This is a genomic window from Pseudalkalibacillus sp. R45 (assembly GCF_052246725.1).
Taxonomy (GTDB): Bacteria; Bacillota; Bacilli; order Bacillales; family Fictibacillaceae; genus Pseudalkalibacillus.
This window is the reverse complement of record NZ_JBQQCL010000003.1, coordinates 56,404-113,662: the sequence shown is the minus strand read 5'-3', so window position 1 is coordinate 113,662 and position 57,259 is coordinate 56,404. Positions and strand designations below refer to the sequence as shown.

The window sequence follows — 57,259 nt, the reverse complement described above, 5'->3', positions numbered from 1 at the left end:
ATCATTTCTCGAGCTCGATGAATTCCCTTTGTAATTTCCATTCTTCGTTTTCTTTCCGCCAAATAAACATCGCCTTCGCATGGTGGGGTACACCCCGGATGACGTTCGTTTCCGTGCCGATGACCAGAAATTCCTCGCCAGGCTTGCGTTCGGAGAGTGATAAGAGTTCGAAGCTTTTATGGGCATCGTCATATTGCGCAAGGACATTGTCGAGATCATAGTTGTACCCGTATTGCATCGGCTCATCCATCCCGGACCGTCCCCAATAACCGATGAAACGTTCAGACATATATTCCCGGATCCCGTCACTATTTTTACTGTCAAACGCCTCATTCCAACTTGCAAAATACTTTTCGATAACGTTATGTATTGCTTCCATATCGATTCCCCCTAACACCATTCGTATTCGACTTCGCACCCGGAAAAACCTTCCAAAGAGATGCAACAAGAAAATTAAGGAAGAATTAAGGTTAGCTGAAATCATCCTTAAGGTTTGCTCGATATACTGCAATTGTATTTAACATTTAAAGAAAGTATAAATACTTTCTTCAATATAAGGGCAACTAAGGCTCAGCTAGCGCTAAAGCTTACTTTGCCAATTTTTCTTTAAGGAGGCGAACGGAATGAGTAATTATCTCATCGAAACAAACCAGCTGACGAAGTCGTTCGGAAGCTTTAAAGCAGTGGATCAGGTGGCCTTGAAGGTGCCGACAGGAGGGATATACGGATTTCTAGGGCCGAACGGGGCTGGGAAATCGACGACGATCCGCATGCTTCTCGGACTGATCAATCCAACTGAAGGAGATGTGCAGATTTTCGGAAAACCATTGAAATCGAACAGGATCGATATTTTAAAAAAAGTCGGATCGATGGTCGAAACTCCATCCTATTACGCCCATCTTACCGCATTTGAAAATTTGAACATCACGAGGAAGATTCTTGACCTGCAAAAAAGTGAGATCGATCGTGTACTTGATGTCGTTAAGCTTACTGAAGTGAAAAACAAGCTTGTGAAAAAATACTCACTCGGAATGAAGCAACGCCTTGGAATTGCGCAGGCTCTAATGGGAAATCCGGAGTTATTGATTTTGGATGAACCGACTAATGGACTCGACCCCTCAGGAATTCATGAAATGCGTGATCTCATCAAACGCCTTCCCAAGGAAGCAGGAATGACCGTGCTTGTATCGAGCCACATTTTAAATGAAATCGAACTGATGGCAGATCATGTCGGCATCATCAATAAAGGGCGGATGATTTTTCAAGGAACACTGCAAGAGCTTCGTAACAATAGTGCTTCGACATTGCAAATCGCGGCAAATCCGATGGAGGATGCACTTAGCTCGTTAAAAGAGATGGGCTATCGTGTCGAAGTGAATGGTGGCCGTCTATTCATCAAGGACCAGCAAGTCGAACCGAGTGCCATCAACAAGAAGCTCGTGTTGGATGAAATCGCTGTGACACACTTGAGTGAACAGAAGGATACGCTTGAGGACATCTTCTTATCAGTCACCCAGGAGGAGGGGGCTAAACGATGAATGTCATACGCCTTATGCAAACAGAGATGATCAAGCAAAAACGGAACCTGTTATGGTGGTTCGTCCTCGTCATCCCGACTGGAACGACAGCAGCGATGTTTCTGGATATGTTCATCCGTTATGAGGATTACCTGTTTCCGAAGGCACAGGCGCAGGGCATTTCCTCATGGGAGGTCCTTGTGAAGGAGAACCATAACGTCTTGAGCTGGGGACTGTTCCTTTCTGTCTTTATCGCAATCATCAGCATGTTCATCAACCAAAATGAGACGAAAATCGATAACTGGAAAAAGCTTTTGAGCTTGCCGGTAACACGAAGCCAGGTGTTTTTATCAAAATATTTGACGATCGTTATTTTCGGTTTTGCTCTTATCCTATTAAATACAACTGGTCTTTTCATTGTTGGAAAAGTTATTGGTTTTCCCGAAGCGTTTCCTATTCTAATGTTCACAAAGTATGTCGGCTATCAGTTTGCAGCGATATTAGGTGTGGCGGCGATCCAGAATGGACTCAGCACATTTGTGAAGAATCCGATCATGCCAGTCGTCTTCGCTTTTGTCGGGATGGTCGTGGCGGGTGTATTCCTGGTGAAAGATACTGGCCTAAGCTCGTATTATCCTTATCTCTATACCTATATGGCTGGTAATCTCTCTGCATTTGACCCTGAGATCATTCTGTTCGGAGGACTTGGTTCAGGTGTCATCCTGCTTATTTTTGGAATGCTGTTGTTTCATAAAAAGGATATAATCTAAGGAGGTAGAAGGATGTTAAAAGCCTTGCAAATCGAATTATTGAAAATGAAACGCTCAAAACTGTTGTTACTAGCAACCTTTCTTCCTCTGTTATCGATCTTACAGGGAAGGATGTTTGCTGCGCAATTCAAAGGTGAAGATGCGGATCTATGGAAGATGCTCTATATCGGAAGCATGTCACAGTTTTCCTCGTTGATGTTTCCGATCATGATTGCAGTGATCATCGCCATCATCGCTCGGGTTGAGCATCATAATGATGGGTGGAAACAATTGTTTTCGCTGCCGGTCAAACGGGAGAACGTTTATCTATCAAAACTAGTGACGGCTATGTTGCTGATCGTCTATAGTGCCTTGGTGTTCGGAGTGATGTTTTTGGTAGTCGGCCTTTCGCTGAATGCACCTGGAGAAATCCCGTTTGATCTGGTGTTCGGGAGATCGATGCTTGCGATTGTTGCTGCGCTTCCAATTATAGCAATCCAATTTTATATCAGTTTCCGGTTTTCACATATCGGTGTTCCGCTTGCTGTTGGAATCGGGCTGGCCTTGCCGTCGATGCTCATTGCCAATTCAGCTAAGTATTGGATCTATTATCCATGGACCTATCCAATCTACACTTCATTGGTAGATATGTTCGAAGCAGGAAATAAAGACGATATCATGTATGTGGTTTGCATCAGTACCTTTGTTTTGATCAATAGTGTCGGTTTACTGCAATTCCGGAAAAAAGATATTGTTTAGGGTGAACAATGACGAGATTAGGTGAATCATATGTTTAATGTGGACGGCCTTTCAGAAAAGAAGATCCTGCTCGTGGATGATGAAAAGGAAATTCTTGATCTTCTTGAAACGGTACTTATAAAAGAAGGATTTGAAACGATTTATAAAGCGTCGACAGGACTTGAAGGAATCCAGATCTGCAAAGAAAAACAACCGGATCTGATCGTTCTTGATATTATGCTGCCTGACATCGATGGACTCGAGGTCTGCCGGAGGATCAGGGAAATCACCGTCGTACCGATCATCTTTTTATCAGCAAAGACGGACGATGTCGATAAGCTGTTGGGGCTTGGAATCGGCGGCGATGATTATGTAACGAAACCGTTCAGCCCGAAGGAAGTCGCTTTCCGGATCAAGGTACAGTTCCGGCGCAACCAATACATGGGGAACAATGACCCCAAAAATGATGAAACAATCGAGTTCGGGGATATCGTCATCGATCCTCATCACGGCGAGGTAAAAAAGAAGGGAGAACCAGTGGTACTCACCGCAAAAGAGTATCAGCTGCTTCTATATCTGGCTCAAAATGCAAATCAGATCCTCAGCAAACGCCACATTTGTGAAAAGGTGTGGGGGGAGGATTATCTCGGTTATGACAATACGATCATGGTCCATATCCGACATTTGCGTCAAAAGCTCGAAGACGAACCCGGAAAACCAGCTTACATAAAAACCGTCAAGGGTCTCGGTTATAAGCTGTCGTCAAGAGGTACCTGATATGAAGTGGAGACTGACAAGCCGCTTCCTAACGGCAATTATCGTGACGATCATCCTTTCCTTCATCGGGTTCATGATCATTACGTTCTTCTTATTTTATGGCGGCACCCCAAAGCCTGATCAATTTTTGAGTGTGAATGCCCCTAGCATCACAATTGATTTTGCAGAGCATATCAACGTTAAAAATGATGAAATTACACTTGATGAGAACGGAAATGACGTATTACAGCAATACGGGAGCTGGATCCAGGTCCTTGATGAGAGTGGAGACGAGATCTTCAGCAAGTCCAAACCGGAGGATGCCCCAGAGCATTATACACCAGGTAAACTGATTTTTAATTATAAATACTCAGGAGCGATTGAAGGATTTACGATCTTTGTCGGGATTCTTGAAAAGGATGGACGAGAACTCAGCTACATCATGGGTTACCCGGTTGACGAAGTATCAAAGGCATCCCTTAATTTCAATCCGGACACCATTTTACGGGATATAAACAGGCTGCTTATTGGAACGATGGTTGTCGTGTTGATTTTTGCGATTTTAATCGGGTACCTTTCCAGTAAAAGGCTGGTCAAACCGATGCTGAAGGTGATCGATGGAATCGAGGGGCTAGCGCAGGGTACTTATACAAAAATGCAGACCAAAAAAGGTGTTTTCAAGGACGTCAACCGCAGCTTGAATGAGCTTTCTGACTCACTGCAATCCAATGAGCGGGAACGGGTGAAGACGGAGAGGATGCGTGAAGAATGGATCGCAAATATTACTCATGATCTGAAGACGCCGCTTTCATCAATCAAAGGCTATTCCGAGGTGCTCGTCGACCCTGACTACAAGATGACACAGGAAGAGCGCGAAAAGTATGTCGATATCATTCTCAATAAATCCAACTACATGGAGGAATTGATTGAAGACCTTAAGCTGACGTATCAATTGAAAAATGAGCTCGTCGCCATAGAACGAATAGATGAAAATCTCGTTGATGTTGTACGTGACACGGTCATCGATCTGCTCAATCATCCAGACCATGATCAAGCGAAGGTCGAATTTACATCCGATGAAGAAGTTGTTCCATTCCTTTGTGACAGAAAGCTGATACAGCGTGCGGTTTCCAACCTTTTATACAACGCGATTGTTCACAATCCTGAAGAGACTGAAATTGAGATGCGTATCAAATCGGGTCCGTTTGTCGAAATTACGGACAATGGAAAGGGAATCCCGAAACGTGAGCTAGAGAGGTTGTTTGATCGTTATTATCGCGGAACGAATACAAGCACAGTTCATAAAGGGTCCGGGCTCGGCATGGCCATCGCTAAACAGATTATTGAAGTCCATGAAGGAGAAATCAAGGTTGAAAGTGAATTGAACGTCGGGACGAAGGTGCGGTTGGATTTTACTGGTAAAACACTGCAATAAAACATCCACTTATCGTACAGATTTTAGAAAAAACCTGCATTTAAAGGAATATTTTAACGCTCATCAGACCCTTTTGATGGGTGTTTTTTTATGTTTGTAATTGGAGTTTGATTCTACGAAAACTTGAGGTGGAAGGGGTTTCATAGTTGGTTTATTTCGTGTAAACAGTTTCTTATGTCACCTTAATGTTCGTGCAACCTCATTACAGGGTTCGTCTGATAGACTAGGAATTGGTTTGAAAGACTCGTGTTTTTCAAACCGGTAGGGGCGCGCTTACTAAAACAAGAGTTCATTAAGGAGGAATTTAATGTTTACATCAAGATCGTCTGCAAGAAAGTATGTCATTTCATCAACTTTGGTTGCCTCACTGGCAGTCTCACCACTTTTAAGTGACGGTGTATTCGCGAATGCTGATTCCAAACCTGTTGAGGAAAGTGTTTCTAGTAATCAAGAAGACGTATCGGTCCTGGATAGAGGAGATCGTGGTGAAAATGTAGAGACGTTACAAACGGAATTGGACTCACTCGGATATTACTCGTATAACCTGGATGGCATTTTCGGACCTATAACAGAACAAGCAGTAAAGGATTTTCAAGCTGAACAAGGTCTTACTGTAGATGGTTTAGCAGGCCCAGAAACGCTGGACGCATTATCATCAACATCAGGAACATCAGAAAATTCCGTTGATCTTGAAACGAGTTCCGACGATTCAACTTCTGATGATCAGGCTTCAGAAACTGATGTTGTTTCAATCGCGGAAAGTCTGATTGGGACACCTTATGTTTGGGGAGGTACGACACCAGACGGTTTTGATAGCAGTGGCTTCATCCAGTATGTCTTTGGAGAAGTTGGCGTTGATTTAGAAAGAAAAGAAAGCGACATGTGGAAATATGATGGAGAGCAAGTAGATTCTCCAGAAGTCGGAGATGTTGTCTTTTTCGAAGGAACGTATGATACAGAAGGAGCTTCGCACAGCGGAATTTACATTGGCGACAATAAGATGATCCATGCCGGATCTGACGGTGTAGAAGTGACAGACCTGACAATCGATTATTGGCAAGACCATTATTTGGGAGTTAAATCTTTTAAATAGAGAATACTTTGAGCCAGGGTGTGATGCCCTGGCTTTTCCATTTGCATAGGGAACGAGCTTACCACTTTTTTCGGTAGGCTTTTTTGCATTTAAAGAAAGTATGCAGCTATGGCTCAGCCAACGCACAAGGATTGACTGAAACAAGTTTTCTTTATGCTGATAAACGAAAATCCGGCAGCCAACTACGTCTCAGGTCTTAGTAAAAGTTAAAGCTCAGGCTCCTTATAGAAAAACAGGATTCTAGATACGATAGAGACAAGAAAAGAAGGAGGGAAAGAAAACGATGAAAAAACTAGGACTATTCATTCTAGGTGCAATTGCGGCGATCGTCCTAATTGCAAACCTCGGGCCAATGATCGGGCTAGCACTGAGCCTCGTCATCGGGTATTACGCGGTGAAACAATTTACGAAGACTGATGAGACATCAAAGAAAATCTTCTGGGCAGCAGTCGGGATCATCGCACTTTGTATCGCAGTCGCAAACGTGCCTGCAATCTTAGGAGTTGTTGCCCTGTACATCTTATATATTGTGTACAAGGAATGGAATAAGAAAGACGACGTCACTGGAAAAATTGAAAAAGAAGACGATCCGTTCACGAACTTTGAGCGTGAGTGGGCAGAATTTAATCGAAACTAATTTAAAGGAGCGAATTGAACGATGGCTAAACTTTTTAGAAGATTGAAAGAGACGATTGAAGCGGATTTTCACGAGATTCTGGACGAAAAAGAACGCAAGAACCCGATCAGTGTACTTAATCAGTACCTGCGCGAATGCGAAAAGGAAGTTGAAAAAGTACGAAAGCTAGTCGAACGGCAATACTTGTTAAGTGAGGAGTTCACTCGCGAATACGAGAAAGCGGCTGAACTAGCTGAAAAAAGGAAGCATCAAGCGGAAATCGCTTTGAAGGCAAATGAAGAAGAGCTTCATAATTTCGCGTCTCAAGAACAAGCGCAATACAGTGAGCGAGCAGAGCGTCTAAAGGCTTCGAAAGAAAACGCGGTGAAACAGCTTGAAGAACTTGAGCAGAAATACGAAGTGATGCAGCACAAGCTGAAGGACATGTACATCAAACGTATGGAGTTGATGGGACGCGAAAACATCACGCGAGCACACCACCGTATGGATAAAGTCGTCTCATCCAACGAATTCTCAAGCAAGTCCTTCTCCCGTTTCGGTGAAATCGAGCAATACCTTGACCGTCTGGAACACCAGGTGAACTCAAGTTATCACCGTCACACGATTGATGCACGAATCGCACAATTGGAAAAAGAAATGCAAAAAGAGGAAAAGCATTCTACCGTTTAAGCAAAAAATGGTATGCTATAAGGGATGAGTCGGAAAGGCGTAGTAACCCTGCGCCTTTTTCTATAATGAGGTTCATAAACCCGGGCTTCTGTGCCTGGAAATTGGCCTTATGCTTTCTTGAGAGGTACTTTTTCGCAATAATAAATAATATTTGAAAACTTTTCGGATGAAAAGTTCACATCATGAAAATAAAATTGACAGCTTGCCTAAAGCGCAAGACAAGGCTGAGTGATCCGCCGCATATCCTTCAAAGTAAATTGACAGTGTAGAAGCAAGGAGGTCGCGGAAGCGAAGTTCGGGAGGAACGGAGCGTAGTTCGCCCTACGTGAGTACCGGACGAACAAGACTGACAAAGAGATCCACCGCATATCCTTCAAAGTAAATTGACAGTGTAGAAGCAAGCAGGTCGCGGAAGTGAAGTTCGGGAAGAACGGAGCGTAATTCGCCCTACGTGAGTACCGGACGAACGAGACTGACAAAGAGATCCGCCGCATATCCTTCAAAGTAAATTGACAGTGTAGAAGCAAGGAGGTCGCGGAAGTGAAGTTCGGGAGGAACGGAGCGTAATTCGCCCTACGTAAGTACCGGACGAACGAGACTGACAAAGAGATCCGCCGCTTATCCACTGTCAAACTGGCTGTCAAAACAGAAAGGGGCCCAAAACATAAATGAAAACAAAAACAGATAAAATGAGCTGGTTATTGTTAATCGGGGTCATTCTTTTATTGTTGGAAATCTCTTTTCATGGCATGGGTCCCATTTTCTTTTTAATCCTTACCGCTGGTTGTATTTATGTCGGGCGGAAAAAATACTATATGACGATTGGGAAGTTGTTGTTCTGGTTTGGGGTCATCGCTTTTACCTTGACGATCCTGAATACGATGGCCTTCAAATTTCTTCTTATCGCGCTCTTGATCTATGCAGTCATCCGTTTTGCCCAGTCGAAGCAGGATCCAGCGCATATCAAGCCTGATATCAACGAGTCGATGACCGTCTCGAGTGATCAGGAGATGTATAAACGCAAGAATTTATTAGAAAACAACCTTTTCGGAAGACAGCAAACGCCAGAACATGCATATGAATGGAACGATGTGAATATTCAGTGCGGAATCGGCGATACGGTGATCGACCTTGGGAATACTGTGCTGCCAAAGGGCGAATCGACGATCGTCATCCGAAATCTTGTTGGGAATATCAAGGTTCTTGTCCCATATGAAATTGATGTAAGTGTTGCCCATTCTGTCATCGTCGGAACGAGCCGTATTTTTGAGCACTATGAACCGAAAATGTTCAACCAATGTCTGTCTTACCAATCTGCAGGGTATGATCAATCACATCATAAGGTAAAAATCATCACGTCAATGGTCATAGGAGATCTTGAGGTGAAGCGGACATGAACATCATCCAACGGCAGATCCTGCTTGGCTTAGCGATCTCGTTTACACTGCTCATTTTCATGGTCGGTGTGTTTTTCTTCGCTTTTCCATTGAATGATTGGTCACTCTTGTGGTCCCGTAAAATAGTGGATTTACCGTTCATCTTGTTCGCGACCTTTGCGAGTATTTTAATCGGACTCGTTTTCGGTTTCAGTTCAGGTATGTACTGGCGGAAGCAGCTGGATCAAGTTGAAACCGGGCTTTCGCAAATCGGACAAGGACGACCAGTTGAGGTAGCGAATGGCAAAACAAAAACGCAAGAATTTGAGGAAATCTGGTCACAGCTGGAAAAAGTGCAGCAGCATATTTCAGAGCAGACGAAGCTTTCGCAAAAGCTTGCCAATGAAAAAGCGGAGGATCAGGAGAAGCGGATCCAGAAGGTTGTTTCAGAGGAACGAAACCGACTGGCTCGGGAGCTTCATGATTCCGTCAGCCAGCAGCTTTTTGCGGCATCGATGCTGATGTCCGCGGTGAATGAATCGAATGAGGAAACGGATACAGGAGAACGGAAGCAGTTGAAGCTCGTCGAAGAAATGATCCATCAATCGCAGCTTGAAATGAGAGCGCTTCTTTTACACTTACGACCGGTAGCATTGAAAGGCAAAACGCTTGAAGAAGGAATCAAGGAATTGCTTGTTGAGCTGTCACAGAAAGTACCGCTTGAAATTGATTGGAAGCTTGAACCGATCTCTTTGAAAAAAGGGGTGGAGGACCACTTGTTCCGGATTTTACAGGAATCGGTGTCGAATACATTGCGTCACGCGAAGGCGAATGTTCTGGAAGTCATTTGCATAGAACGGGAAGGTACGGTTTTGATGCGTGTCGTCGACGATGGCGTCGGTTTTGATGTTGAAACGAACAAAGCGGGCTCTTACGGCCTGCAGAATATGCATGAGCGTGCCCTCGAGCTGGGCGGGACGTTGAAAATCATCAGCGTGCCGAACAAAGGGACACGTCTGGAAGTAAGGATACCTGTCATTCGAGAGGGGGAGAAAAAAGATGATTAGAGTGTTATTTGCAGATGATCATGAAATGGTGCGGATCGGTGTGTCGGCGTATCTGTCGAATCAACCGGATATCGAAGTTGTCGGTGAAGCAGGGGATGGCGGCGAAGCGGTCGAACTTGCCCTGGACCTGCGTCCTGATGTGATATTGATGGACCTTGTAATGAAAGAGATGGATGGGATTGAAGCAACGAAACGGATTATCGACAAATGGCCGGAAGCGAAAATCATCATCGTGACGAGTTTTCTTGATGATGAGAAGGTGTATCCAGCATTAGAGAGCGGTGCGACGAGCTATATGTTGAAAACCTCGAAGGCAAGCACGATTGCGGATGCGGTCCGGGCTACTTATCGTGGCGAGATGGTCTTGGAGCCTGAAGTGACGGGAAAAATGATGACGAAGATGCGACGCGGCAACGCCCGGCCTCTACATGAAGATTTGACGAATCGCGAGATAGAGATTTTGATGCTGATGACAGAAGGGAAGACGAACCAGGAGATCGCTGATGAACTTGTAATCGCCTTGAAGACTGTAAAAACCCACGTCAGCAATATCCTCGACAAACTCGAAGTCCAGGATCGGACACAAGCTGTCATCTATGCCTTTAAAAATTCGCTCGTAAAATGAAAGAGATCTGCTCGTGATGTGAGCGGGTCTTTTTTGCATTTGAAGAAAGGTATAAATACTTTCTTCAATATAAGGGCAACTAAGGCTCAGCCTACGCTAAAGCTTGCTTTTCCAAGTTTTCTTTATGTAAAAAGTAACCTTTGGCCGGATTAATGCTCCAACCCGCCGGATTATCCTTGAAAGTGGCCGGATTATGGCAAGAATCCGCCGGAAAACACATCAGACCCGCCGGATTACCACCCGGATCGGCCGGATTAATCCTCATGCCCATCGCACTAATAGAACAGATCTGCCCCCAATTACCAATAGCTGAAAAAATCGCTCTCGAGCGATTTTACCGATTAAAAGCTTAATAAATCATTTGACTTTTCAGCTATTCGTGTTACGATTACATCGAAAATAACTATATAAGACGATCCACTAGGGGGGCCTTCTCGTAAAGGCTGAGATTAAAGTGTAGCTTTAAGACCCTTGGAACCTGATCTGGTTTATACCAGCGTAGGGAAGTGGTGGTTAGGGTTACATAACGACTATGTGCCGATTCTATCAATTAACCAACCACTTTCTTTTCACAAAGAAAGTGGTTTTTTATATGGCAGGGTCGTGGGTCGTCTGGAAAAGGAGAGGAAGAAACATGTCTTTTTCAACGCACGTAAGGGAAGCAGCAGATCCGATTTGGGAGGCGAGCTTCAAGCATCCATTCGTCACAGGTATTGCGGATGGTTCGCTGCCGCTCGAGAACTTTCGCTACTACGTTCTCCAGGACGCCTACTACCTGTTCCACTTTGCAAGGGTTCAATCGTTAGGTGCCTCAAAGTCACCGGACATTGAAACGACGGCGAACATGGCCTCACATGCAAAAGGAACGTATGAAGCGGAGTTATCCTTGCACGAGAATTTTTCAAAACGTCTCGGCATCACGGATGAGGAACGTGCTAATTTCAAGCCAGCCCCGACAGCTTATGCGTACACTTCACATATGTACCGGGCAGCGCAGTTCGGTCATCTCGGAGATATCATCGCGGCGATTTTACCGTGTTATTGGCTCTATTATGAAATCGGCGAACGCTTAAAAGGCTTCACACCTGAAGAGCCCATTTACCAGGAGTGGATTGCCGCATATGGCGGGGAATGGTTCCACGAACTTGTCGCAGAACAGATCAACAGGCTTGACCAGATTGCTGAAAACGTGACAGAACAAGACCGTGAACGGATGAAGGAGCATTTCATCATCAGCAGCCAATATGAACTTGAGTTTTGGGAAATGGCGTACACATTGCAGAAGTGGCCGTTCGAGATCCAGCCCCGAGCTACAACAGGAAAGGGTGCGACCTCATGAACAAAGGACTGAAACTGACAGATATCCTCGTCACGATCGTCATCGCAATCGGTTTCGGAATCGTGTATAAGTTGTGGGGACCGCTTTATTATTTCGTAAAACCATTCGGCCTCCACTTCGATCAATTGATCTACGGAATGTGGTTCATGGCTGCGACCGTCGCCTATCTCATCATTCGAAAAGCGGGTGTCGCATTTCTTGCAGAAGTCGCTGCCGCATCCGGTGAGTTCTTAGTCGGATCAGAATGGGGCTTGGAAGTGCTTTTGTTCGGAGTCGTCCAAGGGTTGTTCGCGGAACTCGTCTTCATGGCGTTCCGGTACAAGCGTTATGACATCGCCGTCGTAAGTCTTGCGGCAGTCGGTTCAGCGGTCGGTTCGATCATCATGGATTACTACAAAGGCTATATCGGGGATCTCGCATTGTGGAATCTCAGCCTGTTCCTCGGTTTCCGAATCATCGGATCGATTCTGATTGCCGGTGTTGCTGCGTATTATCTTGTAAAAGCTTTGGAGAAAACAGGTGTCACGAACCTTGTGCGGCCGGCATCCCAACAAGATCACGATGCACTCGATCAGTAAGGGGGGTGAGTCCGATGCTCGAAGTTGAAAACCTTAGACTGAAGTTTCCAGGTGACGAACGATTGCTTTTCAAAGACTTATCGATTCAGATTGAAAAAGGTGAAAAAGTGCTGCTGCTCGGACCGTCGGGCTGTGGGAAATCAACGCTGCTTCAAGTTTTGTCAGGGCTCATCCCGCAATCGATTGAAGTTCCGATGAAAGCGGAAAAGATCCAACCACCTGAATCCTGGGGCTATGTGTTCCAGGATCCGGACTCGCAATTTTGCATGCCTTACGTCGATGAGGAACTCGCTTTCGTATTGGAAAACCTGCAGATACCGCGTGAAGAGATGCCTGAAAAGATCACCTCCCTTTTAAAAGCGGTGGGATTGGACCTGGCAGATCCTCATACACCTATCCAAACACTGTCAGGCGGGATGAAGCAGCGGCTTGCAATTGCATCTGTCCTTGCACTTGAGCCGGAGGTGCTGTTTCTTGATGAACCGACAGCATTACTCGATCCGCAAGGGACAGAAGAGATCTGGGAGACGGTCAAAAGGATCAGTGACGACAAAACCCTCGTCATCGTGGAACACAAGATCGACCATGTGTTGGACCAGGTTGAGCGGATCATCCTGTTCAATGAACATGGCGAGATCATTGTAGACGGCCTCAAGGATTGGGTGTTAAGGAACTATCGGGAAACGATGAAGGAGCAGGGTATCTGGTATCCAGGAGTCTGGCAGGATTATTTGCAGAATCGGTCCGTAAAACGAACACTGGATCCAGCACAGGAAACCGTAATCGAGCTCAACAATTTTTCTGGTTATCGGAAAAAGAAACCCCTGATCACAGTCGAAGAGGCGGCGGTCCGAACCGGTGAGTGGATTGCAATTGTCGGTGAAAACGGAGCGGGCAAGTCAACGCTGTTGCACGCGCTTATGCAGTTCATCAAGACGACAGGACATTATGAAATCAACGGTGAGACGATCAAAAACGGGAAACGTATAACAGATCATTTGACCTTCGTTTTTCAAAATCCGGAGTTCCAGTTCGTCACCAATTCGGTGTATGAAGAAATCGCTTATGGGTTACGGCTGGAAAGGCTAGAGGAGCAGGCAATTGAAGAAAGAGTGCTGGAGGTGCTTGAGCGGTTCCGGCTCGGCGATTATCAAAATCACCATCCGTATCATCTGTCGATGGGACAGAAGCGCAGGCTGAGTGTCGCGGCATCGATTGTTCAGAGCCAGCCGGTTTTACTTTTGGATGAACCGACATTCGGTCAGGATTCGAAAAATACGTTTGCGTTGTTGGAAATGCTTGAAGCTTTTCAGCAAGCTGGCGTCACGATCCTCATGGTGACGCACGACCGCCATATCGTCGAGTATTTCGCGACCCGGGTCTGGACAATTGAAAGCGGTTTATTGGTGAGAGACGAACAAATCCAGATAAAAGAGCCTGTACATGCATAGGAGGGATGACGATGGATTTCGACTTTAAGGAAACCTGGCTTCATAAGATCAATCCGACGTTGAAGCTGTTCACGATGATTGTCCTTTTCATATTCGTCCTTTTTGTGCACCAGCTCAATTGGCTGATCAATTTGACACTTGGGGCGTTCATTCTGTTCTGGTTCTTTTCCGGTCATCCTAAAAAGCGGCTCAGCCTTCTGATGATACCGTTCGTAATCATCTTCATTTCAACCACATCTTCGATGATCCTTTTCGGAAAAGGGGAGACGACCTGGCTGAAATGGGGGCTGATCCATGTGACGGAAGAGAGCTTTTACCGGGGGCTTCATCTCGGCTTCAGGGCAATGATTTTCGCTGTGTTGGGGTTGACGTTTGCGCTTACGACACGACCCGTCAACTTGTTCTATTCGTTGATGCAACAGGTGAAATTGAATCCGAAATATGCGTACAGCTTCATGGCTGGGCTCCGACTGATTCCGATCATGATCGAAGAATTTCTGACGATCCGTAATGCGATGAAAGTCAGAGGAGTCGAGCAGCAACGGGGCCTTCGAGCGCTTTATTTTAAAATCAAATCCTACTCGATTCCGCTGTTGTCCCAGAGCATTCGGAGAGCACACAGGATTGCCGTCGCAATGGAAGCGAAGCGTTTTACCGGAATGAGAGAGCGGACCTATTACTACAAACTCGGATTCTCGTTCAACGACGGCGTCTTCATTATGTACCTGGGTGTTTTGATTCTAGGTAGCTATTATCTGTCGACCGTCTGGCCACTCTTCCCGGTCGGGGATGTCCGTTACTAGATTTGAAGAAAGGTGGGGAAGCTCTTGAAACCGGAATTGCACGTCCTATCAACCGGCAGTCAGCCAATCGAGACAATTTCAGAGATTGCCGGTGCCATCCATGCTCATATCGATTTCATCCATATCCGTGAGAAAACGTGGACAGCAAAGGATTATGTAAAAGCAATCGAGCAGATGACCGAAAACGGCGTACCGCTGGAAAAGATCATCGTGAATGACCGGGTTGATGTCGCGGTGGCGATGAAAGCAGGAGGTGTCCAGCTGGCGCATCATAGTTTGGAAGTTGCAAGAGTAAGAGAGTCGTTTCCACTAGTGAAAATCGGTTGCTCGGTCCATTCCGTTGAAGAAGCGGTCAAAGCCCAGGAAGCTGGAGCGGATTACGTCATCTACGGACATATCTTTGAAACAGCCTCAAAGCCTGGCCTCGAGCCGAGAGGATTGAAACAGTTAGACGTACTGTGCAGGGAAGCGGATCTGCCCGTCATTGCAATCGGAGGAATCAAGCCTGAGAACACGGCGGAAGTGCTCGAAGCTGGTGCTGCCGGTGTCGCTGTCATGTCAGGTGTATTAAATGCAGAAGATCCACTTGAAGCCGTGAAGATGTACAGGGGAAAAATGCATGTAAAGGAGGAGGAAAATGCAACCTCATTATGATGTGATTGTCGTAGGCGCCGGTGTCATCGGTTGCTCGATCGCGTACCATCTGGCGAAAGGCGGGAAATCGGTGCTCGTTTTGGAGAAGGGGGCGATTGCAGGGAAAGCATCGAGTGCTGCAGCTGGCATGCTCGGTGCCCAGACGGAGCTTGAGGAGGACAGTCCATTGTTCCAGCTCGCAAAAGCAAGCCGGGCGATGTTTCCAGAGCTCGCGGCCGACCTGAAAAACCTCACAGGCATCGATATCGGATATGAGCAAAACGGAATCTATAAGGTTGCCCGGACCGAGGGGCAAGTGGAACGATACAAGTCGCTTGTTCAAGCACAACAGCAGTTAGGAGAGGAATCGCAATGGATTTCAGCCGCCGAGCTGCAAACGAGAGAGCCCGCTTTGATAAAAGAAGTTTACGGCGCGATGTTCATTCCGAACGACGGGCAAGTGTCGGCTCCAGATTTGACGAAAGCTCTCGCACAAGCTGCGGTCACATTCGGCGCTACCATCAAGGTATATACCGAGGTGCATCGATTTGTAAAAGAGGAGGGCGAATTCAAAGGTGTCGAGACGAGTACAGGGTTGTTCAGTGCAGATGATGTAGTTGTAGCCGGCGGAGCCTGGAGCGAGCAGCTGCTGAAGGGGGCAGGTGTGGAGATCGAAACCTATCCTGTCAAAGGGGAATGCTTTTCAGTGAAAACAGGTAAGCGCCTGATCACTGGGACTGTATTTTCAGATGATTGCTACATCGTGCCGAAAGCAGGCGGACGCTTGATCATCGGTGCGACCGAGAGACCAGGTTCCTTCGAAGAAACGGTGACTGTGGAAGGGATCGCTCGATTGATGGAAGCGGCAACCCGAACCCTTCCTGCATTGCAAGACGCTGAATGGGAATCAGCCTGGGCCGGGATTCGTCCACAAACGAAGGATGCGTTGCCTTACCTGGGCGTCCATCCGGAGTGCAAACATTTATTTGTGGCTACTGGTCACTATCGTAATGGCATTTTATTGGCGCCGATTACAGGGAAGCTGATGGCAGATTTGATTGACGGAAAAGAAATCGGGACAGCCTGGCGTTCAGCTTTTCACGTGAACCGGTCAGCCATTAAGGCGTAAGGGGAGTTGAGAAACATGCAATTACAGATCAATGGTGAGATGGTCACTGTACCGGACAGTGTTCAGCACATTTCGGACCTCATTGAACATTTCAAGTTGGAAAAACGCGTGTTGATGATCGAACACAACGAGTCGATCCTTGAAAAAAACCACCATCCGAAAACCGAACTGACGGATGGAGACAAAATCGAGATTGTACAATTCGTAGGAGGCGGTTGATATGTTGAAAATCGGAAACAATTCATTCCAATCAAGGTTGTTGCTGGGGACGGGAAAATACCCGAACTTTGATGTGCAAAAACAAGCGGTGGAAGTATCTGAGACAGAAATCCTGACGTTCACGGTTCGCCGGATGAACATCTTCGAACCGAGCCAGCCCAATTTTTTAGATAAACTCGATCTGAAAAAGTATACATTGCTTCCGAATACAGCTGGTGCTAAGACAGCTGAAGAGGCGGTGCGTCATGCGAAGCTTGCAAAAGCATCAGGGCTTTGTGACATGGTCAAGGTCGAAGTGATCGGCTGTGACAAGACGTTGCTCCCGGATCCCGTGGAGACATTGAAGGCGACAGAAGAGTTGTTGAAGGAAGGTTTTACGGTACTGCCTTACACCTCAGATGATGTCGTTCTGGCGAGAAAGCTTGAAGAGCTTGGTGCGCATGCAATCATGCCGGGGGCTTCTCCAATCGGATCAGGTCAGGGAATCATCAATCCGTTGAACTTGAGTTTCATTATCGAGCAATCGAACGTTCCTGTGATCGTCGACGCTGGAATCGGTTCCCCGGCTGATACGGCTTATGCGATGGAACTCGGAGCAGATGGTGTACTTTTGAACACGGCTGTTTCTGCGGCTGAGGATCCCGTGAAAATGGCGGAAGCGATGAAGCTTGCGATTGAGGCTGGCAGGCTCGGGTATGAAGCTGGTCGAATCCCGAAAAAGCGTTATGCGACAGCGAGCAGTCCTGCGGAAGGAATGAGCATCGGTTGAGTGACCGTTATTCAAGGCAAACATTGTTCGCGCCGATCGGAGAGGCAGGACAGCAGAGGATCCGCCAGAAACATGTGTTGATCATCGGTGCAGGGGCACTTGGGACTGGAAATGCTGAAGCCCTTGCCCGTGCGGGTGTTAGCAAACTGACGATCGTTGACCGCGATTATGTCGAGTGGAGCAATTTACAGCGTCAGCAGCTTTATGGTGAAAAGGATGCCGCAGAACGGTTGCCGAAAGCGATCGCTGCTAAATCCCGCCTTGAAATGATCAATTCCGACGTCGAGATCGAGGCTCATATTTTAGACGCGACCCCTCAGGAATTAGAAGTACTCATTACGGGCGTGGACCTCATTTTGGATGCGACAGACAATTTTGACACACGGATGATGATCAACGATATTTCGCAAAAATACCGCGTGCCGTGGATTTACGGGGCATGCGTCGGGAGCTATGGAATCAGTTTTACGATTCTTCCTGGGGAGACGCCTTGCTTGAATTGTTTGTTGGAATCAGTGCCGATCGGCGGTTTGACGTGTGACACCGCGGGCATCATCAGTCCAGCCGTCCAGATGGTCGTTGCGTATCAAACAGCAGAAGCGTTGAAGATTTTAGTGGAAGACTGGTCATCCGTACGGCATAAACTCGTATCGTTTGATGTTTGGACAAACCAGCATACGGCAATAAACGTGTTAAAAGCAAAAAAAGAAGGATGTCTCTCCTGTGGCGATGAGCCAACCTATCCACACCTTGCATTTGAGAATCAGACGAAGACAGCAGTGCTATGCGGCAGGGATTCGGTACAGATCAGACCACCGAATCGTCAAAAACGTGACCTTACAGCGATGAAAGAACTATTGGAGAACAAAGGCGGGACGGTTGAGGAGAATCCGTACCTTCTTTCATTTACTGTGGATGGCCGCAGACTGGTTTTATTCAAGGATGGACGGGCGTTGATCCATGGGACAAAGGACATTGCGGAAGCAAAGACACTTTACCATAGGTATTTCGGATAGATGGGGGTGAAAAAAATGGTTTATAAAACATTAACGATTGCCGGCTCTGACAGTGGCGGCGGGGCCGGGATCCAGGCGGATTTGAAGACATTCCAGGAGCTTGGTGTCTATGGGATGTCCGTCATTACTGCCGTTACTGCTCAAAACACATTAGGTGTCCAGGGCGTTTACCCGATACCAGTTGAATCCGTCGAAAAACAGATCAATTCGATAGCGGATGACCTCTCACCTCATGCGTTGAAAACAGGGATGCTTTTTAGTGCGGAAATCATAAAAAAAGTGGGTGAGCTAGTGGAGGCTAATTCCTGGATTCAGCTTGTCGTTGATCCGGTCATGGTCGCCAAAGGAGGCTCACGGCTCTTACAGGAAGAAGCTGTAGAAGCGATGAAGGAACATCTGATTTCGCGTGCATATGTGGTTACGCCGAATATCCCAGAGGCGGAAGTTTTGACTAGCCTCGACATTCGTACCGAAGAAGACCGGAAAGCTGCCGCAAAAGAACTTTATCAGATGGGCGCGATGAATGTGGTCATCAAAGGCGGCCATTCAGAGGATGAAAGCTATGCGGTCGATCTTTTATACGATGGCCAGGAATTCCATGAGTTCAAGAGTCCGAGGATCGACACAGACCACACGCACGGAACAGGATGTACCTTCGCCGCAGCGGTTACAGCAGAACTGGCTAAAGGGCATTCTGTCAAAGACGCCATTCATACAGCTAAGCTTTTCATTACTGCAGCGATCTATAATGAGCTGAAAATCGGTTCTGGTAAAGGTCCGACGAATCATTGGGCGTACAAGCAATTTGGAGTTGAAGTGAAATGAATTTGAGAGAGTTGCTGAAGCTTTATTTTATAATGGGAAGTCCGAACTGCAATCGAGATCCGCGCGATGTTTTACGTGGAGCGATTGACGGAGGCGTTACCCTTTTCCAGTTTCGTGAAAAAGGGGAAGGCGCTCTTACAGGTGATGCAAAACGTGAATTTGCCATGGAATTGCACGAAATTTGCAGGAAAGCAGGTGTCCCTTTCATCGTCAATGATGATGTCGCGTTAGCGCTCGAAATCGGTGCCGACGGCGTGCATGTCGGACAAGAGGATGAAACGATCGAGGTTGTCCGTAAAAAAATCGGCTCGAAAATTCTCGGTGTTTCCGCGCATGACGTAGAGGAAGCGAGGGATGCTGTGGTCAAAGGAGCAGACTATATCGGCGTAGGGCCAATGTTTGCGACTAAAACGAAAGCAGATGCCCGTGAGGTTCGAGGTCCTGAAATGATCGAAAGGATACGGGAAGCCGGAATCACCCTGCCGATTGTCGGGATCGGGGGCATCCAGGCGTCGAATGCAGGTGAAGTAATGTCCGCAGGTGCGGATGGTGTATCTGTCATTTCGGCGATCAGCCAGGCAGAGGATCCAAAGCGCGCCGCCAGAGAGTTTATCGGAACGGTTTTGTAGATAAATCCTTGTTTTTGTAGATATTTTCTTATTTTTGTAGATAAAATCGGATTTTTGTAGATATTTTCATTCCTGAAAAGTACCAATAAGCTGAACGGAACCAGCCACTCATAAAGGAGGCTGGTTTTTTACATTTAAAGAAAGTATAAAATACGTTCTTCAATATAAGTGCAGCTAAAGCTCAGCCTGCGCCAAAGGCTTGACTTTGCCAAGTTTCCTTTACATGAAATCCCCATTTATGGAGAGGCTAGATAAGTGATGTCAGGTTTCAGGTGGGGTGTTGATGGATTTTTTCAGCGGTCAAGAAACGCTTACAGTGGTGCAATGGATATTAAGAGGGGTTGTTGGCTTCTTCTTTTTTGTCATTATAGCTAAATTGATGGGGGACCGCTCCATTTCCCAGGCTACCCTTCTTGATTTTGTCATTGTTTTGGTGATTGGAAATATCATTGCCCATCCATTATCCGATGAAGGGCTAGGGTTAAAAGGCTCGATGATTACGATGGGTGTATTAGTCATTCTATATTTAGCAGGTGTGTTTTTAAGTCTGCGTTCAAGAAAGATAAGGCGATTGTTCGTACCCAAACCACTTCCACTTATCGAAAATGGGAAAATTCACTATAAAAATATGAATAAAGCACGAATCTCCATTGATGTCCTTTTATCAGAGTTACGAAAGGAAAAGGCTGAAGATATAGGGAAAGTTGCCCTTGCACTATGGGAACCAGGCGGAAAGGTTTCCACGTTTTTAAGGAACCAATATCAACCGATCACGCCTTCTACTTTTGGTACGCCAATCAAGCCTTTTCATATTCCAAAAACGGTGATCCGAGAAAGGGAAATTGATTACGAGGAACTAAGGCAGCTGGGAAAAGATGAGGAATGGCTTCTACACAAACTTTCCAGTACATACAACAACATAAAACTAGAAGAGATATTATTAGCAACAGTAGACCAAAACGAAAAGATGAATGTTTTCCTTTACCATAAAAGCTAAATATAAAGCCGGCCCGTCAAAAAGTAACGGGTTTACGAGTGAGGTGCACAATAAAAAACATGGTCCAATTCACATGAAAAATCACATAATAACCATGAAAAGATTCACTGTCTAATTCGCATCAAAAAAGGCTTAGAGGATAATCTCCCCTAAGCCTTCTTTTTTTGTTAGTTATTCCACAAAAGCCCCTTTTTAGGAAGAATGACTAATTCGTAAAACGTAACGGACACAGAGGACCTTATTTGACCAAAATAATGGAGTTTACGAACTTAACGGACATAGGAGACCTTATTTGCTCCAAAATCATCAAAAACAATCTACTTTTTAACGAATAGCGTCTCTGGTGTCCGTTAGCATCTCGAAATCAGCGTTTTTGTCACAGATAACGGCTCTCCTGTCCGTTAATACTAAAAATCCTGCTTGGTATTGCTAAGTTTCTTAACTTTATCCGTGATACGATTTTGCTTTTGTTAGTCGTTGCTCGAACCGGGCGAGCAGCCTTGTGTTCGAGAGGGTGAAAATACTGAGGGCAATCCAAATGAACCCGAAAGCGATCAGATGGACTTGAGAAAATACCTCATTGTATAGGAAAATCCCTAGAAACAGCATAATTGTTGGTGCGATATATTGCAGAAAACCGATCATAGATAACGAGATCCGATTTGCGCCCGTAGCGAAAAGCAGCAACGGAACAGCCGTCGCAATCCCTGCTCCTACCAAAAGAAGTGTCGTCGTTAGGTCAGCGAATTGAAAAGCACTTGTTCCATTAACCTCCAGCATACTTACATACAGAAGAGCGACGGGTGTGATGAACAACGTTTCGATCGTCAACCCAGTCAAAGCACCGAGAGCGATAAGCTTTTTCAACAATCCGTACAACCCGAAACTTAACGCGAGCGAAATCGCAACCCATGGAACGCTTCCAAAATGAATCGTAAGAATTAATACACCGACTGCTGCTAACATGAACGAAATGATCTGCCAGAAGGAAAGCCGTTCTTTTAAAACAAGCACGCCCAATAGTACGCTTACGAGTGGGTTGATGTAATAGCCGAGACTCGCTTCCACGACATGATTGTTGTTCACTGCCCATATATATGTGTACCAGTTTAGCGTGATGAAGACAGCCGCGAAGATCAATCCTAATAACTTTTTGCGATTTGCGAAGAGTTCCTTCCATTCATTCGTGAACTTTTTCAGTCTCCTTAAAATGCCCAGGACGATCAGCATAAAGACGAATGACCAGATCATCCGATGAGCTAAAATCTCTTCTGATGGGACATGGTTGATGAGCTTCCAATACAGCGGCAAAAACCCCCATAATATGTACGCTCCGGCACCGGCAGCAACACCGGCAACTTGCTCTCTCTTTTGATTGTCGTTCATATCCAGGACCTCGATTCAAGGTTGTGATTATTTTTAGTAAGAACAGTTTAGTACCAATTCGAGAGAAAGACAATCGGAAAGTCTTGAATAATATATTTTTTTAAAGCTCTTTTCTAAAAGGTTGTTGCTTTTGAGTCATTTTAAAAAACTCACCTTGTGCAAGTTGATTGGAGAGCAAGGTGCGAGACTCCAGCGGGATCAGCGTGCCTACTACATGAATAATCTCCTCGCAAGGCATGCGACGAGGAAGCTCGCTTCGACAGGACTTTCTTGTAGACGCAGGAGCACAAATGCTTCCTTGAAAAGGAGACTCCTGAGGTCGCAAGGCGACGAGTGGGCTCACCTCACGCCCCGCGGAAAGCGAGCATCATGGAGCGGAAATCAACGACTTTTAAAGAAAACTTGGCGAGACCAAGCCTTTTGTAGGTCGAGCCTTAGTTGCCCTTATACTGAAGAAAGCATTTTATACTTTCTTTAAGTGCAAGAGCAACAAAGTTTGCGAAAACAGCCTTTTTTAAAGAACAATATTCGGCGGACTTTGACGAGAGCAAACAAAAATTCAAACCTTAAACGAGGCTTTCTCACTGCCTTTTTGCTAAAACAAATGGAAGATAGGTCAACGTGAAGGCGACGATCATTGCGATTTCAAGGTTGATGATGTACCAGAGACCTTCCCCAAACCAGCTCAGCGGTGTATTAGTTGCTGGTGGACCTTCCAGGAACATGTAGTTCGCTCCGATTATTTTGTTCAGATAAGATATTGGCAGTGCAAGCAGATTGATGAACAACGCCGCTTTTAAAATTGAGAAGAGCTTTGGCCGGTATTTCTCGACGATCACGTAAAAGAAAACGACTGCAAGCAGTGTGATGTGATGAATGAAAAACTGGAAAAACCGATAATGCGGATTTCCGTAGAGTAAATCTGGTGTCAAAACCGCTAAAAAGGGTGGAATCAAGGCAATGAAATAAACAATCTGAAAGCGTGCTTCACTCGGTTTCAACAATAAGTAGATGATGGCGAATGAACTGATTGAACATAGCTGAAGCGGGAGATGCCACCTTGGATCCCATATGCCGTGTGCCAGACTCCAGAATTGATAACTGCCCTCGGAAAGAATCAATATCGATAGAAATCCCCACCGAATTGCCTGTTTCGTAGACTTGTTCCCACGAAGCTCTTTCCGGAACATAAAGATAAGTAGAATTATAAAAATCATCACACCGATGAAAACAAGATGTGCAGTTGAAAACAGTTGGAAGTCTTGCAACTGATCAGGAGCGAACATGGCTGTCACCTCGCTTTATTAGTAGTATCGTAGATTTGCGTTTGTTATAATGTTTCCATATATTAGTAGTTGTGTAAACGATCTTTTGAGAGGGGTTATCGATTTTGTTAGAGTATACAGGCCTTGCCATCACGCTGGCAATCATCTTAATTCCGGTCCTCTTCATCCGTACCTTGAATAGAGTGATGAAGATTATCATCGTTGCCTATTATGGAATCGTCACTACGGTTTTCATTTACGGGCATGAATCAATCTATGAAAAATACCATACAACACCTGTACCAAAAGAATTTTGGGATAAAAATACAACATGGACGAATGATCTTTCATTATTCTACTTCGTTCCACTGATCCCGCTTATCTTGTACATATTTTATAAATGGTTTTTCCTGGTTGAAAAAATTTTGACGAAGTTCCTTGTCATTCTAGCTTTCATCGCGGTCGTCCATTTGTATTTGTTCTTGTTGTTCATGTTCAACTTCGCATATGGCTATCGACCTTAGCGGGGGGGAAATGTGGAAGGTTTTAAAATAGTGCGTATTCCTACACTTCAGACATCAGAACTCTCAGATTTGATAAAAAGAAGCCAGGAATTCTTATATAAAAAAATCTTCTAGACTTTTCAGTACAATATAGAAAAGTCTAGAAGATTTATAAGTTTTAATACTTTCTTCATTATAAGGGCAACTAAGCCTCAGCCTGCGCTAAGGCTTGGCTTTGCCAAGTTTTCTTTACACTAGCTTACTTTATTTTTTAAAAACTCAGCTTTTGAACGAGCTTGGTCTCTCAAATCTTGATTCAGCACTTTTACCAGACCGTACGTCATGACTAGAACGATAAATGTAAGCGGTAAGGCGCTAACAATAATTGCTGTTTGAAGTCCTGATAAACCTCCCGATAACATTAGAACACTTGTAGAAGCAACTAAGATGATTCCCCAAGTTACTTTTACTTTGTTAGCAGGATTCAACTTTCCGCCTGTCGTCATCATGCCAAGAACAAATGTAGCAGAGTCAGCAGATGTAACAAAGAATGTCGTTACCAATGCTAGTGTAAGTACCGAAAGCAGAGCGCCGAATGGCAAGTGTTGATAAACGAAGAATAATGCTGTTTCAAGTCCTTGTCCTGAAACATCCAAACCTTTAGTCAATTCTAAAAAGATACCTGTTCCGCCAAAGACAGTAAACCACAATGCACATACTAGAGAAGGAACAAGCAGTACAGCTATGGTGAACTCTCTGATTGTGCGGCCTTTGGATACTCTGGCAATAAACATACCTACGAATGGAGTCCAGGAAACCCACCATGCCCAGTAAAAAACTGTCCATCCTTGAGTCCATGCAGCTTCTTGCGAATCAAAGGGAGTCAATCTTAATCCCATTTGCATAAGGTTTTGTGCATAGCTGCCTAAGCTTGTCGTAAACAAATTCAGTAAGAACAATGTTGGTCCCAAAATGAGCATCGTGATAAACAATAGTACTGCTAGAGACATATTTATATTACTTAGATACTTTATACCTCGAGAAATCCCCGTGTTTGCTGATATGATAAAAAGTGTGGTGATTATTCCCATGATGATCATTTGTACTGTAAAGTTATTTGGGATGCCAATTAAATATTCCAAACCGGCATTAATTTGCTGTGACCCTAAACCTAATGAGGCAGCAACTCCAAATAAGGTTGCAAATACAGCAACGATATCGATGGTGTGGCCGATTGGACCTTTAACCTTATCACCAAGTACAGGGCGAAGTGTTGCACTCATTAATCCAGGTGAACCTTTTCTGAATTTCTGGTATGCAAGAGCTAATGCAACGATTGCATAAATCGCCCAAGCATGAAGTCCCCAGTGCAGCCATGTATATCGCATTCCTCTAACGGCAGATTCAGCCGTGCCTCCTTCACCCATCGGAGGAGCGGAAAAGTGGGAAATTGGCTCAGATACTCCATAAAACAAAAGACCGATCCCCATTCCGGCGGAGAAAAGCATTGCAAACCAAGTAGGGCGATTGAATTCCGGCTTAGAATCAGGTGCACCTAGCTTTATTTTTCCATATTTACTAAAAATCATAAACCCTGCAAAAATCAAAAAGAATGTTGCCACGAGCTGATAAAACCATCCGAATGATTTAAGTACAAATCCTTGTGCTACATTCATAGCTTCACCTAGCTGTGTAGGTATTAATACACCTATCAATACGAATATAGCAGCAATTCCAACAGAAACCTTAAAAACTATCTTATCATCTTTGATAATATACACTTCCTTATATCTTAGTTGTATTATTGACACCGCTGAATACACACACCTTTATATTAAAACACATTGATGTATTGGTATTAAAATCCCATTGCACTGTATGAACAAGTGTACATACTCATATTTATACCTAAGCAAATATCATCAGCAATATAGTAAGTAATACTCCGCATAAGTAAGTAATACTAGAGTTTCCTCATTTGAAAAATGAAGATCCGGTATTCAATGGCATAAAGTGACCGAAGAGGAGAAAGGAGAAATGCCCGTTTTAGATGAAATCTACAAGTTGACGCACTAATCAGTAGAATAATCCTACTGGGTTTTTGTTTGTAGTGGGGGCGGGTCTTTTTTACTGATTTCCGGGATTGAGTATCCTTTTTCTGGAATTATATCGTTTTATCTAGGATTACTGCTGCCGTCTAAAACAACCACTCAATCGGAAGGATTTTTGAACCAAAAATCCTTTCCAAATGGCTAAAACACTTCGAAGGCTTGTTTAATATCGCTCTTATAATGGAATATTAGTAAAAGTTGGATATAAAGGAGTGGGATGCTTTGGACGAAAAAGATCTTAAAGAGAAAGTGCTGAATATACTTGAGCATAGCAAATTCGGGACGCTTGCTACGGTTAAGAATAACAAACCGCATTCACGCTATATGACTTTTCACCATGATGGTTTGACGATGTATACACCAACAGACAAAGATACTCATAAGGCTGAAGAAATTGATGAGAATCCGAATGTCCATATTCTCCTCGGATACAATGGGGACGGACTTGGTGATGCATATGTCGAAGTGGAAGGAACGGCAGCTATCAAGAGTGATGGGGAATTGAAGGAAAAGCTATGGACGAAACATATGGACAAGTATTTCGAAGGTCCGGATGATCCGAATTACGTTGTTCTTGAAATAAAACCGAGCTTGTTCCGTTTGATGAATACAAAGGAGAAGTCTCCACAGGTACTTGAATTATAGACAAAAATGATGCTGACAACGTTCAGCATCTTTTCACTTTTTATGGGAAGATCAAAGTTAAAGTCTGGTAAACTGTAAGTATCAATCCAAAGAGGTGATGATATGGATTTTTCAGCGGGCATTGCGGAAGAAAAGATCAAAGTCGCTTTGCAGAAAGGTGAATTCGAGAACTTGCCTGGAAAGGGGAAACCTCTCCCGAAAGATGATCTTACCGGCGTACCGGATGAACTCCGTCTCAGCTATAAAATTTTGAAGAACGGTGGATTTGTTCCTCCTGAAGTCCAGTTGAAAAAGGAAATGGTCACGCTCGAAGAATTGATTGCCGTTTGCCGTGATGACAAGGAAAGGTCGGGTTTGACACAACGCTTGAATGAAAAAATCATCCGCTTCAACAATTTGATGGAAAAACGCAAGATGAGCCAGTCATCAGCTTTCCACTCTTATCAACACAAAATCTATCGTAAAATGTATTGATAAAAAGAAAACCAACATTTTTCCTATAAGATAAAGGATTTTCGACATTACTAGGGAATAGTACCATTAGTTTGTAAATCTATTGTTGGGTGGTGGCGAGATGAGGCTTGTCAAACACTTAAATGATTTCCAACACATCAAACGGCAAGGTACGGGGTATTTTATTGTATTGGATACGACATCAACTAAAGTACACTCGGTCCAATGCAACTGGATCAAAGAGGAGAGCTTCGTGCAGAAGGTCATCACGAACAGCGGAGCAAATGGCAGCTATTACTGGGTCCAATATTGGAATGCCCAAGAACCGACATTCAAAGAGAAGCCATGTCGAAAATGCATGCTTGAATAATCAAGCCTCCAGACCGGGGGCTTTTTGTTTTGCTCTAAAACGATTCTGAGGGCTTCTGAGTACATGAAAACGCAAAAAACAGAATTTGATGTACCCAGCGAAGCCTTCTGAGTACATGTAAACCCGAAAAAAGAAATTTGATGTATTCGGCGAGGACTTCTGAATACATGAAAACACGAAAAAAGAAATTTGATGTACCCAGCAAGTTCATGAGAACGGACTTTACAACCGTTCCATATTCTGTAATAATAACGAAAACGATAGGGTTACAGGTTTTGATGAGGAAAGTAGATTCGCCCGTTTTTCCATAGAGAGCTTCGGTATGCTGAAAAGAAGCGTAAAACGACGGATTGAAAATGGCCTCTGAACTTCACTTTGAACGTGCATGGTGCACTAGTAAGGTGTGACGGGAGTTGGCATCCGTTAAACATGTCAGAGTATAAGAGTGTGTATTCAATCACTCCGTACTTCATGAGGCTGGTCGTGTGAACGGTCAGTAAAACAAGGTGGTACCACGAGAATCAATCCTCGTCCTTAGACAATTGTCTTCGGGCGGGGATTTTTTATTTCATTAAAGAAAGTATAAATACTTTCTTCAATATAAGGGCAACTAAGGCTCAGCCAGCGCTAAGGCTTGGCTGAGCCAAGTTTTCTTTATAAGATTTTATTAGTTTTTTTCACACTGAGATTTAATAAAAAGGAGGAAATGAGCATGAACATTTATATTGGGGGAGCTTGGCCATATGCGAATGGATCACTGCATCTCGGTCATATTGCGAGTCTGTTGCCGGGGGATATAGTGGCTCGTTATTACAGGTTGAAAGGAGAGAACGTGCTTTACGTTTCAGGGAGTGATTGCAATGGTACACCGATAGCCATCCGTGCCAGACAGGAAGGGGTTTCACCAAAAGAGATCACAGACCGCTACCATAAGGAATTCGAAAAGTCATTCCATGAGCTCGGTTTTTCATATGATTTATACAACCGCACTGATGACCCTTTTCACCATAAGGAGGTTCAGCATATCTTCAAGTCACTACTGGAAAATGGATACCTCTATAAAAAGAGAGTGGAACAGAGTTATTGTGAAACAGACCGCCAGTTTTTACCTGATCGCTATGTAGAGGGTTACTGTCCGGTGTGCGGCGAGTCTGCGAGAGGTGATCAGTGTGATCATTGCTCGACGATCTTGGATCCAACTGATTTGGTGGAGCCGTCGTGTAAGTTATGTGGCACCAAACCGATTGTAAAAGAAACGGAGCATTTCTATTTCTCATTGAAAAACTTCCAACAAGAGCTAGAAGAACTTGTACAAAAAGCTGAAAGAGAAAAAGGATGGCGAACAAATGCCATCCAGCTTACGAAACGCTATTTGTCTGAGGGTCTGATCGACCGTGCGGCTACAAGGGATATTGAGCTTGGTGTGGATGTTCCGCTTGAAGGTTTTAAAGATAAAAAGATTTATGTATGGATCGAGGCTGTAAGCGGATATTTGACGGCGAGCAAAAAGTGGGCGGAGCTTCAGGGGAAAGACTGGAAACCATTTTGGGAAGAAGCACCAACAACAGCCTATTATGTACATGGAAAAGATAACATACCGTTCCATTCGATCATTTGGCCGGCGATTCTGTCAGGGCTCGGGGAATTGAAACTACCAGACCATATCATCTCAAGTGAGTACCTGACGATCGAAAAGAAGAAGCTGTCGACAAGCCGTAACTGGGCGGTGTGGGTGCCAGACCTTTTGAAAGAGTATCACCCAGATTCGATCCGTTATTTTCTTACGATCAATGGTCCTGAGCAAAGAGATGCTGACTTTTCATGGCGCGAATTCATCTACAGTCATAACAGTGAACTACTCGGTGCATATGGGAACTTCGTCAACAGGACACTGAAATTCATTGAAAAATCATTTGATGGAATCGTCCCTGAAGCAGTTCCGGAATCAGCCATCCTTGAAAAAGTGAAACAGACCTACGAAGCAGTCGGAACTCATATTGAAAAAGGAGAATTCAAACGGGGAATGGAAACGATATTCGAGCTCATCCGGACCAGCAACAAGTATTTCGACGAACAGCAGCCCTGGAAACAAGTGAGCGAAAATCCTGCAAGATGTGCAGTAACGTTGAATACGTGCACCCAGATCATCGTAAATCTATCCAATCTCTTATCACCATTCCTGCCTTTTTCATCTAGAAAGATTCAAGAATTATTAGCTCTTGAAGCACCTTCCTGGAAATATGTCGAACTCCAATCGCTCCGACTAAAAAGGATTGACCCACTATTTCAACGAATAGATATAGAAAGAATTGACGAGGAAAGGCGAAAATTAGGAAGCTAGGCAAACTGGAATCCACACGAATATCGGGTTCATCTTTAATAGAAGGGAGAGCATATAGAATGAAGACGTTTATATCAGAGGATTTCCTTTTAACCAACGATCATGCTGTGGAACTTTATCATGACTATGCCAAAAACTTGCCGATTATTGATTATCACAACCACCTCCCAATTGAAGAAATAAATCAGAATAAGTCGTTTAATAACCTGACAGAAATATGGTTAGCGGATGACCATTATAAGTGGCGGTTGTTGAGGGCTGATGGTGTCGATGAGAGGTTTATCATGGGGGATTCTACTGATAAAGAGAAATACATGGCATGGGTGAAAACGATCCAAAATTCAATCGGCAACCCTCTCTACACTTGGACACACATGGAATTACTCCAATATTTTAATGTTGATGAGTTGTTAAATGAGGATAATGCTGAATCTGTATGGAATAAAGCGAATGAGATGCTTCAGAATGAAAACATGTCAGTTAGGAACCTATTATTGCAAAGTAAGGTGGAGTATATCGCGACAACAGATGACCCTACAGATGATCTTTCACATCATAACGATTTGCAAAATGAGGATTTCGCTGTAAAGGTCGCCCCCACTTTCCGGCCTGACCAAGCATTAAATGTCGATAACGAAGGTTTTGTCACGTGGTTAACTAAATTAGAGAAGTGCGTTGGAAAAGAAATAGAAGATTACTCGTCATTTTTAAGTGCCTTGTCAGATCGCGTAGATCACTTTCACGAACATGGCTGTAAAGCCTCTGATCATGGGATCAACGTGATGTACTATGAGCGTGCGTCCGACAAGGAGTTAGAACTGATCTTTAAGAAACGGCTGAACAGACAACCTCTAACAGATAAGGAGATACGACAGTTCAAGACTCAGACCCTCTACTATCTAGGTACTCTTTATCATAAGAAAAATTGGGCGATGCAGTTACATCTTGGACCACTTCGCAACAATAATTCCAAGATGTTCGATTTGTTAGGTAGAGACAGTGGATTTGATTCAATGAACGATCAATTGTTAGCAGAGCCTCTCTCAAAGTTCTTAGATAGTCTTGAAGTGAATGGATCTCTCCCAAAGACAATATTATATTGTTTGAATCCTAAGGATAATTACATCCTAGCTACGATGTCCGGGAATTTTCAAGATGGTAGCATCCCTGGAAAAATTCAATTTGGACCGGCGTGGTGGTTCAATGACCATATACATGGTATAGAAGAACAAATGAAAATCTTATCGAATGTAGGTTTACTCAAGCATTTCATAGGAATGCTGACAGATTCTCGTTCTTTCCTCTCATTCTCCCGGCATGAATATTTCAGAAGGATCCTTTGCAATATGCTTGGTGAGTGGATGCATAAAGGTTGGATTCCCGATGATAAAGAGTTACTAGGGAGCTATGTAATGGATATTTCCTATCATAACGCGAAACGTTATTTTGAGATTCAAAAGGAAGTAGAATGATCACAACCAATATATTGAAAAGAAGTCCTATCTATCCTGGGTCAGGGAAGTGGAGAGACTTTAATTAGACGATGCGAATATTAGTGAGTAGTGGACAGGAGAAGGAGAACTATGAAAGTTGCGTTCTTTGATCGTGATGGTACGATTATCCGCGACTACCCGGACCATGAGTGGAGTAAAATCCATACTCCAGAATTCATTGACGGTTCAATCGAGACCCTGAGGGCGGTTAACGAGCGGGGGTATGAAATCATCATCATCACGAACCAGTACTTGATTAATGAGGGAATCATTACAAAAAAGCAATACGAAAACATCATTACCCAAATGCTTAAAGTATTAAAAGATTCTGGAGTATTTGTACTTGATATCTTTTTCTGTCCACATAGCAGAAGTGATGGCTGTTCTTGTATAAAACCAAACCAGGGTATGATTGATCAAGCAACAACAAGGTATCCTTCAATTGATTTGAAAAAATCCTTCATCATAGGAGATTCAGAATGTGATATGGAATTAGCATGTACTGTTGGTATGAAAGGATATTGGATTACAGAAGAAAAGAAAGGGATATACAAAGGAGTCACCCAAGTCAAAAAGATACAAGAGATACTTTTGCATATGTGAGCTTAAAAAGATATCATTCGTATTCCTTTTAAGCGAAATTTGCGGGAAAAGCGAGCCAGGCAAGACCACAGTGAGGAGGCTTGCAGATCGCCTATGGAGGAAGTGAATTTTGCAGTAAATTAAGCAATACAAAAGGCCGTTATCATGATCGTAGTTCCGGTCAGATAATCGGCCTTTGTGCTTCTGTTGATTCAGTTTTTCTTTTTTCGTTTTCGTTTTGCGGCTTCTCAAGTCCATCAGGGCAAAATCGCTGCGGTTCCATCCTGGATTGCGTCTGCCTTCGCGCTCCATTTTCCTGCGCTTTTTCCAAGCATTGCTTTTACTCATTGAAACTCACTCCTTTATTCAGATCCCCTTTATTATATCAAATTATTAAAAAATGTTTCCATTGACCTTCACTTGAGGTGAAACATACCTAAATGAAACTCCCGTATCGAACAGTATAGAATGAATTGGGATTGTTAAAATTTCAGATTACAAGAAATTGGTTTTGATTCTCATCTTTTAGGATATTGAAATATATTGTAATCAGGCGAAAAATCGCTGATTGGAATGTCATCGAAAGCACAAGGTGTGATAATATAAATAAGATGACGTAAATAAAATTAATTGATATATAAATTAGTTATAAGGAGCGTTTTCATCAATGAAAATAGATATCGGGGGCGTAAGTGTCAATTACCGTGTGTCAGGTGAAGGGCGGAACATCCTTTTACTGCATGGTTGGGGAACGAGTCTGAAGAGTTTTGAGCCTGTCCATAATTTTTTGGAAAAGAATTTCAAAGTTTATTCCATTGATTTTCCGGGTTTTGGGGAGAGTCAAGAGCCGCCAGAGGCATGGGATGTAGAAGCATACACCGACATGCTTACACAATTCATAAACGATTTGAACATAGAAGATCCAATTCTTGTCGGACATTCTTTTGGTGGAAGAGTGTCCATTCGTTATGCTGCGCACAATAAAGTCCATAAAATCATTTTAGTAGATAGTGCCGGTGTAAAACCGAAGCGTAAATTCAGCTATTATTACAAAGTCTATACGTATAAGTTCTTCAAAAATCTTCTGAACCTGCCTGTTCTTCGAAACTATAAAGAAGAAATCTTGACCAAGGTGAAGGGGAAACTGGGATCGGCTGATTATAAAAATGCATCAGGCGTCATGCAGCAGACGATGGTAAAAGTCGTCAACGAAGACCTGCAGCGGTTCATGCCTGAAATCAAGGCACCGACGCTCCTAGTCTGGGGAGAAAACGATACTGCTACCCCGGTTGAAGATGCGAAGATCATGGAGAAAACGATCCCTGATGCTGGTTTGGTCGTCCTTAAAGGTGTAGGACACTATTCATACTTGGAAAAACTGAACGAATTTCTTGTAATTATCGATAACTACCTTGAAAAGGATAAGGAGTGGAAAGATGCTTAGTTTCTTGTTTTTAATCGGGGTTGTCTTCTGGGGCCTTTATACATGGTCCAGACTCCGCAAGGCAATCCATATGCTGCAGCAAAATGGATATCGCAATGAGCGATTCCAGAAATGGATTAAAGAAAACCGGAAGAAAGTGTTCCGGAAGCGAGACTTCATTCCGTTGTTGACGGTTCTGATTGCATTTATCGATTTTCTGGATAATGTAGCAATCCTCTTATTTATCGGCCTTTATTTAATTTTATATTTGGTAAGAGAGACTGGAAAAGAAAAGAAGAAGCTTGTCGTGACAGCACGTGTCAAGCGTTTGATGGCAACTGTGTGCATATTGACCGTCTTAGTTGCAGGACTAAGCTTCTATTTCGAATTGATTTATCAAGTAGCATTGGTACCATTATTGCTTACGTATGTAGCCTTAAACATCCTGAGCTATTACGTCGTAATGGCGGGTAATACGATCAACTTACCGATTGAAAAAAGTATTGCCCAAGGGTATGCGAACGATGCTAAGCGTATCATCAAGCAATCTCAAGATCTTGAAGTAATCGGGATTACAGGAAGCTATGGAAAAACGAGTGTGAAGCATATCCTGAATACACTTCTTTCATCGCATTCCAACGTATTGATGACACCGGAAAGCTACAATACGCCGATGGGTGTCACAATCACAATCCGTACGATGCTTAGACCTTTCCATAAATATTTCATTGCGGAAATGGGAGCGAAGCAGGAGTATGATATCAAGGACGTTTGTGACATTGCTCAACAAAAATACGGAATCATCACTGCAATCGGTGAACAGCACTTAGAAACATTCGGATCCCTTGATACAATCAAAAAGACGAAGTTCGAGCTTGTCGATAGTCTGCCTGATGATGGGATTGCATTTTTAAATAAGGATGACGAGAACTCCATGTGGAGGGCACCGAAAAGCAAGGCACGTGTCGTTTACTATGGAATTCATGCTGATGACCTGGATTATCGAGCAGAAAACATCACGTTTACTTCCAAAGGAACATCCTTCACTGTAGTGAAGAAGGACGGCACAACGATCAATATCCAAGCGAAGCTGCTTGGTCAGCATAACGTCTATAATATCCTATCTGCAGTCGCAGCTGCATCCGAACTTGGTGTGCCTGCGAAGAAGATTGAAGTAGCATCGAAAAAGATTGCACCGGTGCCGCACCGTATGGAGATCAAAAAGCACTCATCCAATATTACGATCATTGATGATGCCTTCAACTCGAACCCAGTCGGCTCGAAAATGGCCCTCGATGTATTGGGGCAGATGGATGGATATAAAGTGTTGATTACACCAGGAATGATCGAGCTTGGTCCAGAAGAGTATAACTTGAACAAGAAACTCGGTCAGCATGCAGCGAAAGTGTGTGATTATGTGATCCTGGTCGGTAAGAAACAAACGATTCCGTTGCAAGACGGGTTGAATGAGGAACAATACCCAGAAGAGCAAACGTATATTGCACGTAATCTGGATGAAGCGATCATGAAAATGAACGAGATCACAAAAGAGAAAACGGTAGTTCTGATTGAAAACGACCTTCCAGATACATTTAACGAATAGGGGTTGGATTGAATGAAAATCAAAGTGGGCGTCTTTTTTGGCGGCGTATCAGTAGAACATGAGGTATCGGTCATCTCAGCGCTGCAAGCGATCAACGCGATGGAACGTGACCGTTATGAACCGATTCCAATCTATATCAGCAAAAATAAGAACTGGTATACTGGCGAAGCGCTATTGGAAATTGAAAACTACAAAAATTCGAATGAACTGTTGAAGCAATGTGAGCGGATCACGATCACGACGAACGAGCAAGGACGTCCTGTCATCAACAAGCACACAACAGGTATGTTCAGTAAAAAACTTATCTCAGAAATCGATGTCGCTTTCCCTGTCATCCACGGTACGTTTGGGGAAGACGGGATTTTACAAGGATTCTTCGAGCTTCACGGGATTCCGTATGTCGGATGTGACGTGTTCTCCTCTGCTGTTGGCATGGATAAAGTGATGATGAAGCAGATTTTACGTGATTCAGGCCTGCCGATTCTGGACTATGTATGGTTCTATTCTTCCAAATGGATGAACGGTCAGGAGGCACTTGTCGCTAAAATCGAAGGTGAACTGAGCTATCCAGTCATCATAAAACCTGCAAACCTCGGTTCCAGTGTCGGAATAAGCAAAGCGACCAATCGTGAAGAGCTTGAAGAGGCTGTTGAACTCGCAATGGAATTTGCAACAAAAATCGTCGTCGAAAAAATGGTGACGAGCTTACAAGAGGTCAACTGCTCCGTTTTAGGTGATTATGAAGAAGCCGAAAGCTCAGTCTGCGAGGAAGTATTAAGCAGCACAGATATCCTTACGTATCAAGATAAATATCAAAGTGGAGGCTCTTCAAAAGGCGGTGGCGCTTCTAAGGGGATGGAAAGTACCAACCGGAAAATCCCTGCAGAACTTTCTGCTGAAAAGACTGCTGAGGTGCAAGGACTTGCGAAGGAAACTTTCCAAACATTGGGCTGCTCTGGTGTTTCTCGTATTGACTTTTTAATCGATAAAACCACTGAAAATGTGTATGTAAATGAAATCAACACCATTCCTGGATCTCTCTCATTCTATCTTTGGGAACCTACAGGGAAATCGTTCAAGGAATTGACGAGTGATATGATCCAGTTAGCGCTCAAGAGAGAGCGTGAGCGCGAGTCCCTGACATTCTCTGTCGACTCGAACCTCTTTGCACTTCATAGCGGAGGTAAAGGCGGGTCCAAAAGTAAGTTAGGATCAAATCAATAAGCTGTTATTTGCCCAAGAGGCTGTCCAAACACTTGTAGGACCGCCTCTTTTTGCGTTTTTATGGGGTTAAAAGCAGGAAGTGGAAGGGTGTTAACCGAAATTAGTAATATCGTGATTTTTGTCCTGATTTTTGCTTGGGTGGCATGTCCAGGTTTTGATTTTGTATGACTAGGGCAGAAGAATGATAGACCAACAAAAACTTACATCTGAAACGAATACTTTACTAAACTTTAAAAAATTGACAGCATGATTTACATAAGTAAGTAGTCCTTAAGAATGGAGGCTTTTCTCAATGAATCGAAACGACTATCCCGTACCACATGTTCAGCCGCTGGAGGATTGGAAACAGGTGCCGATCAGAGAAAACAAGGAAGAGCTCATCTCTTTGAAGAATGTAGATTCTGAGCTGCTGGTTGTTGTACCGCAATATCACGAAATTGGTCTTCCAGGTGCATTGAACGACTGTTATGTCCGGCGTGAGGTAGCGATCAAACTGGTGGATGCGGCTAGAAATCTGCCAAATGGTCATAAACTGATGATTTGGGATGGGTGGAGACCGTTCGCCGTGCAAAAGCAACTCTATGATTCTTATCTGATGAAGCTTTCGCAGGAACACCCGGAATGGTCGGAGGAAAGGCTCCGTGAAGGGACCCGACAATTTGTATCCTATCCTTCAGAAAGTGAAGCGGCACCAGCACCACATATCACTGGCGGCGCAGTAGATGTGACGATTGTTGACGGAAATGGTGATCCGCTTCCTATGGGGACAGCGTTTGATGATTTCAACGAACAAGCCTGGACACATTATTATGATGAAAAGAAAGCAGATGGTGAAAAACTGAGTGAGGAAGAGGAAATTTTTCTTAAAAATCGCAAGTTATTGATCCATGTGATGACCTCTTCAGGATTCACAAACTATACTGCTGAATGGTGGCACTTCGACTACGGCAACCAATGGTGGGCAAAACGAAGCGGAGAACCAGCAGCCAAATACGGACTCGTACATCTCGAAGTTTGATAAAGTGACCTATCGCAGCACATGCGATAGGTCTTTCTTATCTTATAGTGTCCTGTCTGAATCCGGGCTTTATTGGGACATCAAAAGGGGATTGAGACAGCACAAGGGAAAAAGGTGGCACTCCTGTCTCATAACGAGCTTTATTGGGACAGCACAAGAGGAAAAAAGCAGGGCTCCTGACCAAAACGGGCTTTATTGGGACAGCACAAGAGATAAAACCAGCGACATTGTCCCAATCCGTACCTCATCCGGCCCAGCATTGAGCTCGAAAAATATCATAAGTCTTACTTTAAGTTATTTTGCCTCCTAGTCTATCACTTTCCTGCATATAGATGTAAAATAATAGTAGTTCATAAGCAGGGGGCAAATATACATATGTACGACAAGCATGAGTATAAGAAATCGTTTAAGAATATCAGTATTTTGTTTTTTGTGGCGATGTTTCTATTGCTGATCATCGCAATTTTCCTTACTATCTTCACAGGAACTTTCACCTGGAACGGTCTCTACATTTCAATCATCAACTCGTTGATCGGGGTCATGATTCCGCTCGTCCTGTTCAATATTCTCTATGATAACTTCACGAAGTCTTACCACAACCGTGAAGTATCTGACCGTATAACAGAGGCGCTTATCGTAAAGGAAGAGTTGATTGACCGTTTTTCTGATGATACAAAACGTGAATTCATCCAGAAGACGACGGCTTCTCTTTTAGGAAAAACGGAAGGCAATATGCTTTACAGTACACTGATGGCACCATACTTGAACAATCGGTACAATTTCCGCCGCAACTTCAAATATTACATATCCTACACGGAACACGTGCCATTACAAAGCGAGTGGTTCGATATCGATGACGACGCCTATTACTGGGTGAAGCAAGAGCTTTCTTTTTTTAAAAACCTAAGCTCCTACAACATTGAAAATAACAGCATTTCTGTCGGTTTTTCATACAAGGAAAGTACTCTCGATGCCCTTTACAACAGAGAAAACTTCTTTTTTCGTGAAAATCTTTGGGTGAACGATGAGCATATCGAGCTGTTGCAAAGCTTCAGTGACGAAGAAATGCGCCGTTTTGTAGAAGAGGTGCTGAACTTTCGGTTTGAATTTAATGATGAAGAGATTCCGTACACAGTCCGGAATAATCAGGAAATTGAAGGTTTTTATCTGCATTTCCATCTGCCTGATTTGATTAAAGTGGAAGAGAATACGGAGCATAAGTTTAAAATCCTCTTCCAGATGCCTCAGCTGAAATCTCAGAAAAAATTCATCGCCATCATTTCGGAACCGACCTATTCGGTAGATATTCTGTTCACCCACATCCATGAAAAGGTTGATGTCGTTGCGATCCCGTTCTTTGATGATGCAGAAGCTATCAGCAAGCTGCCGAATGATATCATAAAAGTGGAGATTGACCGCTGGGTTTTACCAAGATCTGGAGTCGTTTTCGTTTGGGATGAAAAAGCTCAAATCATCAAACCTCAAGTTGAGGAGAAGCAGGAAATGCTTGAATACTGAACGTTGAAACTGTCCCTGAAAAGAGGCAGTTTTTTTGTCTAGGACTAAAGTATTCTTTTTCGTTTTTTGACATGTGTTTGTAAAAAATAATACAAAAATGCAACATTTACCATGCGTTAGCGTCTATAATAGTAGTAGAATATCGTACTAAAAGGGGAGTGATGGGGTGGATAACGAAAATAAAAAGAAGAAGAAAAAATTCCTCCCAGCAAGGCTCAACCTACTTTTTATGGTTGTGTTTATTTTATTTACCATATTGATCATCAGGTTAGGGTTCGTCCAAATTGTGAACGGGGAATACTTTAAGACGCAATCGGAAATGACGACGAATATAGAAGCCTCTGTGCAGACAGAGAGAGGGAAAATGTTTGATCGGCACGGAGAGCTAGTAGTCACAAATATCCCGTCGTTCGCATTGACATATATACGCATACAGGGCACATCAGCAGAAGAGCATTTAAGATATGCTGAGAAAATTGCTTCGTTGATTAAGATGCCGACCAAAAAAATAACCAAACGAGACTGGCAGGACTATTGGGTTCTTAAACAAGGAAAAACACCAGCAGGAGCATTCAAAGCATATGAAATGAAGCTCACAGAAGAAGAATTGAATTCAAAAGAGATTGAGGATAGTGAGAAATATAAATTGGTCCTCGATCGGATCACGGAAGAGGACCTTAAACCTCTAAAAAAGGATGAAGAGCAAGAACAAATCCTCGCCGTCAAACGGGAATTGGACCGGGCGACCAACCTGGATGTCACATTTGTTAAAACAGGTTTGACTGAGAAGGAAATGGCCGTAATCGGCGAGCATCTTGGAGAACTTGAAGGACGCTTCGGCATTGCCTCTACGGCAACACGTGCTTATCCTCAAGGTGAAGAGTTTTTCTTTGGCAGTATCAAGTCTATTCCAGCTGACCGAGTCGATCATTATCTGCTAAAAGGATACGCAAGGAACAATCTAGTTGGCACAAGTTACCTTGAAACGCAATATGAAGGCCTATTAAAGGGGAAAGATAAGACCTATACATTCACAACGACAAAAGACGGAAAGCCAATCGGAGCCCCTGAAATTTCAACAGGAACCCGTGGGCACGACCTCGTTTTGTCGGTTGATATGAATCTGCAAAACAAAATAGGAAAAATTTTAGAAGAAAAAATAGCACTAGCACGCGGCAGAGGCGATGGTCCAGTAAACAGTGCTTATGTTGTCATGATGGATCCGAACACTGGAGAAGTCCTCGCTATGGTAGGCAGAGAATATGAGAACGGAAAGTTTATGGATGACTCCTATGCCACACTGCAAAAAGCTTTTGAAATGGGATCTACGGTCAAAGGAGCAACTGTACTCGCAATGCACCAAATGGGAGGGGCACCTGTCATTAATGATAAATCTGTTCATATGCAGGGAAGGAAGCCTTTCAGTTCTTATGGAGGCAATAACATCGGTGTTGTTAACGATATACATGCGTTAGAACAGTCGTCTAACGTTTACATGGGCGTTGGAATCGGACGATATGCGGGATTCGGCATATCGGATCAAGGTGGACATTATTTTGCAAATGTTAACAAACGTCCTAAATATTACGAGACCATTTATAAATTACGAGACGTTTATAGTTCAGTGGGTATGGGCGTAAAGACAGGTATTGACTTACCGGAAGAAGCACTTGGTTATGAAGGAAATATAGAAGCCACGGAAGCAGGTAAATTATTTGACTATACGATTGGGCAGTACGATACGTATACACCTATCCAGATGGCGCAGTATGCATCAACGATTGCAAATGGGGGATACCGAATTCAGCCACATTTATTGAAAGAAGTTCGCTATTCAATGGGAACAAATGAACTTGGCCCCCTTGTATCCAAGTTTGAAACGAAAGTCATTAACACTATAGACAACACTAAAGAAGAGATCAACCGTGTGAAGGAAGGATTTTACATGGTAACGCATGGTTCAAGAGGAACAGCTCGTGAATTAAATGATACGATGATAGCCGGTAAGACGGGAACTGCACAGAGAATAGTCGGACCTGGTGCCTACAACCTAACATTCATCGGTTATGCCCCATACGATAACCCTGAAATTGCATTTTCGGTAGTTGTGCCAAGTCTAAATGGTGGACACGTGAACGTCGAGATTGTTGACGAGATTGTAAAAGCCTACAATGAAGGATATACACCTGAAGATACGGAAGCAGAAGATGATGAAGCAACTGATGCAGAATCGGAAGAAACAACTGAAGAATAAAATGGTTTGATCGGCACCCTGGTAATGTCGATCTTTTTTTCATTTAAAGAAAGTGTATATACTTTCTTCAATATCAGCGCAACTAAGGCTCAGCCTGTGCCAAATGCTTGGCTTTGCCAAGTTTTCTTTAGTTTAAGAGAAGTTCATTAAGTGAAAATATAGAAAGAGATTTGAATTTTTCCTGTTAAACACACTAACACTAGCATCGACAAGATTTGCGATCTGTCAATCAATCGTTTGTTTGAAGAGGGAGACCAGTTCGACAAATATTTTATTCCTCAATCAAATGTTTGATTATACCGATATTTCCGCTTTCCAACAAGGATTTTGGATTCAATCAAACGTTTGTTTAAACTCGAAACCACTTACATTTTTTAAACATCAATCAAACGTTTGTTCCACTTAAAGAAAGTATGAAAATACTTTCTTCAGTTTTCTTTAAACAACAGTTATCGTAGTAGTCAAAGCAAAGGACGTGGCGAGATGAATAATAAAAACGTTTACGACATGATTGGGATCGGGATTGGACCATTCAACTTGGGGTTGGCCGCTTTAATCGATCCAATTGATGAGCTGGACGCTCTGTTTTTTGATCAAACATCGAAGTTCGAGTGGCATCCTGGAATGTTGCTAGAGGGTTCTGATCTTCAGGTTCCATTCCTCGCAGACCTGGTTACGCTGGCAGATCCGAAAAGCCCATATACGTTTTTGAATTATCTTCATGAAAAGGACCGGCTTTTTAAATTCTACTTTTTTAACCGATTTGATATCCCGAGACGTGAATATAGTGATTACGCAGCCTGGGTTGCATCAAAACTGGAAAGTTGTTTATTTGAAAAGAGAGTCGTTGGAGTCGAGTACATAAAGGACGAGCAGCTTTATGAAGTTCATGTCAATGATACCGAAACTCAGGCGATCGAGAAGTTCCATGCCCGTCATATCGTCATGGGCACGGGAAGTGTTCCGATGGTGCCGATGGATACAGAAGGATGCTCATCTGAAGATGTTTTCCATTCCAGCCAATACCGTTTTTACGAGGATGAGGCGAAGGATTCAGGATCAGTTACTGTCATCGGTTCGGGGCAAAGTGCTGCAGAAGTATTTTACGAATTATTACTTGATCAGGATAAAAAGGGCTATGAACTGACCTGGTACACGAGATCGGCAGGGTTCATGCAGCTGGAGTCGGCAAAGCTTGGGCAGGAGGTCTTTTCCCCTGACTATATCGCTTACTTCCACCAGTTATCTTTTGAGGATCGGAAGGATGCCCTTTCAACACTCGGTCAGCTACGCAAAGGAATCGATCCTGAAACACTGAAGCAAATTTATGATCTTCTTTATCATCGATCAGTTGACGAGAACGCGAAGAAGGTCACGATCCAGCCATTGACAGAAGTGACGAAAATCGAGCCTGCAAACGAAGGTCCGGGTTATCAGCTATCCTGTCATCAATGGCAAAAGGATGAATCGTTTACACACCTGTCTGAAAAAGTTGTCCTCGCGACAGGTTACAAGCCGCATATTCCTGAGTGGTTTGAAAAATTCAGTGATGAAATCGAGTGGGAGGATGAAAAACGCTATAAGGTGACCTTCGATTATCACTTACAGTTCAACGCTGATCGTCCGAATCATATTTTTACATTGACAAATTTAGAGCATTCCCATGGTGCAGGGGCGACCAACCTTGGCTTGTCCGTGTTCCGAAATCAGAAGATCATTAATAAGATTGCGGGCAAGGAACTTTATAAAGTTTCTCATGACACCGTCTTTCAACAGTTTGAATCGAAATAAAAAGAGGTGCTCCAAACCGGGCACCTCTTTCATCAAAAAATTGGATGCGGCCAAAAGTGCCACTACACTCAGAGGAAATTTCCTCAACCTTCTGCTTTTACATTTTTCAAGATGTTGATTACGAACAGCAGGATGCTGATGACGGTGATGGTAGCACCTACTGCGATTACATTTTCGAATTGCTCGTGTCCATAAACGAAAAGGGTAAGGCCAACCATCATGACCGGAAGTCCAATGTTGTGACCCCAAAAATGGATTTTAGCGAGCCGTGTTTCGGCAGCTTTAGGAAAAAGATGATAGATGATACCCGCCAGTGTAAGTGCCGTCCATCCTAGCAAGTTGATGTGTGCATGTACAGGCGTTAAGCTGAACGCATGCTCCATCGACATGTACATTCCGATCAGCACACCAAGCGCGAAGTAGACTGCTGAAATTTTGATCAATTTAATACTCATATGATTCCACCTTTCTCACAAAATTTTCCTAACAGTAATGTATACGAGTCGCCCATCATTTTTAGCACTTTTGGAGAGGGCCGAATGTCTTAGCGAATCGAAATACCAATGTTTAGAGCTTTGAAATAAAGGGATACTTTAAAGGTGAACGTTGCAAATGAAGGAGGTTTTATCGAATGGAAGCACCATTGGAAGTAGGACAAGCTGCTCCGGACTTCAATCGACCACATTTACGCGCACAATGTATTTGCTGCAAGTCTTGGAACATTGCCTTATCCGCTTTTATCGGATTGGTTCAAGAAAACGGCAAGGGATTATGGCGTCTTGAACGAGGAAAACCAGACTGCAAAACGATCCGTATTTTTGGTAGATAAAGAAGGGATTCTCCGTTATAAAAATACCGAGTTTGACGCGAATGATCGCAATCAATACCTCGATGTCTTTTCTCATTGCAAGCATCTTTGTGTATAATTTAGAGGAGAAAATGAGAGACAGAGGGGGAGAACGTTTTGGATATCACTCGTTTACAGCAACAGATGGGATTTTTGATTGAAATTGATAAGCTGAAAAATGTATTGAGGCAAACCCATATCACAGGAGAAGTGCGTCAGGAGAACGATGCAGAGCATTCATGGCATTTAGCTATGATGGCGCTTATTCTCGATGAGTATGCAAATGAAAAGGGGATCGATATCCTGCATGTCATCAAGATGCTTCTCATTCACGACCTGGTAGAAATCGATGCGGGGGACACCTTCGCGTATGATGAAAAAGGGTATGAAGATAAGGACGAAAGGGAAGAGCAGGCTGCAGAGCGGATCTTCTCGATTTTACCAGACGATCAAGGTGATATGGTCTATACACTCTGGCGGGAATTTGAGGACAGGGAAACACCTGAAGCAAGGTTTGCAGCGGCGTTGGATCGTTTGCACCCAATGCTCCTCAACTTCGCAACTGAAGGGCTTGCCTGGAAAAAGCACAACATCAAAAGAGAACAGGTCATGAAGCGTAATGAAACGATCGCGGAAGGGTCAGAAACCCTGTGGGAATATGCCCAGGCGGTCATTGAAGACGCGGTAGAAAGTGGATATTTGAAAGATTGAAACGGGATGGCTCACGACGAGCCATCCCTTCAAAATTAATGTTTGTTCAGTTGTTCTCTGATGGTATCGATGTTCCATTTCATCATATCGATGTAAGTGTCACCGTCTTCACCAGGTTTCCCGAGGGAGTCGGTGAAAACCTTACCTCCGATCGGTACACCTGTTTCACGAGACACAGTTTCCATGCTGCGAGCGTCGATACTCGTTTCAAGGAAGAGCACTTTGACATCCTTTTCTTTGATCAGGTCGACTACCTGACGGATTTGATCCGGTGAGCCCTGATTTTCAGCGTTGATCTCCCAAATGTAACCCGCTTCAATATCATAGGCAGCACTGAAGTATTTGAAAGCACCTTCACTTGTGATCAGATAGCGTTCTTCTTTCGGAATCTCACTGAAACTGGTCTTCGCTTCTTCGTGAAGTTTCTCCAGTTTGCTTATATATTCTTCTGCATTCTTTTCGTAGGTTTCTTTATTTTCCGGGTCGACCTTGATAAGACCGTCTCTCACATTTTCGACATACTTGATCCCGTTGGAAATATCAAGCCAAGCATGAGGGTCTTCTTCCCCCTCTTTACCTTTCGTCGTTAAGTATTTCGGTTCGACACCCTCGCTTAGTTTGAATACTGGGGCATCTTCACCATCTTTTCCAGTTGTGCCGAGTAATTTTTCAAACCATGAATTTCCGGCTTCCAGGTTTAAACCATTGTAGAAGACAGCATCTGCATCGGCTGTTTTACTGACGTCTTCTGGAAGGGGGTCGTATTCATGCGGGTTGGCTCCGATTTTAACCATACTATGGACTTGAACCTTATCTCCGCCCACATTTTTGACCATATCCTGAAGGATGGAGTAGGTCGTCACAACTTGAAGCTTCTCATTATCAGGTGGTTCCTCAATATTGGTGCTGCAAGCTGCAAGTAACAGCGCCATCAACACCCCTACAAATAGAAAATACGTTTTCTTGAGCATTTTTTCATGTTCCCCTCTCTAGTTCGCTAATGAAGCTCTTTTTCTTGATTTGATGACTTTTCGGATGAAGCCGTGCCTTGGTGACAACAAGAACACAGCTATGAACATTGTTGTTGATACGAGTACGATTGTCGCACCAGATGGAAGATTATAGATAAAGCTGTAATACAATCCGATAACAGAAGCGAGGACACCGAATCCTGCTGAAAGATAGATCATGACCCATAAACGATCAGTCAAAAGGTATGCGGTGGCAGCCGGTGTGATCAGCATTGCTACGACAAGAACGATTCCCACTGTTTGCAAGGAAGCGACCGTCACCATCGTGAGCATCGTCATCAATAGGTAATGGATCAATTTCGTCGATAGACCATAAGCTGAAGCCATCGTCGCGTCGAAGGAAGTGACAAGCAGCTCCTTGTAAAAGAAATAAACGCCTGCGATGACAAGGATCCCGATGACCAATGTGACCCACATGTCTGATGGCCGGACAGCAAGTACGTTACCGAATAGTATGTGATACAAGTCTGTACTGCTTTTCATAAAAGTAATTAAAATGATCCCGGCCGCAAACGCAAAGGTGAACAGGATTCCGATGGCCGTATCGTTCTTCAGACGGCTGTTCTGGCTGACAAATCCGATTCCAATGGCAGTCAATACGCCAGTGAATACTGCTCCGAAGAAGAAGTTGATACCGAGCATGTAAGAGATTGCGACCCCTGGCAGGACTGCGTGGGAAATCGCATCTCCCATCAAAGCCATTCCTCTTAAGATGATGAAACATCCGATGACACCGCAAATGATTCCTACCATAACCGAAGTGATCAATGCTTTTTGCAAAAATTCGTAGTGGATGATGGCTTCAAAGAAGTTCATGCCTGATTCACTCCCATATCGTTATTCATGAATGCGAGCGGATTGCCATACGCCTTGGAAATCGTGTTCGCTTCTAATACGTCAGTCACATCACCTTTAGCGATCAGCTCTTTATTCAATAAGATCAATTCATCGAAATACACATTCGCTTTACTGAGGTCATGGTGGACGACCAGCGTTGTTTTTCCTTCTTTCTGCAATTCTTTTAAAATTTGAATGATCGTGTTTTCGCTTGAAACATCAACACCGACAAATGGTTCATCTAAAAAGAGAATGTCTGCCTGCTGGGCGAGTGCTCTTGCTAAAAAGACACGCTGCTGCTGTCCTCCTGATAGCTCTCCGATCTGCCGTTTACTGTAATCCTGCATGCCGACACGTTCTAAACATTTGTAAGCCCACTCACGTTCTTTCTTCTTCGGGCGTTTGAATAGACCGAGATGCGGATACGTTCCGATCGTGACAGCATCGAGGACGTGGATCGGAAAATCCCAATCGATATCATTCCGTTGTGGTACGTATGCGATTTTCTTCCTCACTTTTTTCACTGGGTTTCCAAGAACTTCGACTTTGCCCGTTTCGGATGGAATCAGCCCCATCATCGCTTTGATCAACGTCGATTTTCCAGCTCCGTTAGGACCGATGACCCCGACAAGAGCTCCTTCATCTAATTGAAACGACACGTCTGTCAAAGCGACGTTCCCGAGATAAGACACGTTCAAATTATTGACGGTTAAAGCATTTGACATTCTGTTACACTCCTTCCTGTTAACATTTTTTTGGTTCTTTCATTTTTTATATGCTCTGATGCTTGTGTGCGTAACTAACAACATTCACCTTGTAAATAAAAGTTGTGCGCGTGCAACTTTTTCGTAAAAAATAAAAATGACTTTTAGTGACAGTCATAATATATGCCTGATTATAAAAATGTTTCCCATATACAAAACTTAAATCATTCGAATCTGATTGTCAACAGAAAACTTTTGATGATTATCGACAAAAGAAAAGCTCCCGGAGGAAATGGCTCATCCGAGAGCAAAGAGGGGGAGAGTTATATAAGTTCTTTTAAAAAAGATTAAGGTTAGCGATGAAAAACAAGCAGTGGAAATATACGAGACTCCTGCGGGAAAAGCGAGTATATTTCCACGCCATTACAATGGAAATATTGTTAAGAAAACAGCTTTTAATTAATATCAATTTCTTTCGTACTGTTCGCTGGGACTGTCAATTCAACTTCGATATATTGTTTATTACCAGAAGCGACATTTTGTTTCACTTCACCTATAGAAACAGTATAGTCACCTTTTACTACATAAATGGGAACAGTGATTGTCATATCTTTTTTCAATCGGTTCGTGACGGTGACTTGCTGTTCTGAAGCGGTGCCGTCGTTCTGATTTGCATAGCTGGATTCCAGGGACATGATTCCAGCAGTTGTATCCCCGTTTTGATAAACAGGTACCGAGTGGCCTGGTTCTTCGTAGTTATAGTCAGTGATCTTTCCATCCTTCATCTGGAATGGACGGAATCCGACCCATGGCTTTCCGGACAGTTCAATAGCAGTTGTAGTCGTGTAAAGGATGCCATCTTTTTCGGTTACATCGTCAATATGCGTGTGGCCGTGCAGGCTGATATCGACATTGTATTGTTTCATGACGTCAATCAGTTCATGAGCATTTTCACCATGCCATTGCTGATCATATTTGATGCCGAGCTTTTCTCCGAGCGCTAAGGTTTCAAGATTTTGAGGATTGTGTTGGGCATCATACTGCTTCCAGTATTCCTGAACTTCTTGATCATCTTTTGGCCAAATGTCACGGTCACGCCAGAGCGGATTATGATGGGAGAATAAACCTTTGACTTGACCGGCCTGTGCTGTATCTTCATTTTTCTTCAAGTCTTCTTTTACCCAATCAAGCTGCTTTTGTCGGATTTGACCGCCCCACGTGGGAACGGACACAGTTCCATGGCCGCTTCGGTCGAATTTATGCCAATCGAACGAGTTGTATCCGATGAAATGAGCGTAAGGGCCATAATCAAATGAGAAGTATTGCGGACCAAAATATTGTTCCCAGTATTCCGCCCCATCAGCAAGCGTCGCGTCTTGCGCATAGTAATCATGATTACCTGGAACAAGATAGACAGGGACATCCAATTTTTGCAGCATCTTATACGTTTCTTCATATTCGTAGATGTACTCTTGCGGATTCATTTGACCGTACATCAGATCCCCTGTTACGACAACAAAGTCAGGGTTTTTCATGTTGACTTCCTTGATCGCTTTTTGCAGGTAAAGCCACCGTTTTTCAGGATCTGGATCCCACATGCCAGCTTCCTTCACACGGCCTGGATCTATGGATGATGGATCATCATGGTCACCTAGGTTACGAGGTGAACCGATGTGGGTATCCGTCAGGTGTAAGAAGGTGAAATCCTTTTTATATTCGTCGACCACTTTCACGGAATGGGGCTGTTCATCCGTTTTACGTTGTCCGTTAGAAGTGTATTCGATTTCTAAGTCGTACAGTTCCTCAGGTATGTTTTCAGGGATTTGAACCGTTACATCATAAATGGTAGAACTATCTTTCCAATGTGAGTCTCCAGATGAAACCTTCTTGACAGGTAGATCGTATGTTTCTGTAAATGCAGAATGATTTGTCGGTTTAAGCTTAATACTCCAGCTTCCAGCTTTTTTCCCATGGCTGTCGATTTTTACTGTGAGGGTCTGCCCCTTCTTTTTGATAGCGGGTGTTGCAAAGAGTGGATAGATGATGTCATTGACTTTCGGATCGACCGCGATGTTCGGTGCTTCATCTAAAAAATTCGTCGTATTCCCGATCCCGCCGTCCTGTTGACCAGTTGTATCTAAAGGTCCTTCAACAGCATTCGCTGTCACCGGTATGATTAATGAAAGAGCTGCTATGAAAAATAAAACCTTTTTAGACCAGTGCATATGTGTGTAACCTCCTGTGTTATATTCGGAGTCAGTTTAGCACTGGATTGTAAAGCAGGTTTAAAAAGCAAGTAAAAATAAGTTAGGGGGATTGTAAATGCAAAAGGATGTCATAGAAAGGGTTTCACAGGAATTAAATAAAAAAGAAGTCCTATGGGGGATCGGCGGGTCACATGTTCTGTATGAACATGGGCTCGATATCCGTCCTAGTGACGTGGATCTTGTGATTGCAGGTGAAGATTCAGAAAAAGCGAAGGACGTACTTGATCGTATTGCTGAAAAGTTGCCAAGCGAGACGAAACCGCCATATAAAACGAAACATTTTAATACCTATCTAATTGAGGGTGTATCGATCGATTTCATGGCAGGTTTTGCAGTGTTACATGACTCAGGCGTTTATGAATTGATATTTGACCAACAATCGATTGCCTATCATGACGAAAACATTCCATATACTTCCCTGGAAGATTGGTTTGTTCTTTATCACTTGATTCCGAAAAAAGGGAAAAAAGCTGATCTTATTGAATCTTATTGGAAAGAAAATGGCGTCAAGAATCCTTACTTACTGAAGAGGGCATCCGATCGACCTTTACCTGAAATGGTGAAACAACGAATTCACAAATGCTTGTCTTTGATGAGGTGAAAAATGTCCAGATATAAATCTCTCATATTGCTTTTGACGGTCGTCTTCCAGGGAGCAGCAGTTGTTTTCTTGTTTTTCAACTTCTGGGTCTCGATCTTGTTGTTCTTCATTTACGGAATTGCCATGTTAGCACTGTTCATAGTGACTACTGATACTGTTCCTGGTAAAGAAGTCATCGAGTTGAAAGGGTTTGTAAAAGGGAGTACCATTCAGGCTAAGCATGTTGGAAAAGATATTCTCGCAGGACTGAAGACGATCATCGGGGGCGAAATCCGAGAATACAACGAAATGATGGAGCAAGCCCGTAAGATCGCGATTTCAAGGATGGTCGAGGATGCAAAAGCAAAAGGTGCAAATGCGATTGTTGCCTGTCGTCTGCAAACGTCTTCTGTGATGGCGAATGCTTCAGAAATCGTAGCGTATGGAACAGCGGTGAAAATCAACGAATAGAGGGGGACAGTCATGATCGAGATTCGAAAACTGACACCAGAGGATGCGGAGGATTATTTTAAGCTGAGATTGGAAGGACTGAAAAAGTTTCCTGAAGCCTTTGCATCTTCTTATGAAGAAGAAATTGAACGAAAAGCTGAACAAGTGGCAAACCGATTAAGAGCACAGAATCCTGATACACATTTTACAGCCGGAGCTTATTATGACAGGGAACTCATCGGAATCGGAACGTTTTTGCAACGAGAACGCAACAAAACGAAACACAAAGGTGATATCGTAGGAGTGTATGTCGCAAAGCACTTCCAAAGGAATGGTATCGGGTTCAAGCTTTTGCAGTATTTGGTAGAAGAAGCAAAGAAAATAGAGGATTTGGAACAGATCCTTCTGACGGTGGTGTCGGAAAACAGATCAGCCATCCGGTCGTATGAAAAGTTAGGATTTGAAGAATATGGCCTGGAAAGACGCTCGCTTAAAATCAATGGCTACTACTATGATGAATCGTTGATGATGCTGATGTTGAAAAACGGAACGGAAATCGAGGAAGCCAAAGAGGCGTTGGATATTCCATAATCACAAGTTAAAACAAAAACGAACTCTCCTTTCAATAGGGGAGTTTTTTACTTGTGTAAAAACAGAGCGATTGGTCCTGAATGTATGGTCGTTTCTGATTCTGAATATCTATGAACCTTTTAAGGTGAAAACAAGAAAAGAATCTTTCGTACCAGGAAAAAGGTTTAGGTACAAAGTATATGGGGGTGCTTTTTCAACCTTTATTAGAACATATATCGTTCTGTTTTAAAAACTTTTAAGTAAAAGGTTTAGAAATGAATCCAATGACCTAGTTAACGGGATTTTATTACCAATATATAACATATTACGACAAACTATAGTAATGCTGATTTTTCCATTTTAGTAACAAGTATCCACTAAATGTTCAGAAAAATTTAATAATATTGACTGATGTATTAAAATTTTCCATTTCGTATGATGAAGTTACAAAATATCGGATTCAACGACAAACATCGATGAATCTCGATAAAGGCAAAACTGGTGAAAGCCAGGGGCGCAAAACTACAGGGGCTAAGGTGCACGTGCACTAAGCCAGCCAGTTACCGAAAGATCCAAGGGGTGTTTTTGTTTTGTGCATGACCCTGCTTTCGGTAAAGGCAGGGTATTTTTTGTTGAAGAAGGAGGTGGAACCGTGGAACTCATTAACCAGTCAAACGGGATCGTCATCGCGGAGAAAGTCATTCCCGCATATTCATTTTTCAAAAGATTAAAAGGACTTATGTTTACCTCATCATTTCCCGAAGGTTATGCCGTCCACATACAACCCTGTCGATCGATCCATACGTATTTTATGAAATACGAAATCGACGTGCTTTATCTCAATGATGAATATGAAATCATTGCAGCTGAAAGCTACGTCCGTCCCGGGGAGTTTGGAAAACTTCACAAAGGGACTACGTCTGTCATCGAGATACCAGCAGGAACCATCCACAAGACGAAAATCGAACCTGGACAAACCGTCCAAATAAAAAATCTAAAGGAGCGAGTATCATAATGGAAAAATTAAAAGCATTGATCACAGAAGAACAAGGACAAGGTATGACTGAGTATGGATTGGTATTGGGAGTTATTGCAGTAGCGGTTGTAGGTATTTTAATTACTTTCAGAGGTGAAATTGAGGAGTTATTCAATGAAGCAGTTGATGCAATTGATAGTCGTCCTACTGAAGAATCTACTCCTACAAACTAATAAATTAACAACGAGGTTGGCTCCTCTTTTTGAGCCAACCTTTTTTAAAAGAAATGAGGGAATCGAATGATTTTCGATATAGTACTACTCATAATCCTGATCATCTGTGTCATTACCGATATTCGCAAACGACTCATTTACAATAAGGTGATTTTTCCTGCACTTATCCTTTCTTTCATCTTGCATCTTATTGTTAATGGTTGGTCGGGTCTGGTCACCTCTCTTCTAGGTTTCCTTTTAGGGTTCGGCATCTTATTGATTCCTTATTTCATGGGAGGGATGGGACCTGGTGATGTAAAGCTGCTTGCGCTAATCGGAGCATTGAAGGGACCAGCATTCGTTTTAAATACCTCGATCTATATGGCGTTGCTTGGAGGTTTGCTGGCGCTTGGAATCATCATTTTCAGTGGTGGAGCGTTCAAGCGGTTGAAATATTACTTTCATTGGCTATATGCCAAGAAAAATGGCTTAAAAGTCCCTTTAGCTTTAACAAAGGATTCAATGAAAGCGACCTATCCATACGGAGTGGCGATTGCTGGGGGAGCGATTCTTAGTTTTGTCGGGAAGGCGTGGTTTTCATGATCAAAAATGAAAAAGGACAGTCCATGGTGGAAATGGCGCTCGTTTTACCATTGCTGTTACTTATTTTGATGGGGATCTTTGATTTCGGCAGGATCATGTATACATATATGCATCTTCAATTGGCGACACAGGAGAGTGTCCGCCTGGGTGGATTAGGGCGCGATGATGCAGCGATCATCGATTTCGCTCGTGATTACATTCATGTCGGGGACTCTTCAGATCTGCAGGTCAACATTTCACCCAATGACTCGACAAGGGATTCAGGTGACTATATGACCGTGACTCTAGAGTATCCGGTCGATTATCTTACACCTTTAATGTCTAAAATACTGCCTTCACCAGTCTTAGTGAAAACGGATTCAACCATCAGAGTGGAGTGAGGAGGCAAGTTATCATGAAGAAAAAATTGAAAGTACTTAGAGAAGAAGCTGGCAGTACAATCGTTCTAACCGGACTTGCCATGTTAGCCTTGATCGCGATCATGGGACTTGTTATTGACGGCGGATCTTTATTCATGACGAAGAGTCATCTTCAAAAGGTGGCGAATGCAGCTGCTCTATCAGGAGCACAGGAATTAACGGTCAATGAGTCTGAGGTTCGCAACGTAGTCAACAAGGTCCTTACAAAGCATGCCGAACTGGATAGTCTTGAGGACATGAAAATCGAGCTGGAAGATAAGGTTGGTGTCGATCTAATAAAAGAGGTTCCCCTTTATTTTTCTTCCCTATTCGGAAAAGAGTCTGTCCCAGTAAAAGTCCATGCTGCAGCTGAAATCGGACCGATAGGGGAAGCCGTCGGCGTTGCGCCTCTTGGGATTGATAGGTCTGTCAATCCTCAACCGTACCAGGAATATACCTTGAAGGTTGGACCTCATGATAATGATACGGGCTTTTTCGGGATTCTTGGATTGGGAGGACCAGGGGCAGATACATATAAGGAAAACCTACGTAATGGCTATCAAGAGCCCGTTAAATTTGGTGATATTATTGAGACGCAAACAGGAAATATTGCTGCCACAAGAAGTATAATAAACGATCTTGTCAACCAATGTACGGTAACAGAAGAGGAGATGAGGGCGGGAGCGAATCCGCGCGATTGTGACAGGATTCTGTTGATCCCGATTTATGAACCTGAAGATGATGATCAAAATCAATTGAAATCCATCAAAATAGTTGGATTCGCACATTTTTATATTACAGAACCGATTGATAAACACAGTGATGAAATTACCGGGATATTCGTCAGTCAAACAGACACGGGTTTTATCGATAACACGATTGAAGATTTCGGAGCTTATGCAATCAGACTAACAGAGTAGGTGAACATAGTGAGGTCAAAATTAGTTTTAACATTAGCGATCATCATGGGGATCATCACGACTGTGCTTTTTTTCAACTATATGAAGCAATACGATGCACAGACGGTCGCAAATAAAAATAAAATTAAAGTTGTCGTGGCGGCTCAAGAGATCAAGCGGAATGTCTCGATTACGAAAGATATGCTGGAAACGAGGCTCATGCCCGAGGAAGGAATCCACACGAATACAATCACAAACCTGGATACAGCAGTAGGACAGTTTTCTACAGCCGATATTGCGCAGGGCGAAGCGTTGTTGACGAATCATCTAAAAACCTCAAAAGAGGAAGAGCTGTTTGTTTCGCGTAAGATCCGTGATGGTTTCAGAGCTGTTTCAGTCGGGGTGAATTTGCCTCAATCTGTATCGAATTTGCTTGAGCCTGAAGACCAAGTGGATGTCATTAACACAGTTAAAGAAAAAGACAAACTCGTTTCAAAGATTGTAGTCGAGAATGTGACAGTCCTGGCAGTTGGAAGACGTATGGTTGAAACGACTGAAGGCGAAGAGTTCGTCGAATATACTTCTGTTACGCTTGAAGTAATGCCGAATGAAGCTGTGAAACTAGCAAACGCAACAGAATCAGGACCATTACATATCGCACTTAGAAGCAGGGTCAAGGCTGATGAGGAGGCTGCTTCGGATGACAACTAACACCGTTGAACAAAAAGAACGAACTGAAACACAAAAACGAAAGCGCGGAGAGATGATCGCTGTATGCAGCGCGAAAGGTGGAGTTGGCCGTACAATCATGACGGTCAACTTGGCCGTTGCCTTATGTAAAAAGAACATAAAAGTCGGGGTGTTGGATGGCGACTATATGTTTGGGGATGTCGGGCTTGCCATGGACTTGCAATCTGCTTTTACGATGAAGGATGTGATCGAGGATATCAATGATCTTGACGAAGTGACACTCGAAAGCTATTTCAGCAGACATGAAAGCGGGGTCCGTGTCCTTTCTGCTCCAGACCGGCCGGAGTACTCAGAGCTTGTGACGAAGGAGAATATCAGTAAGATTCTCGATCTCATGCTTTCGCAGTTCGATTATGTCGTCGTCGATACTGGAGTCGGATTACAGGATCAGACGCTGCCATTGCTTGAAAAAGCGGATCAAATCTTGATGCTCACCAATCTGGAAATGACGACCTTGAAAAATACGAAACTGATGCTGGAGACGCTTGATGCGATTGATTTGAAAGATAAAGTGACGACGGTGGTCAATCGCTCAACGATGGAAAGTGTCATCAATTCCTCTGATGTCCCTGATATTTTAGAAGAGTCGGAGCTTCAATATATTCCGAATGATTTTCAAATTGCCTCCCAATCGTTGAATATCGGGATCCCTTTTGTCGTAAACCAGGGAAAAACCGAGCTTGCGAAGGCAGTCATGAAGATGGCAGAGCAGCTTACATCAAGACGAGAGATCAAAGTCTATGAATCTGCTGAGCCTTCATTCCTCTCTAAATTCTTTCAAAGGTCTAAACGAAGTAAGGAGGGTAAAGCGTGAGTCTACTTCAAAAGGTCAAAGCGAAGAACCAGGAAAAGATCAATAATGGTGAGCAAGTAGAAGTTCAGATCGAACCCACCAGCCCAAAACCGGACATTGTCTCCAGCTTCCGCCCGCAAAAGAAACAAGTGAAGGATGATAAAGTACAAGAAAAAGAGCAGCAGAAGTTCAATAAGCATCAAGAACTGAAAAATCGATTACATAAAAAAATATTAGAAGAAATGAACAGCAACGATGATGTCGAAACGATCATTCCAAATTTGGATGCGATGGCCGTTGAGATCATCAAAGAGGATGAGCAATTCCGGGGAGCGATCGATCGGAAGAAGGTTGTTGAAGAACTCACCCATGATCTGACTGGCTTCGGTCCGATCAACCCATTACTCATGGATCCTGAGGTGACTGAAGTCATGGTCAACGGGCCGGGAATGGTCTACATCGAACGGAAAGGAAAGCTGATGCTGACGGGCATCCGTTTTCGGGATGATGAACACGTGATGAACATCATTGAAAAGATCGTTTCGCCGCTCGGACGGCGGATTGATGAAAGTTCTCCGATGGTAGACGCACGTTTACCAGACGGGTCGCGTGTGAACGCGATCATTCCACCGCTGGCGTTGAACGGACCAACGCTTACGATCCGGAAATTTGCGGCAGACCCGTTCAAGATTGATGACCTTATTTCTTTCGGTACGTTGACTCGTGAAATGGCGACATTTATTGAAGCGTGCGTTAAGGCGCGGCTCAATATTTTTGTTTCTGGAGGAACCGGCTCGGGTAAGACGACGACGCTTAATGTCCTATCTTCCTTCATTTTTAATGATGAACGGATCGTCACGATTGAGGATGCAGCGGAATTACAGCTCGGGCAGCCACACGTCATTTCACTTGAATCGCGTCCTCCTAATATAGAAGGAAAAGGGCAAATCGCGATCCGGGACCTTGTACGGAATTCATTACGTATGCGTCCTGATCGGATCGTCATCGGGGAGGTCCGTGGGGCTGAGGCTCTCGATATGCTCCAGGCAATGAACACGGGTCATGACGGATCATTAGCGACGGGTCACTCGAACAGCCCGCGGGATATGATTTCACGGCTTGAAACGATGGTATTGCTTGCTGGGGTTGAACTTCCTGTAAAAGCGATCCGAGAACAGATTTCAGGAGCGATCGATCTGATCATCCAACAGTCCCGATTGAAGGATGGTACGAGGAAAATCACGAAGATCACCGAAGTCCAGGGCCTTGAAGGAGATGTCATCGTCTTGCAGGACATTTTTGAATATCAGCAGGATGGTATTGATGCAGAAGGTAAAATCAAAGGCAGATTGGTACCGACGGGTGTACGACCGAAATTTTATGACCTGTTGGAGCGCTCTGGATTGGATATTCCTCCAAGTGTCTTTGTGTCTGAGGAGGACTGGGGCTGATGCATTATTATTTGATCGTATTGGCATCCTTCACTTCCTTTTTATTCTTTTATGCGATTTTTCATATGACATTTCTTTCAGACAAACGTATGATCAAGCGGATGAATTATTATTTGTCGAGTTATAACAAATCAAAGCTTGAACGGAAAA

Annotated in this window: 61 protein-coding genes, 2 riboswitches and 1 other annotated feature (1 of these 64 cut by a window edge); of the genes, 51 read left to right on the top strand and 10 right to left on the bottom strand. The window is 43.6% G+C overall.

What is annotated here, in order from left to right:
• Position 1 precedes the first annotated feature (1 nt).
• Positions 2–379 (bottom strand): nuclear transport factor 2 family protein, encoded by a 378-nt coding sequence (locus ACTWQL_RS08230; protein WP_443141968.1) that lies wholly within the window; start codon positions 377–379, stop codon positions 2–4.
• Positions 380–623: 244 nt separating this feature from the next.
• Between ACTWQL_RS08230 and ACTWQL_RS08225 the strand changes: the two genes are divergently transcribed.
• The 23 genes from ACTWQL_RS08225 (at position 624) to ACTWQL_RS08115 (ending at position 21,050) form a co-directional block, all read left to right on the top strand.
• Positions 624–1,538, top strand: a complete 915-nt coding sequence (locus tag ACTWQL_RS08225) for an ABC transporter ATP-binding protein (RefSeq protein ID WP_443141967.1) — start codon at positions 624–626, stop codon at positions 1,536–1,538.
• Entirely contained in the window at positions 1,535–2,287 is a 753-nt protein-coding gene (locus ACTWQL_RS08220) for an ABC transporter permease (RefSeq protein ID WP_443141966.1), read from the top strand. Before ACTWQL_RS08225 ends, ACTWQL_RS08220 begins: the two co-directional genes overlap by 4 nt.
• A 12-nt stretch (positions 2,288–2,299) precedes the next feature.
• Entirely contained in the window at positions 2,300–3,025 is a 726-nt protein-coding gene (locus ACTWQL_RS08215; protein WP_443141965.1) for an ABC transporter permease, read from the top strand.
• Positions 3,026–3,055: 30 nt separating this feature from the next.
• Positions 3,056–3,781, top strand: coding sequence for a response regulator transcription factor (locus ACTWQL_RS08210; protein WP_443141964.1), 726 nt, complete (start codon positions 3,056–3,058; stop codon positions 3,779–3,781).
• A gap of 1 nt (position 3,782) precedes the next feature.
• Positions 3,783–5,195 (top strand): ATP-binding protein, encoded by a 1,413-nt coding sequence (locus ACTWQL_RS08205; protein ID WP_443141963.1) that lies wholly within the window; start codon positions 3,783–3,785, stop codon positions 5,193–5,195.
• Between the two features lie 307 nt (positions 5,196–5,502).
• Positions 5,503–6,288 carry a C40 family peptidase gene (locus ACTWQL_RS08200; protein WP_443141962.1) on the top strand — a complete coding sequence of 262 codons (786 nt, stop codon included), beginning with the start codon at positions 5,503–5,505 and terminating at the stop codon, positions 6,286–6,288.
• Positions 6,289–6,571: 283 nt separating this feature from the next.
• Positions 6,572–6,925, top strand: a complete 354-nt coding sequence (locus ACTWQL_RS08195; RefSeq protein WP_443141961.1) for a lmo0954 family membrane protein — start codon at positions 6,572–6,574, stop codon at positions 6,923–6,925.
• Between the two features lie 21 nt (positions 6,926–6,946).
• Positions 6,947–7,594: a PspA/IM30 family protein gene (locus ACTWQL_RS08190; RefSeq protein WP_443141960.1), complete on the top strand. Its 648-nt coding sequence runs from the start codon at positions 6,947–6,949 to the stop codon at positions 7,592–7,594.
• Positions 7,595–8,262: 668 nt separating this feature from the next.
• Positions 8,263–8,991 (top strand): cell wall-active antibiotics response protein LiaF, encoded by a 729-nt coding sequence (gene liaF / locus ACTWQL_RS08185; protein ID WP_443141959.1) that lies wholly within the window; start codon positions 8,263–8,265, stop codon positions 8,989–8,991.
• Positions 8,988–10,037: a sensor histidine kinase gene (locus tag ACTWQL_RS08180; RefSeq protein WP_443141958.1), complete on the top strand. Its 1,050-nt coding sequence runs from the start codon at positions 8,988–8,990 to the stop codon at positions 10,035–10,037. Before liaF ends, ACTWQL_RS08180 begins: the two co-directional genes overlap by 4 nt.
• On the top strand, positions 10,030–10,662 hold the full coding sequence (locus ACTWQL_RS08175; RefSeq protein ID WP_443141957.1) for a response regulator: 633 nt from the start codon (positions 10,030–10,032) through the stop codon (positions 10,660–10,662). The genes ACTWQL_RS08180 and ACTWQL_RS08175 overlap by 8 nt, the downstream gene beginning before the upstream one ends.
• A 412-nt stretch (positions 10,663–11,074) precedes the next feature.
• A riboswitch (TPP riboswitch) is annotated at positions 11,075–11,184 on the top strand.
• 112 nt (positions 11,185–11,296) lie between these two features.
• Positions 11,297–12,001 (top strand): thiaminase II, encoded by a 705-nt coding sequence (gene tenA / locus ACTWQL_RS08170; protein WP_443141956.1) that lies wholly within the window; start codon positions 11,297–11,299, stop codon positions 11,999–12,001.
• Positions 11,998–12,579: an ECF transporter S component gene (locus tag ACTWQL_RS08165; protein ID WP_443141955.1), complete on the top strand. Its 582-nt coding sequence runs from the start codon at positions 11,998–12,000 to the stop codon at positions 12,577–12,579. The genes tenA and ACTWQL_RS08165 overlap by 4 nt, the downstream gene beginning before the upstream one ends.
• 5 nt (positions 12,580–12,584) lie before the next feature.
• Positions 12,585–14,030: an ABC transporter ATP-binding protein gene (locus tag ACTWQL_RS08160; RefSeq protein ID WP_443141954.1), complete on the top strand. Its 1,446-nt coding sequence runs from the start codon at positions 12,585–12,587 to the stop codon at positions 14,028–14,030.
• Between the two features lie 5 nt (positions 14,031–14,035).
• A complete protein-coding gene (locus tag ACTWQL_RS08155; RefSeq protein ID WP_443141953.1) occupies positions 14,036–14,833 on the top strand; it encodes an energy-coupling factor transporter transmembrane component T family protein in 798 nt (265 codons plus the stop codon).
• Positions 14,834–14,857: 24 nt separating this feature from the next.
• On the top strand, positions 14,858–15,487 hold the full coding sequence (gene tenI, locus ACTWQL_RS08150; RefSeq protein WP_443141952.1) for a thiazole tautomerase TenI: 630 nt from the start codon (positions 14,858–14,860) through the stop codon (positions 15,485–15,487).
• Positions 15,471–16,595: a glycine oxidase ThiO gene (gene thiO, locus ACTWQL_RS08145; protein WP_443141951.1), complete on the top strand. Its 1,125-nt coding sequence runs from the start codon at positions 15,471–15,473 to the stop codon at positions 16,593–16,595. Before tenI ends, thiO begins: the two co-directional genes overlap by 17 nt.
• A 15-nt stretch (positions 16,596–16,610) precedes the next feature.
• The gene (thiS, locus tag ACTWQL_RS08140) at positions 16,611–16,814 is read left to right on the top strand and encodes a sulfur carrier protein ThiS (protein ID WP_443141950.1); all 204 of its coding nucleotides are present in this window, start codon (positions 16,611–16,613) and stop codon (positions 16,812–16,814) included.
• A gap of 1 nt (position 16,815) precedes the next feature.
• A complete protein-coding gene (locus ACTWQL_RS08135; protein WP_443141949.1) occupies positions 16,816–17,583 on the top strand; it encodes a thiazole synthase in 768 nt (255 codons plus the stop codon).
• Entirely contained in the window at positions 17,580–18,599 is a 1,020-nt protein-coding gene (locus tag ACTWQL_RS08130; protein WP_443141948.1) for a thiazole biosynthesis adenylyltransferase ThiF, read from the top strand. The genes ACTWQL_RS08135 and ACTWQL_RS08130 overlap by 4 nt, the downstream gene beginning before the upstream one ends.
• A gap of 15 nt (positions 18,600–18,614) precedes the next feature.
• Entirely contained in the window at positions 18,615–19,424 is an 810-nt protein-coding gene (gene thiD, locus ACTWQL_RS08125) for a bifunctional hydroxymethylpyrimidine kinase/phosphomethylpyrimidine kinase (RefSeq protein WP_443141947.1), read from the top strand.
• Complete coding sequence (gene thiE, locus ACTWQL_RS08120; RefSeq protein ID WP_443141946.1) at positions 19,421–20,053, top strand: thiamine phosphate synthase; 633 nt, start codon at positions 19,421–19,423, stop codon at positions 20,051–20,053. Before thiD ends, thiE begins: the two co-directional genes overlap by 4 nt.
• 283 nt (positions 20,054–20,336) lie before the next feature.
• On the top strand, positions 20,337–21,050 hold the full coding sequence (locus ACTWQL_RS08115; RefSeq protein ID WP_443141945.1) for a DUF421 domain-containing protein: 714 nt from the start codon (positions 20,337–20,339) through the stop codon (positions 21,048–21,050).
• Between the two features lie 444 nt (positions 21,051–21,494).
• Here the strand turns inward: ACTWQL_RS08115 and rarD are convergent, their stop codons facing one another.
• The 3 genes from rarD to ACTWQL_RS08100 all read right to left on the bottom strand — a co-directional run bounded on the left by rarD (position 21,495) and on the right by ACTWQL_RS08100 (position 23,722).
• Positions 21,495–22,436: an EamA family transporter RarD gene (gene rarD / locus ACTWQL_RS08110; protein WP_443141944.1), complete on the bottom strand. Its 942-nt coding sequence runs from the start codon at positions 22,434–22,436 to the stop codon at positions 21,495–21,497.
• Positions 22,437–22,536: 100 nt separating this feature from the next.
• On the bottom strand, positions 22,537–22,674 hold the full coding sequence (locus tag ACTWQL_RS08105; RefSeq protein ID WP_443141943.1) for a hypothetical protein: 138 nt from the start codon (positions 22,672–22,674) through the stop codon (positions 22,537–22,539).
• A gap of 343 nt (positions 22,675–23,017) precedes the next feature.
• Positions 23,018–23,722, bottom strand: coding sequence for a YwaF family protein (locus ACTWQL_RS08100; protein WP_443141942.1), 705 nt, complete (start codon positions 23,720–23,722; stop codon positions 23,018–23,020).
• Between the two features lie 104 nt (positions 23,723–23,826).
• Here ACTWQL_RS08100 and ACTWQL_RS08095 point away from each other — a divergent pair, with 104 nt between their 5' ends.
• A complete protein-coding gene (locus ACTWQL_RS08095; protein ID WP_443141941.1) occupies positions 23,827–24,225 on the top strand; it encodes a hypothetical protein in 399 nt (132 codons plus the stop codon).
• 233 nt (positions 24,226–24,458) lie between these two features.
• On the opposite strand, the gene ACTWQL_RS08090 is transcribed toward ACTWQL_RS08095, so the two are convergent.
• Positions 24,459–25,976, bottom strand: coding sequence for a glycine betaine uptake BCCT transporter (locus tag ACTWQL_RS08090; RefSeq protein ID WP_443142173.1), 1,518 nt, complete (start codon positions 25,974–25,976; stop codon positions 24,459–24,461).
• 561 nt (positions 25,977–26,537) lie between these two features.
• Between ACTWQL_RS08090 and ACTWQL_RS08085 the strand changes: the two genes are divergently transcribed.
• From ACTWQL_RS08085 to ACTWQL_RS08025, 13 genes are all read left to right on the top strand, one after another.
• Positions 26,538–26,960: a pyridoxamine 5'-phosphate oxidase family protein gene (locus ACTWQL_RS08085; RefSeq protein ID WP_443141940.1), complete on the top strand. Its 423-nt coding sequence runs from the start codon at positions 26,538–26,540 to the stop codon at positions 26,958–26,960.
• A gap of 102 nt (positions 26,961–27,062) precedes the next feature.
• Positions 27,063–27,434 carry a J-domain-containing protein gene (locus ACTWQL_RS08080; protein WP_443141939.1) on the top strand — a complete coding sequence of 124 codons (372 nt, stop codon included), beginning with the start codon at positions 27,063–27,065 and terminating at the stop codon, positions 27,432–27,434.
• 100 nt (positions 27,435–27,534) lie between these two features.
• Positions 27,535–27,783 carry a hypothetical protein gene (locus ACTWQL_RS08075; RefSeq protein ID WP_443141938.1) on the top strand — a complete coding sequence of 83 codons (249 nt, stop codon included), beginning with the start codon at positions 27,535–27,537 and terminating at the stop codon, positions 27,781–27,783.
• Between the two features lie 266 nt (positions 27,784–28,049).
• Positions 28,050–28,322: a binding site (T-box leader), on the top strand.
• A 143-nt stretch (positions 28,323–28,465) separates the two neighbouring features.
• Positions 28,466–30,124 (top strand): methionine--tRNA ligase, encoded by a 1,659-nt coding sequence (gene metG / locus ACTWQL_RS08070; RefSeq protein WP_443142172.1) that lies wholly within the window; start codon positions 28,466–28,468, stop codon positions 30,122–30,124.
• Between the two features lie 59 nt (positions 30,125–30,183).
• On the top strand, positions 30,184–31,596 hold the full coding sequence (gene uxaC / locus ACTWQL_RS08065) for a glucuronate isomerase (protein WP_443141937.1): 1,413 nt from the start codon (positions 30,184–30,186) through the stop codon (positions 31,594–31,596).
• A 111-nt stretch (positions 31,597–31,707) separates the two neighbouring features.
• Positions 31,708–32,220 (top strand): D-glycero-alpha-D-manno-heptose-1,7-bisphosphate 7-phosphatase, encoded by a 513-nt coding sequence (locus tag ACTWQL_RS08060; protein WP_443141936.1) that lies wholly within the window; start codon positions 31,708–31,710, stop codon positions 32,218–32,220.
• A gap of 646 nt (positions 32,221–32,866) precedes the next feature.
• Positions 32,867–33,643, top strand: a complete 777-nt coding sequence (locus ACTWQL_RS08055) for an alpha/beta fold hydrolase (protein WP_443141935.1) — start codon at positions 32,867–32,869, stop codon at positions 33,641–33,643.
• Complete coding sequence (locus ACTWQL_RS08050) at positions 33,636–35,225, top strand: UDP-N-acetylmuramoyl-tripeptide--D-alanyl-D-alanine ligase (RefSeq protein WP_443141934.1); 1,590 nt, start codon at positions 33,636–33,638, stop codon at positions 35,223–35,225. Before ACTWQL_RS08055 ends, ACTWQL_RS08050 begins: the two co-directional genes overlap by 8 nt.
• A 12-nt stretch (positions 35,226–35,237) precedes the next feature.
• Positions 35,238–36,449, top strand: a complete 1,212-nt coding sequence (locus ACTWQL_RS08045; protein ID WP_443141933.1) for a D-alanine--D-alanine ligase family protein — start codon at positions 35,238–35,240, stop codon at positions 36,447–36,449.
• A 292-nt stretch (positions 36,450–36,741) separates the two neighbouring features.
• On the top strand, positions 36,742–37,467 hold the full coding sequence (locus ACTWQL_RS08040) for a M15 family metallopeptidase (protein ID WP_443141932.1): 726 nt from the start codon (positions 36,742–36,744) through the stop codon (positions 37,465–37,467).
• Positions 37,468–37,842: 375 nt separating this feature from the next.
• A complete protein-coding gene (locus ACTWQL_RS08035) occupies positions 37,843–38,985 on the top strand; it encodes an SLC41A family transporter (protein ID WP_443141931.1) in 1,143 nt (380 codons plus the stop codon).
• Between the two features lie 166 nt (positions 38,986–39,151).
• On the top strand, positions 39,152–41,239 hold the full coding sequence (locus tag ACTWQL_RS08030; RefSeq protein WP_443141930.1) for a peptidoglycan D,D-transpeptidase FtsI family protein: 2,088 nt from the start codon (positions 39,152–39,154) through the stop codon (positions 41,237–41,239).
• Between the two features lie 483 nt (positions 41,240–41,722).
• Positions 41,723–43,030: a lysine N(6)-hydroxylase/L-ornithine N(5)-oxygenase family protein gene (locus ACTWQL_RS08025; RefSeq protein ID WP_443141929.1), complete on the top strand. Its 1,308-nt coding sequence runs from the start codon at positions 41,723–41,725 to the stop codon at positions 43,028–43,030.
• Between the two features lie 83 nt (positions 43,031–43,113).
• On the opposite strand, the gene ACTWQL_RS08020 is transcribed toward ACTWQL_RS08025, so the two are convergent.
• Positions 43,114–43,485: a cytochrome-c oxidase gene (locus ACTWQL_RS08020; protein WP_443141928.1), complete on the bottom strand. Its 372-nt coding sequence runs from the start codon at positions 43,483–43,485 to the stop codon at positions 43,114–43,116.
• A 267-nt stretch (positions 43,486–43,752) separates the two neighbouring features.
• Between ACTWQL_RS08020 and ACTWQL_RS08015 the strand changes: the two genes are divergently transcribed.
• Both ACTWQL_RS08015 and ACTWQL_RS08010 read left to right on the top strand, forming a co-directional pair.
• Complete coding sequence (locus ACTWQL_RS08015) at positions 43,753–43,956, top strand: redoxin domain-containing protein (protein WP_443141927.1); 204 nt, start codon at positions 43,753–43,755, stop codon at positions 43,954–43,956.
• A 38-nt stretch (positions 43,957–43,994) separates the two neighbouring features.
• Complete coding sequence (locus ACTWQL_RS08010; RefSeq protein ID WP_443141926.1) at positions 43,995–44,588, top strand: HD domain-containing protein; 594 nt, start codon at positions 43,995–43,997, stop codon at positions 44,586–44,588.
• A gap of 35 nt (positions 44,589–44,623) precedes the next feature.
• On the opposite strand, the gene ACTWQL_RS08005 is transcribed toward ACTWQL_RS08010, so the two are convergent.
• The 4 genes from ACTWQL_RS08005 to ACTWQL_RS07990 all read right to left on the bottom strand — a co-directional run bounded on the left by ACTWQL_RS08005 (position 44,624) and on the right by ACTWQL_RS07990 (position 49,385).
• Entirely contained in the window at positions 44,624–45,559 is a 936-nt protein-coding gene (locus ACTWQL_RS08005; RefSeq protein ID WP_443141925.1) for a metal ABC transporter substrate-binding protein, read from the bottom strand.
• Positions 45,560–45,577: 18 nt separating this feature from the next.
• Positions 45,578–46,435 (bottom strand): metal ABC transporter permease, encoded by an 858-nt coding sequence (locus ACTWQL_RS08000; RefSeq protein ID WP_443141924.1) that lies wholly within the window; start codon positions 46,433–46,435, stop codon positions 45,578–45,580.
• Positions 46,432–47,181, bottom strand: coding sequence for a metal ABC transporter ATP-binding protein (locus ACTWQL_RS07995; protein WP_443141923.1), 750 nt, complete (start codon positions 47,179–47,181; stop codon positions 46,432–46,434). Before ACTWQL_RS07995 ends, ACTWQL_RS08000 begins: the two co-directional genes overlap by 4 nt.
• 434 nt (positions 47,182–47,615) lie before the next feature.
• Entirely contained in the window at positions 47,616–49,385 is a 1,770-nt protein-coding gene (locus ACTWQL_RS07990) for a metallophosphoesterase family protein (protein ID WP_443141922.1), read from the bottom strand.
• Positions 49,386–49,482: 97 nt separating this feature from the next.
• Here ACTWQL_RS07990 and ACTWQL_RS07985 point away from each other — a divergent pair, with 97 nt between their 5' ends.
• The 12 genes from ACTWQL_RS07985 to ACTWQL_RS07930 form a co-directional block, all read left to right on the top strand.
• Positions 49,483–50,028 carry a hypothetical protein gene (locus ACTWQL_RS07985; RefSeq protein WP_443141921.1) on the top strand — a complete coding sequence of 182 codons (546 nt, stop codon included), beginning with the start codon at positions 49,483–49,485 and terminating at the stop codon, positions 50,026–50,028.
• A gap of 132 nt (positions 50,029–50,160) precedes the next feature.
• Positions 50,161–50,478 (top strand): YbjQ family protein, encoded by a 318-nt coding sequence (locus ACTWQL_RS07980; protein ID WP_443142171.1) that lies wholly within the window; start codon positions 50,161–50,163, stop codon positions 50,476–50,478.
• A 12-nt stretch (positions 50,479–50,490) separates the two neighbouring features.
• Positions 50,491–51,048, top strand: a complete 558-nt coding sequence (locus ACTWQL_RS07975) for a GNAT family N-acetyltransferase (RefSeq protein ID WP_443141920.1) — start codon at positions 50,491–50,493, stop codon at positions 51,046–51,048.
• A 460-nt stretch (positions 51,049–51,508) separates the two neighbouring features.
• Positions 51,509–51,595: riboswitch (cyclic di-GMP riboswitch) on the top strand.
• Between the two features lie 84 nt (positions 51,596–51,679).
• A complete protein-coding gene (locus tag ACTWQL_RS07970; protein WP_443141919.1) occupies positions 51,680–52,042 on the top strand; it encodes a DUF192 domain-containing protein in 363 nt (120 codons plus the stop codon).
• Entirely contained in the window at positions 52,042–52,236 is a 195-nt protein-coding gene (locus tag ACTWQL_RS07965; protein ID WP_443141918.1) for a Flp family type IVb pilin, read from the top strand. Before ACTWQL_RS07970 ends, ACTWQL_RS07965 begins: the two co-directional genes overlap by 1 nt.
• Before the next feature lie 66 nt (positions 52,237–52,302).
• Positions 52,303–52,818 (top strand): A24 family peptidase, encoded by a 516-nt coding sequence (locus ACTWQL_RS07960; RefSeq protein ID WP_443141917.1) that lies wholly within the window; start codon positions 52,303–52,305, stop codon positions 52,816–52,818.
• The gene (locus ACTWQL_RS07955; protein WP_443141916.1) at positions 52,815–53,198 is read left to right on the top strand and encodes a TadE/TadG family type IV pilus assembly protein; all 384 of its coding nucleotides are present in this window, start codon (positions 52,815–52,817) and stop codon (positions 53,196–53,198) included. The genes ACTWQL_RS07960 and ACTWQL_RS07955 overlap by 4 nt, the downstream gene beginning before the upstream one ends.
• A gap of 14 nt (positions 53,199–53,212) precedes the next feature.
• Entirely contained in the window at positions 53,213–54,136 is a 924-nt protein-coding gene (locus tag ACTWQL_RS07950; protein WP_443141915.1) for a pilus assembly protein TadG-related protein, read from the top strand.
• A 9-nt stretch (positions 54,137–54,145) separates the two neighbouring features.
• A complete protein-coding gene (gene cpaB, locus ACTWQL_RS07945) occupies positions 54,146–54,826 on the top strand; it encodes a Flp pilus assembly protein CpaB (protein ID WP_443141914.1) in 681 nt (226 codons plus the stop codon).
• The gene (locus ACTWQL_RS07940) at positions 54,816–55,679 is read left to right on the top strand and encodes an AAA family ATPase (protein WP_443141913.1); all 864 of its coding nucleotides are present in this window, start codon (positions 54,816–54,818) and stop codon (positions 55,677–55,679) included. Before cpaB ends, ACTWQL_RS07940 begins: the two co-directional genes overlap by 11 nt.
• Complete coding sequence (locus ACTWQL_RS07935; protein ID WP_443141912.1) at positions 55,676–57,109, top strand: CpaF family protein; 1,434 nt, start codon at positions 55,676–55,678, stop codon at positions 57,107–57,109. The genes ACTWQL_RS07940 and ACTWQL_RS07935 overlap by 4 nt, the downstream gene beginning before the upstream one ends.
• Positions 57,109–57,259, top strand: partial view of a type II secretion system F family protein gene (locus ACTWQL_RS07930; RefSeq protein WP_443141911.1) — the 5' portion only. It continues 809 nt past the right edge of the window; the window shows 151 of its 960 coding nt (coding positions 1–151); its start codon is at positions 57,109–57,111; its stop codon lies beyond the right edge, outside the window. Before ACTWQL_RS07935 ends, ACTWQL_RS07930 begins: the two co-directional genes overlap by 1 nt.

What these genes read in the sequence shown, in the direction of transcription:
- ACTWQL_RS07960 (WP_443141917.1), top strand. Translation starts at nt 52,303, where the DNA reads ATGATTTTCGATATAGTACTACTCATAATCCTGATCATCTGTGTCATT.
- ACTWQL_RS08050 (WP_443141934.1), top strand. Translation starts at nt 33,636, where the DNA reads ATGCTTAGTTTCTTGTTTTTAATCGGGGTTGTCTTCTGGGGCCTTTAT.
- ACTWQL_RS07940 (WP_443141913.1), top strand. Translation starts at nt 54,816, where the DNA reads ATGACAACTAACACCGTTGAACAAAAAGAACGAACTGAAACACAAAAA.
- uxaC (WP_443141937.1), top strand. Translation starts at nt 30,184, where the DNA reads ATGAAGACGTTTATATCAGAGGATTTCCTTTTAACCAACGATCATGCT.
- ACTWQL_RS07950 (WP_443141915.1), top strand. Translation starts at nt 53,213, where the DNA reads ATGAAGAAAAAATTGAAAGTACTTAGAGAAGAAGCTGGCAGTACAATC.
- rarD (WP_443141944.1), bottom strand. Translation starts at nt 22,436, where the DNA reads ATGAACGACAATCAAAAGAGAGAGCAAGTTGCCGGTGTTGCTGCCGGT.
- ACTWQL_RS08210 (WP_443141964.1), top strand. Translation starts at nt 3,056, where the DNA reads ATGTTTAATGTGGACGGCCTTTCAGAAAAGAAGATCCTGCTCGTGGAT.
- ACTWQL_RS08020 (WP_443141928.1), bottom strand. Translation starts at nt 43,485, where the DNA reads ATGAGTATTAAATTGATCAAAATTTCAGCAGTCTACTTCGCGCTTGGT.
- ACTWQL_RS07990 (WP_443141922.1), bottom strand. Translation starts at nt 49,385, where the DNA reads ATGCACTGGTCTAAAAAGGTTTTATTTTTCATAGCAGCTCTTTCATTA.
- ACTWQL_RS08215 (WP_443141965.1), top strand. Translation starts at nt 2,300, where the DNA reads ATGTTAAAAGCCTTGCAAATCGAATTATTGAAAATGAAACGCTCAAAA.
- thiE (WP_443141946.1), top strand. Translation starts at nt 19,421, where the DNA reads ATGAATTTGAGAGAGTTGCTGAAGCTTTATTTTATAATGGGAAGTCCG.
- ACTWQL_RS08005 (WP_443141925.1), bottom strand. Translation starts at nt 45,559, where the DNA reads ATGCTCAAGAAAACGTATTTTCTATTTGTAGGGGTGTTGATGGCGCTG.
- ACTWQL_RS08060 (WP_443141936.1), top strand. Translation starts at nt 31,708, where the DNA reads ATGAAAGTTGCGTTCTTTGATCGTGATGGTACGATTATCCGCGACTAC.
- thiS (WP_443141950.1), top strand. Translation starts at nt 16,611, where the DNA reads ATGCAATTACAGATCAATGGTGAGATGGTCACTGTACCGGACAGTGTT.
- ACTWQL_RS08025 (WP_443141929.1), top strand. Translation starts at nt 41,723, where the DNA reads ATGAATAATAAAAACGTTTACGACATGATTGGGATCGGGATTGGACCA.
- ACTWQL_RS08205 (WP_443141963.1), top strand. Translation starts at nt 3,783, where the DNA reads ATGAAGTGGAGACTGACAAGCCGCTTCCTAACGGCAATTATCGTGACG.
- ACTWQL_RS08175 (WP_443141957.1), top strand. Translation starts at nt 10,030, where the DNA reads ATGATTAGAGTGTTATTTGCAGATGATCATGAAATGGTGCGGATCGGT.
- ACTWQL_RS07995 (WP_443141923.1), bottom strand. Translation starts at nt 47,181, where the DNA reads ATGTCAAATGCTTTAACCGTCAATAATTTGAACGTGTCTTATCTCGGG.
- ACTWQL_RS08195 (WP_443141961.1), top strand. Translation starts at nt 6,572, where the DNA reads ATGAAAAAACTAGGACTATTCATTCTAGGTGCAATTGCGGCGATCGTC.
- ACTWQL_RS08230 (WP_443141968.1), bottom strand. Translation starts at nt 379, where the DNA reads ATGGAAGCAATACATAACGTTATCGAAAAGTATTTTGCAAGTTGGAAT.
- ACTWQL_RS08135 (WP_443141949.1), top strand. Translation starts at nt 16,816, where the DNA reads ATGTTGAAAATCGGAAACAATTCATTCCAATCAAGGTTGTTGCTGGGG.
- ACTWQL_RS07975 (WP_443141920.1), top strand. Translation starts at nt 50,491, where the DNA reads ATGATCGAGATTCGAAAACTGACACCAGAGGATGCGGAGGATTATTTT.
- ACTWQL_RS08200 (WP_443141962.1), top strand. Translation starts at nt 5,503, where the DNA reads ATGTTTACATCAAGATCGTCTGCAAGAAAGTATGTCATTTCATCAACT.
- ACTWQL_RS08055 (WP_443141935.1), top strand. Translation starts at nt 32,867, where the DNA reads ATGAAAATAGATATCGGGGGCGTAAGTGTCAATTACCGTGTGTCAGGT.
- ACTWQL_RS08080 (WP_443141939.1), top strand. Translation starts at nt 27,063, where the DNA reads ATGGATTTTTCAGCGGGCATTGCGGAAGAAAAGATCAAAGTCGCTTTG.
- ACTWQL_RS07985 (WP_443141921.1), top strand. Translation starts at nt 49,483, where the DNA reads ATGCAAAAGGATGTCATAGAAAGGGTTTCACAGGAATTAAATAAAAAA.
- ACTWQL_RS08075 (WP_443141938.1), top strand. Translation starts at nt 27,535, where the DNA reads ATGAGGCTTGTCAAACACTTAAATGATTTCCAACACATCAAACGGCAA.
- tenA (WP_443141956.1), top strand. Translation starts at nt 11,297, where the DNA reads ATGTCTTTTTCAACGCACGTAAGGGAAGCAGCAGATCCGATTTGGGAG.
- ACTWQL_RS07965 (WP_443141918.1), top strand. Translation starts at nt 52,042, where the DNA reads ATGGAAAAATTAAAAGCATTGATCACAGAAGAACAAGGACAAGGTATG.
- ACTWQL_RS07955 (WP_443141916.1), top strand. Translation starts at nt 52,815, where the DNA reads ATGATCAAAAATGAAAAAGGACAGTCCATGGTGGAAATGGCGCTCGTT.
- ACTWQL_RS08155 (WP_443141953.1), top strand. Translation starts at nt 14,036, where the DNA reads ATGACGATGGATTTCGACTTTAAGGAAACCTGGCTTCATAAGATCAAT.
- thiD (WP_443141947.1), top strand. Translation starts at nt 18,615, where the DNA reads ATGGTTTATAAAACATTAACGATTGCCGGCTCTGACAGTGGCGGCGGG.
- ACTWQL_RS08105 (WP_443141943.1), bottom strand. Translation starts at nt 22,674, where the DNA reads ATGCCTTGCGAGGAGATTATTCATGTAGTAGGCACGCTGATCCCGCTG.
- ACTWQL_RS08040 (WP_443141932.1), top strand. Translation starts at nt 36,742, where the DNA reads ATGAATCGAAACGACTATCCCGTACCACATGTTCAGCCGCTGGAGGAT.
- ACTWQL_RS08165 (WP_443141955.1), top strand. Translation starts at nt 11,998, where the DNA reads ATGAACAAAGGACTGAAACTGACAGATATCCTCGTCACGATCGTCATC.
- ACTWQL_RS08190 (WP_443141960.1), top strand. Translation starts at nt 6,947, where the DNA reads ATGGCTAAACTTTTTAGAAGATTGAAAGAGACGATTGAAGCGGATTTT.
- ACTWQL_RS08045 (WP_443141933.1), top strand. Translation starts at nt 35,238, where the DNA reads ATGAAAATCAAAGTGGGCGTCTTTTTTGGCGGCGTATCAGTAGAACAT.
- thiO (WP_443141951.1), top strand. Translation starts at nt 15,471, where the DNA reads ATGCAACCTCATTATGATGTGATTGTCGTAGGCGCCGGTGTCATCGGT.
- ACTWQL_RS08220 (WP_443141966.1), top strand. Translation starts at nt 1,535, where the DNA reads ATGAATGTCATACGCCTTATGCAAACAGAGATGATCAAGCAAAAACGG.
- ACTWQL_RS08225 (WP_443141967.1), top strand. Translation starts at nt 624, where the DNA reads ATGAGTAATTATCTCATCGAAACAAACCAGCTGACGAAGTCGTTCGGA.
- liaF (WP_443141959.1), top strand. Translation starts at nt 8,263, where the DNA reads ATGAAAACAAAAACAGATAAAATGAGCTGGTTATTGTTAATCGGGGTC.
- ACTWQL_RS08100 (WP_443141942.1), bottom strand. Translation starts at nt 23,722, where the DNA reads ATGTTCGCTCCTGATCAGTTGCAAGACTTCCAACTGTTTTCAACTGCA.
- ACTWQL_RS08115 (WP_443141945.1), top strand. Translation starts at nt 20,337, where the DNA reads ATGGATTTTTTCAGCGGTCAAGAAACGCTTACAGTGGTGCAATGGATA.
- ACTWQL_RS08000 (WP_443141924.1), bottom strand. Translation starts at nt 46,435, where the DNA reads ATGAACTTCTTTGAAGCCATCATCCACTACGAATTTTTGCAAAAAGCA.
- ACTWQL_RS08035 (WP_443141931.1), top strand. Translation starts at nt 37,843, where the DNA reads ATGTACGACAAGCATGAGTATAAGAAATCGTTTAAGAATATCAGTATT.
- ACTWQL_RS08180 (WP_443141958.1), top strand. Translation starts at nt 8,988, where the DNA reads ATGAACATCATCCAACGGCAGATCCTGCTTGGCTTAGCGATCTCGTTT.